Here is a 52661-nt window from a genome sequence, read left to right as displayed (position 1 = left end):
TTCCTGAGCTTGGGGATGCGCAGCTCGACGGTGCCGGCGCGCGTCTCCCAGTCGCGCTCGCGATAGCCGTTGCGCTGAGCGAGCCGCAGCGGATTCTTCTCGCCATAGGCGGCGCCGGTTGCCGCGCCCACTTCCATTTCCATCAGCCGCTCGGCGGCAAAGCCGATCATCTCGCGCAAGAGATCGGCATCCGGGGTCTTCTCCACGAGCGTGCGCAGGTTCATCATGTCGTCGGTCATCGGTGGCTCCTTCCGAAATGGGTTGGCGTCAACAACCAAACCCTACCGGAAAGCGCCGATGACCACCGCAAAGCCGCTCGCTCGCTACAGCGCTATCAAGGGCGCGCTCGCGAACGGCTTCGCTACCGCCGAGCTACACCACCTGTGGGGACACGACCGCCGTTCGCCAAGGATGCCCGCGACCGATGCGTGCTGTCGGGTTTGTCGGGTGCGCGACGCGGCGCTGTTCCGCCCCGCTGCCTGCTGAGAGCTCGTTTGTCATTGAAGAATATGCAGAAAATTCTTCTGAGCTTCTTTCTGAGCCTTTGGCACGGCTATTGCGGTTCTCTCCTCGCAAGGCAGCGCGTGCCCACGGCCGATATTCATCTCGCGGGTGACATCGCGATCGATGGAACGAAGGAAAGAAAGCAACATGTCAGGTCGAGATCAGCTACCCGCGTTGCGAGCGATGCTTTCGTCCTCACGCAGACTTTCCATTTCAGGTTTTTTGAGACCGAGCGTCCTGGCGCGCTCGTTCAAAGCCAGGCGTCGCTTCCGCATCGATCTGCGCGGCGCCGCCTTTCGCGACGTTTTCGCCTTCACCATACGCCACTGGAGCAGGCAGCCGGTCCGGCTCGCGATCATTATGATCGCGATGCTTGTCGCAACGCTCCTCGACGTCCTGACGCCGCTGTATTCCGGACGGCTCGTAGACGCGGTCGCCCAAGGAGCGGCAGCCGACACCGTCGTGTGGGATGCGGCTCTTGCGGCCTTGTCAATGTTGATTGCGCTCGCACTCGGCGCCGTCGTCATGCGCAACATCGCCTTCATTGCCATCAACGACTTCATTCTTAAGATGATGTCCGACATCGCCAGCGACGCGTTCCATCGCGTCCAGCGCTTTTCGACCGATTGGCATGCGAAAACCTTCGCCGGCTCGACAGTTCGCAAGATCACGCGCGGCATGTGGGCGCTCTGCCTCTTCAATGACACGATCGTTCTCGCGTTGTTCCCCTCGCTCATCATGCTCGTAGGCTCGAGCGTTCTGCTCGGCTGGTACTGGCCGATGATGGGGCTGATCATCGCCTGCGGCTCGGTTGGCTATGTGGCGCTGATCATTATCCTGTCGCTCGGTTATGTGGCGCCAGCGGCAAGCCTTGCCAACAACTGGGATACGAGGCTTGGCGGCTCGCTTGCGGACGCCATCAGTTGTAACGCGGTGGTCAAGGGTTTCGGCGCCGAAGCGCGGGAAGATTATCGCCTCGCGAAAGTCATCTCCAAGTGGCTGCACCGCACCCGTCGGACCTGGGTGCGCGGGACGATCAGTGCTGCATTCCAGGGGATCATGCTTCTTGCGATGAGAGCGGCTTTGATCGGCTATGCCTTATTTATGTGGTCGCGCGGCCAGGCTACCCCAGGTGACATCGCCTTGGTGCTCGCGTCTTTCACCGTCCTGTATGGCTACTTGCGTGATGTTTCCATGCACGTGCGCAACATCCAGCGCTCTGTAAATGAGATGGAGGAACTGGTCCAAACCTACAGCCAGCCGCCCGACGTAGCCGATGTTCCGGGCGCCGAGGCGATCCGGATCACCAAGGGTCACATCGATTTTGAGAGCGTCCATTTCCACTACGGCGATCATTGGTCGCCATTCTACAGCGACTTGTCGATTTCGATTGAGGCCGGCGCACGGGTCGGTCTGGTCGGCCCCTCTGGCTCCGGCAAGACCACCTTCGTCAAGCTCATCCAGCGGCTTTACAACCTGGATGCTGGACGAATCTTGGTCGATGGGCAGGACATCTCGCGGGTGACGCAGGCCTCGCTGCGCTCGCAGATCGCGATCGTACAGCAGGAGCCCCTCCTGTTCCACCGCTCGCTGGCCGAGAACATAGCCTATGGGCGGCCGGGTGCTTCTCGGTCCGACATTGAGCAGGCGGCGCGGCTCGCCAGCGCGCATGACTTCATTGCGCGCCTGCCGAACGGCTACGCCACACTGGTCGGCGAACGCGGCGTGAAGCTTTCAGGCGGCGAGCGCCAGCGTGTGGCTATAGCGCGCGCCTTCCTCGCCGATGCCCCGATCCTGATTCTGGACGAGGCGACATCGAGCCTCGACTCGGAATCGGAGGTGCTGATCCAGAAGGCGATGGAGCGGCTCATGGTCGGGCGCACCACGCTCGTCATTGCGCACCGGCTCTCGACAGTGCGCGAACTCGACCGGCTGCTTGTCTTCGACCGTGGTTGCATCACCGAGCAGGGCGACCATGCCACGCTGATCCGTCGCGACGGCATCTACCGCCGCCTGTTCGAACGGCAGGCCTTGGAGCTCACAAAGGGGTGGGATGAGACCAATGTGCAACGCGGTTGAAGGCGGGGTGAATTCAGGCTTGCCTCCCCAGCAATCCTGTCGGGCCGTTGCTGAAAAGGCGGCCGCAACCTTTCGTCGGATCTTTCGAATCCACGACGCGCGTGGTGCCGACCTGTCTTCCTGCCGCGCTCAGGCTAAACCGATGAACGGGATGCAGACAATTTTTCATGAGCTTCGTCCTGCGTTCCCGGCACGGCGCTTGAGGCTTCCTCCTGAGGCCACAGCCGCGCGATCATTTACATTCTGGTTGATGCGACCAATGGAGCGAAGGAAAGCAAGGCGCAGGGCCCGCGCCGGATACGCGTCCTCTGGCATAGAGGTGTCGCCAAAATCGACTCCCTCCCAGCATGCGCTAACCCCCCGGGTCGACGTCGGGCACAAGATCTTGATTGTCGCTGCGACCCACCGCTCTTATGCCGAACTCGAAGCTGCAACATACGGACCTGCGTTCCGCCGCGCGGGATTGCATAAGCTGGCTGTAGCGTCTCCCATGCACCATCGGCATCAACGTTCGGCTCGAGACGTTTCGAAAACTCGCCGAGGTCAGTACGAAACCGGCGATGCGGTCGCGGTCTTCGAAGTGCGTCCCGACATGGCGCGAGCGTAAGAAAACCGGTTTGCGAGGAAGGGATCATGTCAGACCTTGAGCTGTTGCAGAAGAAGGTCCGCAAGCTGCAGTCGCGCGCGGGAGCCGCCAAGATGGAATTGCACGGCCTTGCCGAGGACCTGCCGGTCAACTGGACCAAGATCAAGGCGGTCGCCGGGAAAGCCTTCGGGATCTTTGCCGAATTGAATGTGGCAAAGGAAGAGCTCGCGGCGTTGGAGAATTCACAATGACGGGCGCTTTTGTCACCCGCGACGGCTCTCCATGGACGCCGCACTATCTGACGGCGATCGATCGCGCGACCTGCATCGGCTGCGGCCGCTGCTTCAAGGTCTGCTCGCGCGAGGTCATGCACCTTCATGGCGTCGATGACGCAGGCGAAATCCTGGGCATCTGCGCGGGCGAGGACGACGACTTCGACGGCGAGCTCAACCGCATGGTCATGATCGTCGACCATGCCGGCCGCTGCATCGGCTGCGGTGCCTGCGGCCGCGTCTGCCCGAAGAACTGCCAGACCCACCTTGCGGCCGACACGCTAGCTGCATGAGCCGGGGACAAGACCAGGAGAACGGCGCCACGTTCGCACATCACTATGGCTGTTTAAGCACCAGCCAATGGCCGCCGACCGACCAGGCGACGGCGTTCGACCAGCATGTGCTTGCATGTGTTATCTACCTCGCGCTGGAGGAGGTTGAGGCCGGCAAGGCGACCGCGACCGAAGCAACCGGCCTTTCGCGCGCCGACCTGCGAGATCTCGTTACACGCTGTTTCCCCGCTATGCCCGTCAACGCCTTCGCGCTGGAAAAGCTCACTGATCCCGAGCCGGATATGGAGGAAGGGCTTCTGCGCTGCCTGCTCATTGGGCATGCCAGGCCAGGCGATCCGGCGAGCACCCTCTTCGCCAAGATCATCGCCAGGCGTAGTTTGCGCAATGACCATCTGTGGCAGGACCTTGGCCTTGTCAATCGCGCCGAGCTCAGCCGCTTGATCGCCAGGCATTTCCCGGCGCTGGCGGCCGGCAACACCAACAACATGAAATGGAAGAAGTACTTCTATCGTAAGCTCTGCGAGGCTGAAGGCTTTTCGCTATGCACCGCGCCCAGTTGTCAGGAGTGTCGAGATTTCGAAAGCTGTTTTGGCCCGGAGGAAGGCCAAAGCCACTTGGCACGGGTCAAGGACGGGTTCGCATTGGATTAAGAGCCACTTTCGTGGGCGCCGCCGCCCGGGCTTGATTGGCATCGAAGCCACACGCGCTTTTCCCGGCGACGTCGCGAGGAGGACGGGATGTTCAGCGCCTCACGATATTTCGCAACCGTACGGCGAGCAATGTCAATCCCCGTTTCCTTGAGCCGGGTGGCGATGTCGTCGTCGGAAAGCACTTCGTCGGGCGATTCCAAGGTAACCATCGCCTTGATACGATGGCGGACAGCTTCGGCGGAGTGCGCGTCGCCGCCTTCGAAGGAGGCGATCGCGACGGTGAAAAAATACTTCAGTTCGAACACGCCACGCGGGGTCAGCATGTATTTGTTCGACGTCACCCGGCTTACCGTCGACTGGTGTACGTTGACCGCATCCGCGACAGTCCTGAGACTGAGAGGCCGCAGGTGGTCGACGCCGTGTTCCAAAAAGGCGTCCTGCTGGCGGATGATTTCAGCCGCGACCTTGAGGATCGTCTTGGCGCGCTGATCAAGGCTGCGGATTAGCCAGTTCGCGTTTTGGAGGCATTCGTTGAGAAATGCCTGATCTTTCGAATTGTGCGTGCTTAGGCGCGAGACCTCGGCAAAATAGGTTTGGTTCATCAGCACTTTGGGCAGCGTGTCTGGATTGAGTTCGATTTGCCATCCGCCTGCGGGCGAGGGCAGGACCAAGACGTCGGGTATGATCGCTTCAGGCCCTCCGGATTGGAATCGGTTTCCAGGCTTGGGATCGAGCGCGCGGATTTCGTGCAACATATCGAGAAGGTCGTCTTCATCGACACCGCAGTGGCGCTTCAATGCCTGAAAATCGCGTCGCGCTAGCGCTTCAAGATTGGCGACCATCGCTGCCATCGCCGGGTCGAACCTGTCTAGCTGCCGCAATTGTATCTCAAGGCATTCGCTGAGAGTTCGCGCAAAAATCCCCGGTGGATCGAACTGCTGCAAGGTTCCGAGAACCCGTTCCACGTCAGCCTCCCGGACATTTAGGCTGCCGGCTAGTTCCGAAAGGTTCACCTGAATGTATCCGTTGTCTTCCAGATAACCGGCAAGCTCGCCAGCTATTCGCCGCTCCAGCGGCGCGAACGCGCTGAGAGCGATCTGACGAGCGACATGGTCGTGCAGTGTTTCGGTGGACGTGCAGGTATCTTCGAGAGCATTGTTTCCCCCCGTTGCGACATTGTTTTTGCCGCGGATTGATTTCCACTCCGAGGCCCGTTCCGATATTCCGCCCGTCGTCGGCCCGATGTGGGGGTTTTCGGCCGAAATGGACGGAGTATCCTTCGGCGCCCGGCCATCGTTTGATGCATGTTCCAGAAAGGGGTTCTTCTCGATTTCCTGCTCGACGAACTGATGCAGTTCGGGATGCGCCAGTTGCAGCAGCCGAATTGACTCCATCATTTGCGGCGTCAAAACGAACGATTGCTTCTGACGCTGAAGCAGGCTTGCTGAGGATTGCATGGTTAGCGTGAAACTCCTACCGAGCGACTCTTGGCCTTGTGCAGTGGGACCTTTCGAGACGTTGACTCTTCTGGATCATGCAGCCGTCACGGATTTGCCGGCCTTCAGCGTTTCAAGGACGTTCTGCGGCGACGAGACGCCATAGGGGTCGGTCTCGCAGTTGTCGGAAAAACCTTCCTCCTCGAACCACCGCTCCACCAAGCCATTGTTGATCAGAGCGGCGTAGCGCCAGGAGCGCATACCGAAGCCGAGATTATCCTTGGCGACCAGCATGCCCATCTTGCGCGTGAACTCGCCTGAGCCGTCCGGAAGGAGCTCGACCTTCTGCAGCCCCAAGGCCTTCCCCCACGCATTCATGACGAAGGCATCGTTGACGGAGACGCAGTAGATCGCTTCAATTCCCAGCTTCTCAAATTCGTCATAGAGCTCTTCGAAGTTGGGCAGTTGGTAGGTCGAGCAGGTCGGGGTGAAGGCGCCTGGCAGCGAGAACAGTATGACGCGCTTGCCGACAAAGTAGTCGTCGGATGTCTTTTCTTCCCAACGGTATGGATTTGGCCCTTGGACTGAATCATCGCGAACACGCGTTAGAAAGGTGACGAAAGGAACCTTTTTTTTGACGGTCATCGATGTTGCTCCTGGAGTAAAAAATGATGCGCTGCTTTTTCGGTTGAAACTGACACGGCATCGACCTCGGCCGGCAATTCGGCCGAGCGCCGCGCGTTTGCGTGTCGGCCTTGGATCAGCCATGGCAAAACCGCTCGCGACCACGGGCGTTTGAAGAAAACGAGGTCTCGATTTGCGGCGGCAACGAGAACGGTTTCACTACGCGCTTGTATGGGGCGTCGCGATGTCGGCAATGGTCTTGCTCCTGTCCACCTTGTGATGGGTTCTGCTGAGTACGACGCAAGCGCCATGCCATTCGATTCTAGGCAGGGGTTCACAGTGATTTTTGCAGCGACACTCTTTGCCTTGAGCGGCCAGAAACCATGCCTTCGCCGAGACCGAGCGCGCCCATAATCACCTGATCGTGAGCTCTGGGCAGAGGGGATCCCTTTATGCGTATCAAGCCGCGAGCCTCTTTTGTCCGAAGCTGGACAACAATGTTGGAAATCGGACCAGACGGTCGCCGGATCGCCGGCGCGGAGAATAGGTGGCGCGTATTCGGAGCGCGAATCTGTGGCCCATACTCGGAACGAGTGACAGGAGTCGGAGGGTTAACCTGACGAAGGTCCCTATTGGCCTCAGTTCTCAGGATTGAGACGGCTGACTACGCGCTTCGCCCTATCGACGTTCGCCACACAGCTTCGAAATCGGCAACGGGTACAAAAAGCCAGCACGTCCATTAGCAAGCTGGCCATGTGCATCTTCCTGAACTGCGCTTGCGTGAGGCGGTCACGGTCCCGAGGTGACGGGTAAACCGCCTTGCACTCGCGGAGCATTTTGAAGCTGCCGCGACTTTGCCGTCGGGTTTGTCAGGTCCGCGACACGGCTGTACTCCGCCAAGCTTGCGGCTGCGCATTCGTGCAAGCTCTTGAAGGGTATATATAAAATCTCCTGCAGGGCTTTTCCGCGCCGCTGGCACGACTTTTGAAGCTCTCTCGTGAGGCGGCAGCTACCGCCTGGCGTTCATGTGTGGGTGACATCGTGATCAATGCAATCAAGCAAGACAACATGTCGGGTCCGCGTCGAGCCGATCTGTCCAAAGGCATCGCCTGTGAAAGCCCGACCGGCGTGACTGGCGTGGACACCCGCAGTTCGCCTGGCACCGGCCAAAGGCCATCGATCGAGGAGCAGATGAGATTCGACCAGCATGTTTGCTCATGCCCTCATCGCCTGCGCTCGCGGAAATCGGCGAAGCGATGTCGACGGGTACCGCCTCTCGCGTGCCGCGCTACCGATGTCCTGGAAGAGACGACCGGCCTGAACCCGTTGTGGGGGAGAGCTTCATTTCCGGCTCGCCGTTCGAAGCTGGAAAACGCCGCTTATCCGACGATTTCGCTCGTCGGCTCTTTGGCGGGCAGGCAGCGGTCTGGCCAAGACGGCAACAAGCTTCCGGATGGCCAAGATGCCATGCCGCGCGGCCTGGTTAGTGGTTAGACGGCAGGAGAAATCCAATGGCGATCAACCCGGTTCCAGATCATGTCCCGCCCGAAATGGTGAGAGACTTCAGCCTGTTCACATCGCCAGGCATGCCACCAACGCCCAACGGGGATCCACACGCAGCCGTCGCTTGCGCCCATGACGGGCCTCCAATCTTCTATTCCCCCTACAACACGCAAGATGGCCGGGGCACCTGGGTGATCACCCGCGCTGCAGACCAGCGTAAGGTGTTGCAGGACGCTGAAACTTTTTCCAGCCATCGCAGCATCTTCTCCTCTATACTGGGCGAAACCTGGCCGACGATCCCGCTTGAGCTCGATCCACCGGCCCATGGCGTCTTTCGCTCGCTACTCAGTCCGCTGCTTTCGCCCAAGCGGGTGACGGCACTGGAACCGGCTGTCCGTGAGCGAGCGATAGCCCTGATCGACGGGATCACCGCATCGGGCACGAGCTGCGACGTCATGAAGGATTTTGCCTTTCCGTTCACTGTCAGCATCTTCCTTCGCTTTCTGGGGTTGCCGGATCAGGGACTCGATACATTTGTCGGCTGGGCGAAAGATCTGCTCCACGGCAACGATGTGGAACGACCTGTGGCTGCCCGCAAGATTGTGGCTTTCATCGACGAACTTGCAACCAATCGCCGCAAGGATCCGGTCGACGATCTCATGACCTTCATCGTGCAGGCACAGGTCGAGGGCCGCCGGCTAACCGACGAGGAGATCCGTGGCATCGGCGTGCTTGTCTTCGTCGCGGGACTTGACACCGTCGCAGCAGCTATAGGCTTTGACCTGGCTTATCTAGCGCGCAACCTCAAGGATCAGGAACTGCTGCGCAGCGAACCGGACCGCATCCTGCTCGCAACCGAAGAATTGCTGCGGGCCTATCCGCCCATTCAGTTGATCCGCGTGGCTACGAAAGATATCGACTTCGAAGGCGCGCCGATCCGAAAGGGGGACTATGTGTCCTGCGCCACGATGATTGCAAATCGCGACCCGGAGGAATTCGACTCCCCCAACACGGTCGATCTGGCGCGAGAGCACAACCGCCACGCCGCCTTTGGCTATGGTCCCCACCGTTGCCTTGGCTCACACCTTGCCCGGCGCGAGATTGTCATTGGCCTGGAGGAGTGGCTGGCGCGCATACCGACCTTCCGGATCAAGGAGGGTACTTTTCCCATCACCTGTGGCGGCCATGTGTTCGGGATCGAAAATCTGATCCTGGACTGGTCATGACCATTGCCGTCCCGAGCCATGCCAAGACAATGGAGGCAGCGCTATGCGCATTATCGTCCACAATGCCAAATGCCAGGGTCACGCGCGATGCTCGGCGCAAGCGCCGGACATATTCAAGCTTGATGACGAGGGCTACATCCTGCCGGGTGACATTGAGGTTGCGGAGGGGGAGCAACTGCGTGCGTCACAAGGCGCGCGATCCTGCCCCGAATGTGCGCTGGAAGTCGATCGCACATCGGCCGCGCGGTTCGAACCAGCCGCCATTCAACCAAGAGCTGGGGAAGATTAGGTGGAATCGACGAGACCTAGCCCCACACCGCAAAGCAAGGCGTCCGGCCCCTTCCCTGCCTACCTCCTCTCCCGCATCGAGACCTCCATGACACGCACGCGACACGTGAAGTTCGCCTCCGTTCTGGCTTCTTCAATTGCCGATGGGTTCGTCCTTGCACGCACCTAGAGGCGCGAAACGCCTTCCAATCTCAGAATTTGCGACAGAGCGATGGGCCAGGAAAAAATCACCGAATTACTCGACCGCGAGGCGATCCGCGACTGCCTTTATCGGTACTGCCGCGGCATAGACCGCGCGGATGAGGCTGCGCTGCGCAGTGCGTATTGGCCCGATGCGCATGACAATCACGGCGCCTATGGTGGCTCAGCCGAGGGCTTCATTGAGTTTGCGCTTGGTGTCTTCAAGACCGGACCGCGCTTAATCCACCAGATCACGAACGTATTGATTGAATTCATCGATCCGGCGGAGGCCGTGGTCGAGAGCTATTTCACCGCGCTGCAACGCGGACCAGACAACGACGGAGAAGCACGCCAGGTGCTCCTCTGCGGCCGTTACTGCGATCTGCTTCAGAAGAGGGAAGGGGCGTGGCGCATTGCCGAACGGACCGTGGTTTACGATTGGTTCGAAGAGCAGACCCCACCAGCGGTCCCCGAGGAAGAGCGGTTCGGCTTACGGCAACCTATCGGAGCAGCGCATCCCAATGACCCGGTTTACGCGCTCAGGAAGCGCCGCAGCTCGTCATCAAAATGAAAATGCGATGCTTGCCACCCCAATGCTTTCCAACGTCCCAACTGGAGAGCCGCATCGCGGGAGCGGTCCCGGAAAGCTACGCGATTATCGCGAGCACATCGATGTGCTGTGGCCCGGCGATGTCGTCTCCTACAAGGCGCATGTTCGCGGCAAAGGCTTGGGCAGCGCACGGATTGTCTATTTTCACGGCGTTCCGAAGCCGCCGGCAGTCGATGAATCTTGGGTGAGGGAGTATTGGAATTGACCTGCATTGTAGGCTTGGTTTCCGGCAAGGAAGTATTGATTGGCGGCGACAGTGCCGGAGTTTCGGGGCTTGACCTTATAGTAAGGTCTGACTCCAAGGTGTTCCGAAATGGCCCGTTTGTAATCGGCTTCACAACATCATTTCGGATGGGACAACTACTCGCCCACTCTTTCACTCCGCCAGTTCGCCGGACGGATCAGGATGTATATGCATTCATGGTAACTGACTTTGTAAATGAAGTCAGAGCCTGCCTAAAAAACGGCGGATATGCTGTGCGTGTAAACGAAGCAGAAAAGGGCGGGGATTTTCTGGTAGCTTACGAGGGACGTCTTTTTGAAATTAGTAGCGACTATCAGGTAGGAGAAAATATGGATGGAATCGCGGCTTGCGGTTGCGGCGCACGAATAGCCCTTGGCGCGATGTTCGCCACGCCGAAAGTAAACCCCAAAGAGAGAGTTATTTTGGCGCTTCAGGCGGCAGAAAACTTTAGCGGGGGCGTCAGGGGTCCATTTCTGATCGTCTCCAGCAAAGAATGATCGATCCGGGGAAGGTCTGCCTGTTCATTCCGGGCCACCTGAAAAAGTTCAAGCTCGATCTGTTTAATCGCATAGGCGACAGGATCAAAGCCGCCGGCGGGCAAATCGTCAGGGCGGAATTCGCGGCGCTCGATCGCTTGCCTGACGAGATCATTCCGATCGTCGGATGGACGCCCGAGCTCAAGCGGTTCATCGACAAATGGCGCAGGACGGGGCGCCGATGGATACTCGGATCGCGGCTATGCCCGACGCGTCTTCGCCACCGATCTGCCGACCGGCGACAATGGCGGCTACTATCGCTGGCATGTCGGCTCGTTCCAGATGCAGTCTATCCGGGATGTTCCCGGCGACCGCTGGAAGGCGCTGAAAACCGAAGTCTGGCCATGGGCAAGGACCGGCCGCCACATTGTCGTAGCCGAGCCGTCCGAGACCTATGAGCGCTTTCACGGCATCGAAGGCTGGACGCGGCAGACGGTGGCGAGGCTGAACAAGCTGACCGACCGGCCGCTGCTGATCCGCAACAAGGAAATGCAGCGCTTCGGCCGCAAACTGCATGAGGATCTGAAGGGCGCGCACTGCCTGGTCACGCACGGCTCGAACGCCGCGGTCGAGGCGGTCATCATGGGCTGCCCGGTGTTCGTGCACCAGGACAGCGCCGCTGCGCTGGTCGGCCGCTGCGGCCTCAGCCGGATCGAAGAACCTTACTATCCCGACCGCCAGCCCTGGCTCAATTCGCTGGCCTGCTGCCAGTTTTCGGAACGGGAACTGGTCGATGGAACCCTGTGGAAGATGATCGAATGAGCTATTTGACACAGTCCGAGGCTTCACTGCTGGCCGACATCATCGCCGGCCTTGAAGATCGTGGCTTCGACTACAATCCGCTGACGACATCGCTGCCTCAATATCTGGCGACGTGCCTGGGTGACGCAACCGCCTATAAGCGAAAATCCGTCGCGCAGATGCTGGCCGAGCTGAACAGCATTTCGGCGGCAGCGTCCTTTCGCACCTCACGTCTTCAGTGGCGCAGCTGCGGGAGGGCTTGACGCATTGGTGGGGAGCGAGGGAGGGGCGCGCAGTCCTCGTTCAGCGCCATCGCCAATCTCATTGCGGCCGACAACCGCGACGTCAATATTTTGGCTATTGGGGATAGCACCAGTAACGAAACGTCTGAGTGGGTTTATCTCTTCTTTTCCGGTGCGATCGCGCCGACACATTCGATTGTCTATCATCTGTGGGACGATGTTGCTGTAGCCTATGCCTCACCCGTCACACTGTCGACCGGATCCGGCGCTCATACGATCCATGTTTGGAATGCCTCCGTTTCTGGCGCGCGCGCCATGTTCCTTTTTTGGGGTAAATTTCAGCTTGCCATCGTAGATACCGACCCCGACCTGGTGATCTGGAACGTTGGGATCAACAATAGGACGGCCGGCAGCGATCCTTGTCCCTAGCGAAATCGTCTCGCCGCTCGAAGATGTTCGCCGCGCGTTTCCGACGATCCCCCACATTGCCATTTGCCAGCAGCCGAATCGCGACGACAACTCCATGAAGGTCGTTAACGACGCTTGGCACTGGATAAAAGACAGATGGGAACGGCCTCGAATTGATCGAGCTCTGCGCGGAGATGGTCGCGATAGGGAAGCCGGCAGATTACTACGCAGACGCCACGCACCTCAACAGCACTGGGCAAAACTTCGAAGTCGCGCTTATTCAGGCCGCTTGGAACGCCAGGCTTCCCACAACTGTAGCAGTCGATGCGCCATGGACTGCCACTGTCGCCGAAAGCATCGTGTCTAAACGCAGATTTTGCCGCATTTTCGGGCGCGCTCCCCGATAATAGGGCATCGGTGGGCACCATAACGGCAGCCAAGGAACTCACCATCGTCGACGCTGGTGACCCATACTCAGTCAGGATCACCGGCGTTGGCTCCCAGCCCCGTTTGCGGCAGGCTACGGCCGGCACAGAGCGAAACAAGGCGCGGGGCAACTCCGTCACCTTGTGGGTTCGGCAGTACCTGCCGGCCGCCCTCGCATCGACCGGGGGTCGCATTTCTTTTTCCTACAGCAGCGTGGGAGGTGACCTTACCGTGACCTCAAGAGCGGCTGTTGATGCGCGGGATGGTTGGCATTCCTTGATGCTGGTTGGGATACCGGTCCCGGCCGATGCTCTTAGCCCGACCATACAACTGTATCACGATAGCGCGGCTTCGCCCGACACTGACCCTGCATATTTCGCTCACGCGGGCATGGCGGTCAGCGAAGTACCGCGCGGCATCTAGGGCAAACACCTGATGAACATACTCGGCTTCAACATTTCGCGCACCAAGGCCGCGCCGCCCGTTCCGGTGTCTGAGAATCGCGGGGGTGGTACAGCATACTGGAAAGTTTCACGGGTGCTTGGCAGACCAACATCGTCGTGGAGTTCAACAGCGTGCTGGCCAATCACGTCGTCTTCGCCTGCATGACGCTGATCGCCTCGGATATTCCAAGCTCCGCGTCAAGCTGGTCGAGCAAGACGCCAACGGCATCTGGACGGAGACCAAGAGCCCGGCGTTTTCGCCTGTGCTGAAAAAGCCGAACGGCTTCCAGAACCGCATCCAGTACTGGGAGAATTACTTTCTCTCCAAGCTGATGCGCGGCAACGTCTACGTCCTGAAAATCCGCGACGGCAGCAGGGTGGTTCGCTCGCAGATCGTGCTGGCGCCGGATCGCGTGACGCCGCTGGTCGCCGATGACGGCTCAGTGTTCTACCAGCTGCGCACCGACAATGTCAGCGGGATCAAAGAGGACATCATGGTCCCCGCCAGCGAGATCATCCACGACCGCTTCAACTGCCTGTTTCATCCGCTGGTCGGGCTGTCGCCGATCTACGCCGCCGGCGTGGCGGCAACGCAAGGTTTGAACATCCTCGACAGCTCGACGCAGTTTTTTGGCAACAGGAGCCGGCCCGGCGGCGTTCTGACCGCACCCGGGTCGATCAGCCAGGAAACCGCCGATCGTCTCAAGGCCGCGTTCGATACCAACTACAGCGGCGAGAACGCCGGCAAAATTGCCGTGCTTGGCGACGATTTGAAATTCGAGCCGATCGCGATGAACGCCACCGATTCGCAGCTGATCGAGCAACTGAAATGGACGGCCGAAGTGGTCTGCTCGACCTTCCACGTTCCGCCAAGGAACCCTCTTTAGCCCCCATGAGACCCGACTTTATGTGGCGGATACCGGATGAATGCGTGGATCCGACCCAAAACATTCTTTGTGTCTTTGACGTCGGCAAATTGTCTGAAGGAGAGGTATTTCACGCCGTCAGCCGGTATGACAGATTAAGACATGCCGGCCTATTGGACAAAAATCTTACCAAAAGTTCGGTTGGGGCTTGGCCGACACAACAGCGCTGGACTTTACAACTGGTGCGTCGCCTAAGAAAAGGCCCGCCTGTCGCTTGGCAGATGGGGTGGTTGCCGTCCTCCCCTAACGTCAATAGCGGTCGCAAGTAACGCAATCCGACATCTCCTGTCGCGTATGTCGGGTTCGCCACACAAGTTTATTTAGCCAATTTAATGTTTTTGCCAAATGTTAAATAGCTGAAAAATAATCATAAAATTCCTTTTCGATCCAGCCGGCCAAATTGGCACGAGTTTTGAAACGATCGGTGCGAGGCGCCGGGATCTGCCGACCGGACTTCAAGTCGCGGGTAGCCGCTATGGATGGAAAGAAGGAAGGAAAGCAACATGTCAGGTCTGCGTCAGATCGCATTCTACGGAAAGGGAGGCATCGGCAAATCCACCACCTCTCAAAATACGCTCGCTGCCCTGGTCGACCTCGGACAGAGAATCCTCATCGTCGGCTGCGACCCGAAAGCCGATTCCACCCGCCTGATCCTGAACGCAAAGGCGCAGGATACGGTTCTGCATCTCGCCGCCCAGGAAGGTTCTGTGGAAGACCTTGAACTCCAGGACGTGCTCAAGATCGGCTACAAAGACATCAAGTGCGTGGAGTCCGGCGGCCCCGAGCCGGGTGTCGGCTGCGCCGGCCGCGGCGTCATCACCTCGATCAACTTCCTCGAGGAGAACGGCGCCTATGACAATGTCGACTACGTCTCCTACGACGTGCTGGGCGACGTGGTGTGCGGCGGCTTCGCGATGCCGATTCGCGAAAACAAGGCCCAGGAAATCTACATCGTCATGTCCGGCGAGATGATGGCGCTCTATGCCGCCAACAACATCGCCAAGGGTATCCTGAAATACGCGCATTCGGGCGGCGTGCGGCTTGGCGGGCTGATCTGCAACGAGCGCCAGACCGACCGCGAGCTCGACCTCTCCGAGGCGCTGGCCGCAAGGCTCAATTCCAAGCTCATCCACTTCGTGCCGCGCGACAACATCGTCCAGCACGCCGAACTGAGGAAGATGACGGTAATCCAGTATGCCCCGGACTCCAAACAGGCAGGGGAGTACCGCGCATTGGCCGAGAAGATCCATGTCAATTCGGGCCAGGGCACCATCCCGACCCCAATCACTATGGAGGAGCTCGAGGACATGCTGCTCGACTTCGGCATCATGAAGACAGACGAGCAAATGCTTGCCGAGCTTCAAGCCAAGGAAGCGAAATTGGCCGTCGCTCAGTAACCGCCGCTACCGACAGGGGGCGCCGACCGTGACCTGGCGCCCCTTTCTGCGAAACAAGGCCTCGTTGGCGAGGCGTTACCCGAACCTTGAAAGGGGCAGGTCCCATGGGCCTCGACTATGAGAATGACGGCGCTTTGCATGCGAAGCTTATCGAGGACGTGCTGTCCCAATATCCAGACAAGGCGGCGAAGCGCCGCAAGAAGCACCTCAGTGTCGCAACGAGCAAGGACGAGGCCGGAGGGGAGGACAAGGGCCCTTCCGAATGCGACGTCAAATCGAACATCAAATCCATTCCGGGCGTGATGACAATCCGCGGCTGCGCCTATGCCGGCTCCAAGGGCGTGGTGTGGGGTCCGGTCAAGGATATGGTCCACATCTCGCACGGGCCGGTCGGCTGTGGGCAATATTCCTGGTCGCAACGCCGCAACTATTACGTCGGCACGACGGGCATCGACACGTTCGTGACAATGCAGTTCACCTCCGACTTCCAGGAGAAGGACATCGTTTTCGGCGGCGACAAGAAGCTGGAAAAGATCATCGACGAGATCGAGGACCTGTTTCCGCTCAGTGGGGGCATCTCGGTGCAGTCCGAATGCCCGATCGGCCTGATCGGGGACGATATCGAGGCAGTGTCGCGCAAGAAAGCCAAGGAGCACGAAAAGACGATTGTACCGGTGCGCTGCGAAGGTTTCCGCGGCGTTTCACAATCGCTCGGCCACCACATTGCAAATGATGCGATCCGCGATTGGGTGTTCGACAAGGAGGATGTCGAGTTCGAGTCCGGCCCATACGACGTCAACGTCGTCGGCGACTACAACATTGGCGGCGATGCCTGGGCTTCGCGAATCCTGCTCGAGGAGATTGGGCTTCGTGTGGTCGGCAACTGGTCGGGCGACGCCACGCTCGCCGAGATAGAGCGCGCGCCCAAGGCCAAGCTCAACCTGATCCACTGCTACCGGTCGATGAACTACATTTGCCGGCACATGGAGGAAAAGTACGGCATCGCCTGGATGGAATACAATTTCTTCGGCCCCTCCCAGATCGAGGCCTCCCTGCGCAACATCGCCAAGCATTTCGGCCCGGAAATCGAGGAGAACACCGAAAAGGTCATCGCCAAGTACCGGCCCTTGGTCGATGCCGTCATCGCCAAGTACCGACCGCGCCTCGAAGGCTGCACGGTGATGCTCTATGTCGGCGGCCTGCGCCCCCGTCACGTCATCACTGCCTACGAGGACCTCGGTATGGTGATCGTTGGCACCGGCTACGAGTTCGCCCACAACGACGACTATCAGCGCACCGGCCATTACGTGAAGAATGGCACGCTCGTCTATGACGACGTCACGAGTTTTGAACTGGAGAAGTTCATCGAAGGCATCCGCCCGGATCTCGTTGGCTCCGGTATCAAGGAGAAGTACCCGGTGCAGAAGATGGGCATCCCGTTCCGCCAGATGCACTCCTGGGACTATTCCGGCCCGTATCACGGCTATGACGGCTTCGCCATTTTCGCCCGCGACATGGATCTGGCCATCAACAACCCTGTCTGGGGTCTCTACCGCGCGCCGTGGAAGAAGATGAAGGACGAGCCGCTGAGGGCAGTCGCCGCCGAATGAGGACTGGCCTCCCGCCAGGCAGGGAGGCCGATAAATGCTTGGGGCGCACTCGATCCGCGGGAGGCCCTTTAACGTCTTGATATCCCTGTGCTGCCGCTTGGCGCGGCCAGATGGAAAAGGTGACCACCATGCCGCAATCGGCCGAAAAAGTTCTCGACCATGCTCCCCTGTTCCGCGAGCCTGAATACAGACAAATGCTTGCCGAGAAGAAACTGAATTTCGAATGTCCGCACCCTGATCAGATCGTCACCGACCAACGCGAATTGACCAAGACTTGGGAATACCGCGAAAAGAACCTCGCTCGCGAGGCGCTTGTCATAAACCCCGCCAAGGCCTGCCAGCCGCTCGGCGCGGTGTTCGCGGCCGCGGGCTTTGAGCGGACCATGTCTTTCGTCCACGGTAGCCAGGGCTGCGTTGCCTACTACCGCTCGCATCTGTCGCGACATTTCAAGGAGCCTTCGTCAGCGGTTTCCTCCTCCATGACCGAGGACGCGGCAGTGTTTGGCGGCCTGAAGAACATGGTCGACGGGCTCGCCAATACCTACAAGCTCTACGACCCCAAGATGATCGCCGTCTCGACCACCTGCATGGCCGAAGTCATAGGCGACGACCTGCGGAGCTTCATAGAGAACGCCAAGAACGAAGGCTCGGTCCCCTGCGACTTCGACGTGCCTTTCGCTCATACGCCTGCCTTCGTCGGCAGCCATGTCGATGGCTATGACGGCATGGTGAAGGGCGTTCTGGAGCATTTCTGGAAGGGCAGCGAGCGCTCGCAAGCCGCTGGGGCCATCAACATCATTCCAGGCTTCGACGGATTCTGCGTCGGCAACAACCGGGAACTCAAGCGCCTCCTCGACCTGATGGCTGTCACCTATACCTTCATTCAGGACGCCTCAGACCAGTTCGACACGCCCTCGGACGGCGAATACCGCATGTATGACGGAGGCACAAAAATCGAAGACGTGAAAGGGGCACTCAACGCGGAGGCCACACTGTCGCTGCAGCACTACAACACCCGCAAGACGCTGGAATATTGCAATGAGGTCGGGCAAGCGACGGCATCCTTCCACTATCCGCTAGGTGTCCAGGCGACCGACGAGTTCCTGATGAAGGTCTCGGCCATTTCCGGCAAGGAGATCCCCGAGACAATCCGGATGGAGCGCGGCCGACTCGTTGACGCCATGGCGGACAGCCAGTCATGGCTGCACGGCAAGAAATACGCAATCTACGGCGATCCGGACTTCGTCTACGCCATGGCCCGCTTTGTCATGGAAACTGGTGGCGAGCCGACCCACTGCCTCGCCACTAACGGCACCAGTGCCTGGCAAGCCGAGATCAAGGAACTGCTCGCCTCCTCGTCCTTCGGCCAGGATGCCCAGGTCTGGGCGGGCAAGGATCTCTGGGCAATGCGCTCGCTGCTCTTTACAGAGCCGGTGGACCTGCTGATCGGCAATTCCTATGGCAAGTATCTGGAGCGCGACACGGGCACGCCGCTGATCCGGCTGATGTTTCCAATCTTCGACCGGCACCACCACCATCGCTTTGCGCTCATGGGCTACCAGGGCGGTTTACGCGTGCTGACGACCATCCTCGACAAGATATTCGACAAGCTCGATCGTGAGACGAGCGAGACGGGCGTGACGGATTATTCCTATGACCTCACCCGCTGAAAGCCGGTGCCGGCTTTTCACTGTGGCCGCCCATCGCCCAATGGACTTCGGAGACTGACGCCATGACCTCGCTCAGTGCCAAGATCCAGGACGTTTTCGACGAGCCCGCCTGCGATAACAACCGCGGCAAGGATGCCAAGGCGCGCAAGGAGGGCTGCTCGAAGCCGCTGGCCCCCGGGGCGGCAGCCGGCGGCTGCGCCTTTGACGGCGCCAAGATCGTCCTGCAGCCGATCACCGACGTTGCGCACCTGGTCCATGCGCCGCTCGCCTGCGAGGGCAATTCCTGGGACAACAGAGGCGCAGCTTCGTCCGGACCAACCCTGTGGCGGACAAGCTTCACAACCGACCTCACCGAACTCGACGTCGTAATGGGGCAGGGCGAGCGGAAGCTCTTCAAGGCGATCCGCGAAATCAAGGAAACATATGCGCCGCCGGCAGTCTTCGTCTATTCGACTTGCGTGACGGCGCTGATCGGCGACGACATCGAGGCCGTGTGCAAACGCGCGGCCGAAAAATTCGGCTTGGCCGTGGTGCCGATCAATGCGCCGGGCTTCGTCGGCTCCAAAAACCTCGGCAACAAACTCGCCGCCGAAGCGTTGCTCGATCATGTCATCGGCACGGTGGAACCCGACGACGCCGGGCCATGCGACATCAACATCCTTGGCGAATTCAACCTCTCTGGCGAATTCTGGCTGGTGAAGCCGCTGCTTGATCGGCTCGGCATCCGGGTGCGCGCCTGCATTCCGGGCGATGCTCGTTACATCGACGTTGCATCCGCGCACCGCGCCCGGGCGGCCATGATGGTGTGCTCGAGCGCACTCATCAATCTGGCCCGCAAGATGGAGGAGCGCTGGGACATCCCGTTCTTCGAGGGCTCCTTCTACGGCATAACCGATACCTCGGAAGCACTTCGCAACATTGCTGAGCTGCTGGTGAGGAAGGGCGCCGATGCGGAGATCCTCGATCGCACAGAGACGCTGATTGCTGAGCAGGAGGCGATTGCGTGGAAGAAGCTCGAGGCCTACCGCCGGCGGCTTCAAGGCAAGCGCGTGCTGCTCAATACAGGTGGTGTGAAGTCCTGGTCAGTGGTCCATGCGTTGATGGAGATCGGCATGGAGATCGTCGGCACCTCGGTCAAGAAATCCACAGTCGAAGACAAGGAACGCATCAAACAGATGGTCAAGGACGAGAACCACATGTTCGAGCAGATGGCAGCGCGCGACCTTTACGCCATGCTCTCAGAAGGCAACGCCGATATCATGCTGTCAGGCGGGCGCACGCAATTCGTCGCGCTCAAGGCCAAGACGCCCTGGCTCGACATCAACCAGGAGCGCCAACACCCATACGCCGGTTATGACGGTATGGTGGAACTCGTACGCCAGATCGACCTCGCCATCCATAACCCGATCTGGGGCCAGGTGCGGGAGCCGGCCCCGTGGGATTGCCAGCCTGCCGTGGAGGAGGATCTGGCGAGCACGAACAACGGGACCGCGAGTGTGAACGCTTTCAACGAATTCGCCGGCGCGACGGCTCACCGCTTCGGCCCCCGTTGAGGAAATCCGATGGTCCGCATCCTTCGCAATACCAAATCAGCGGCGGTCAACCCGCTGAAGTCGTCGCAGCCGCTGGGTGCCGCCTTCGCTTTTCTTGGAGTCGACGGTGCGATGCCCCTGTTCCACGGCAGCCAAGGCTGCACCAGCTTCGCGCTCGTGCTTTTCGTGCGGCATTTCAAGGAAGCGATCCCCTTGCAGACAACGGCGATGGACGAGGTGGCAACCATACTCGGCGGAGCGGACCATCTGGAAGAGGCGATCCTCAACCTCAAAACCCGCACAAACCCAAAGCTGATAGGGGTGTGCACGACCGCGCTCGTGGAGACCCGTGGCGAAGATTGCGCGAGTGATATCGCCAACCTCAAGCTGAAGCACATGGAAGAGCTCGCAGGTACAGAGGTCGTGCTGGCCAACACGCCTGATTTTGACGGCGCGATCGAACAAGGTTGGGCCAAGGCTGTCGCGGCGATGATCGAAGGGATTACACGGTCGGGCACACGGACGCGGCAGCCGAAGAAGATCGCGATCCTGCCCGGATGCAACCTCACTGTCGCTGACCTCGAGCATTTGCGTGATATGGTTGAAAGTTTTGGGCTCAAGCCGGTTATCCTGCCGGACGTCTCCGGCTCACTCGACGGTATGGTTCCTGGCCGCTGGGTAACGACTACCTATGGCGGCACCAGCGTCGAGGAAATCCGCGAGCTTGGCACCGCCGCGCAATGCATCGTTATCGGCGAGCACATGCGCCACCCGGCGAAAATGCTGCACGGTTTGACCGGCGTGCCGTTCGTGATGTTCCAGTCGCTGACCGGCTTGAAGGCTGTCGACCGGTTCGTCTCGCTGCTGTCGGCGGTTTCGGGCGCGGCGGTGCCGGCCCGAGTGCGGCGTCGCCGGGCGCAATTGCAGGATGCGTTGCTCGACGGACATTTTCATTTCGGAGGCAAGAAAATTGCTATCGCTGCTGAACCAGACCAACTCTATCAATTCGCAACCTTCTTCACGGGCATGGGGTCCGAAATCGCGGCGGCGGTCACGACGACCGATATGTCGAAAATTCTGGAAAGGGTACCGGCGGAGTCGATTCAGATCGGCGATCTCGGCGATTTGGAAGCGCTTGCGGGCGACGCTGATCTTCTGGTCACCCATTCACATGGACGCCAGGCGTCGCAACGTCTTGGCATTCCCCTTATGCGCGTCGGCTTCCCCGTCTTCGACCGGCTCGGCAGCCAGCACAAGCTCTCAATCCTCTATCAAGGGACCCGTGATCTGGTTTTCGAGGTCGCCAACATGTTCCAAGCCAACCGGCATGCGCCGACGTCTGAGGGACTTGATCCATTCCGCAACCGGGAAACGCAGGGTGGGCCCCGTTCGTCGCCTCTCACTAGTCACTGACGAGGTTCAAGCTCCAATGCGTGAACGACAAGCAGGCGCTTTGCGCGTGGCAATCGCAACCCAAGACATGAAGGAGCTCAATGCGCATTTCGGGTCGGCGAGGCGCTTTGCTGTCTACGACGTGACGCGCGAGGAGTGGCATCTCGTGGAAGCCGTTGCCTTCGATGAGGTTTCCGATGAGAGCGGGAAGCATCGGACCGAGGGCGATGACCGCATCACGCCGAAGGTGGAGGCGCTGAAGGGCTGCCAGCTGCTGTTTTGTCTGGCCATCGGCGGACCTTCGGCAGCGAAGGTTGTTGCGGCAAAAATCCATCCAATCAAGGTGCCGCAGCCACAAACCATCCAAGAGGTACTGTTGCGCACGCAGACGATGCTCAGGACATGTCCTCCGCCCTGGCTACGCAAGGTGCTGGCCGAAGCTGGTGTCGCCGAAAAGAAACCGTCCTTCGATGACGAGGACTGAAACGAGGAAAGAGCCAAATGTTTGAAGTCGCGAGCCCTGCTGCCAACGAGGACGAGACGGCCCTTGCCAGCCCGTTCGTCAAATGCCTCGTGCGGCTGATCCGTGCTCAGGATTCCCACGGGTCATGGAATGGCAAAGCGGACGCTGAGTTGCTGGCCGACTTCATAGTCAGCAAGGAACAGCGCCGTACGATTCCAATCATCGGCGATCCCGATCCGGACGTGCTGTGGAGGCTCGACAAGTTCTACACTGCCGTCGCCCTTGCGATCGAGGAGCGCTCCGGCCTGATGGCATCGCCGATGATCGAAATGAGCCATGAGGGCTTCGGGCGCGTGCTTTTCACCGCCGGGCGGCTGGTCGTTCTGTCCAAGACCCTGCGCGACGTCCATCGGTTCGGTTTCGAGACGTTCTGCAAACTCGCCGCGGCCGGTACGAAACTGGCCGACGATGCCATTGCAGCCATCGACGCCTATCCCGAGGTGGCACGCGCATGAAACCGATTTTCGAGCAAGAGGATCATGTCAGGCCTTGAGGAGCCGCGATGGCCAGCCCACGCGGCCGACGCGGTCGAGGCCGATTTGGTTCTCGGGGTAGCGCTAATGAAGCCACTCGTCCTGATCTGTTCGCAAGATGCGGAGTTCTATCTATTCCTCAGCCACATACTGGAGGTGGACGGCTTCGCCAGTGAGCCGGCAGGCGGCGCGAAGGAAGCACTTGCAATGGCCGACGAACGGGAATTCCAGGCCGTGGTGCTGGACTGCGGGCCAGCCAGCATAACCGGGTCTGCAATCTGCGCCCGGCTCAAGCGCGAGCCCCGGACCAGCGGGCTGCCGATTATTGCCCTGGTCGCGCCCGGCGCCGAGAACCAGCACCTCGATCTCCTGAAGGCTGGCATTGACGAGAGCTTTGTGCGGCCGATCGCCCCGGCCAAGCTGCTCGATTGTCTGCGGGAGAGGCTCGCGCTGACGAAGCGGGGCGCAAATGGTCTTGAAAACGGCGGCTGGCTCTCTTGTGGCGGCCTCGAGATGAAGCTCGACGCCCACCGGGTTCGCGGCAATGGCCACGACATCCACCTCGGACCCATCGAGTTCAACGTGCTGCGGCTTATGATTGAAGCTCCCGGGAAGGTCTTCAGCCGGGACGAGCTAATCGGCGCGGCCTGGCCGGCCAATATCCATGTTGGTGTACGCACCGTCGATGTCCATATCAGCCGGATCAGAAAAGCCCTGAAAACGGCATCGCCCGGCAGCGTCATTCGCACCGTCAGGTCGGCCGGCTACTCGCTCGAGAAGCCGGACGGCTGAATCACATGCCGGGTCTGGTGCCCCCCTTTCCCTCGCGCTGTGAGCCGGTCTTGCGGCCTAAACCCTAACGAATACTCAGGGAGAAGCAGGCAAATGGGTTTTAAAAGCGTACTCTGTTTGACCGGCGCTGACCATTCCGATCAGGACGTCAGAACGGCTGCCGGCTTGTGTGCCGAAGTCGGCGCGCACCTTTCCGTACTGATTATACCGCCTCCGGTGCTCCTTATGTCGCATCCGTCGATCGGAGATGGTGTTCCCGAGTGGCCGGTAGGACGTGGACAGGCAATTGCCAGATTGCACGATCGGTTTCGGCAAATCGATCGATTTACACAGGACGTGGCCAGACTGGAAAAACGCTCCAAAGACATCCAGAAACTGCTGGAATCTATGTCGCTCGCCTATGACGTTGACACCGACTGTTGCGATCCGGCCAGCCTCGGTGAATTGGCACGACAGCGGGCGCTCTGCGCCGACCTCACGATCATCGGACCGCGGCTCCTCAACGACGAGAATCTCGGACCTCCTGTTGTCAACGGCTGCTTGTTCGATACGGGAAGGCCGGTGCTCGTTGTGCCGAAGGGCTCTGAGGCGAGCCTATGGCCACGGCGCGTCTTGGTCGGTTGGGATTCGCGAGTCGAGGCGTCCCGTGCGGTTCGGGAAGCGCTGGGTCTCCTATGCGTTGCGGAGGAAGTTCGTGTCGCCCTGGTCGATCCGAAGGCGAACTACAATGGGAACGGTGCGGAGCCTGGAGCCGACATCGCTGCCTATCTCACTAGGCACGGTGCTCGGGTGTCGGTTGGCCTCCTGCCAAGTGCCGGCAAATCGGCGGCCACTGTGCTTGCGCAGCACGCAATCGACACGTCTGCCGATATGATAGTCATGGGCGCTTATGGCAGCCGTGGGCTGCGTGAGCGGCTCTTTGGCGGCGTGACGAGATGGATCTTTGAGAAGCCGACATTGCCGCTGTTTTTGGCGCGCTGACTCGTTCCGGAGTTTCACTCATGCTGTTCGAAGCTCTACTCCCTGGGTGGACCTATTCTGATGCCTTTGGGAGAAACATCGCGACGGCGCAAAGCTCCTCGGAGCCAATGTGCATGCGGCGCGGCCGGGAATATGCCTCCACTTCTTCTGTGCTGGGGTTCTGCTCGCGAGAGATGATTCGGCGCAGAGATCAAAGGCCCGCAGGGACGCTGCTCGACGCGATGAAAGCACGGCTTCGTAGGTTGGCGTAGGTCGAGAAAGAGAGGCGTGTCAGCTCGGCAGCCCGAGTTCGGAGCCGTTGCCGCCGGCCAGCACCCGCCGTGGCGGACCATGCCCTGCCACTGTTCCACGGCTGGCCCAGTTGCCAGGGGCAATACCGCCGCTGCGTGCTCCACATAGCTCAATGCGGGTGAGTTCGAGCAGCTGAAGGTGGACTCGACCCGTTTGGGGCGGCATTGTCGTCCGCGCCCACTTTCTGCGCGCGCACGGGAAGACCGAACCATACCCGCACTGCGACCACAGAATGCTGCTGGTAATTGGGCATGAATGGGTGCGGCGGTGACGGTGCTGTCGAGCCGCATAACTCTGCCAGGTGGACCCCAATCAGTCAGGCTCAAGGTCGTGGCTGCAGAATTGAGCACTGACGGGAGATACCAGTGACGAATACTTCGCTGCAGTCCTTGCTGAGGGTTAGCCCGCGCTGCAAAGCGGCCATGCGCGCGATCCTCTCCCCCCGGAGAAGCCTGCCTTAGTCCAGATCCATGGCTGGCGAAGAGATGACATTAGCGAAAATCGGGGCGAGGACATGCCGGCTCGCCCGCGAAAGGTGGATCGCGTCAAGATAGAAGACGTCTTCACCTGATTTCAGCGGGCACTTTTCCTGCCCACACAACGCTGGGACTATGGGGACGAATTGTACGGTTCGTGGCAGCAGATCCGCGAGGATTTGATTGTTCTGCCAAGATCTCTCGGCCGGCATGGTGGAGCACGGCGCATCGCCATTCATGAAGTCCGCACGGATAAGGCAAGTCAGCACATCGGTGGGCGGTTCTGGGGCTGGTCCAACCACGGCGGTCTTGATGCCACGGGTCGCCAGTGCGGCCGCGGTCTCTTTAATGGCGGACGTGAAGTTCGCTTTGGAAGCCTCCTGCGAAGGCCAGCTTCCATCCTTCGAAAGGAAGCCGCCTCCACGCCCCGAGTAGGTGTTCCAGCGGCCTGCCAGAATCACGAGTGTGACGTTGCGATCGGCAAGCACCGATTGGAGCGCGGAGGAATTGAAGGCCGGGCAATCCGCTGTCAATGGACTGGCGGGAAGCATCGTCATGTTGGGGAAAGGAGCGCACCCCGCTTTTGTAATCTGTCTGACGCGCACGCCTGTGGTCCGGGCGGCCTCGCTTAAAGAAGGGGCAAGATGGGCAGCCTGAGAATCGCCCCACAAAACGATCGTCGGAGCGATATTGCCGGAGCCGAGGAGGCATTCGCCCGTTTTGGGGATGAGCCCGCCACGCTCGAGGCAGGAAGATGCTTCGAACTTGGCCCTTTCCGCTCTAAGTGCTTGAACAGACGGGCCGCCATCAGGGCCCCGACTGGGGAAGCCGGAGCTGTTGATGATAGCCAGGGACAGACAGCACACCGCAGCCGTTGCGCCGGCGGTCGGTACCAGCCACGTCCAACCTGTAGCTCTCCGGCGGAACGGGCGCTCGACAAAGCGCCATGAGAGCGCTGACACGAGCAGCGCGGCCATTACGACAGCGACACGTTCAGAGACGAGCAATTCGCGATTTTGATAGATGCCAGCAAAGACCAGCAACGGCCAGTGCCAGAGGTAGAGCGAGTAGGAAGTCAGGCCGATGAAGCCGGCAGGGCCGATCGACAGCGCTTTTGAGGCCATTGTTTCGCGGTGGAAGCCGGCGGCGATGATGAGCGCCGCTCCAATGCAGGGAGCAAGCGCGTGGAGGCAAGGAAATGGCGTATCTTGATCGATCAGGAAAAGTGAAGCGGTGATGAGCGCCAGACCCGAGGCAGCGAGGAGTTCCGCAACCGTTTGGTTTGGCTTCATTGCCTTAGCCACAGGCAGCGCGATCAGCCCGCCCGCGAGCAGTTCCCAAGCGCGCGTCGGAAGCATGTAGAATACAAAGGGCGGGTCGCTCTGGAGCCAGTGCTGAGCGGCGTAGATGGACATGACGAATAGCGCTGCGACGATGATTGACGCCCACGGTCTCAGCCGTCGCATCATGAGTATGACTGCCAAAGGCCACAGCAAGTAAAACTGCTCCTCGACGGCTAGCGACCATGTGTGCAGGAGCGGGAGCGAGTTCGCGGCTTCAGTGAAATAGTTGGTGTTGCGGTAAAAAAAGAAGTTGCTGGAGGAAATCGCGGCGGCGATGGCGCTGTGGCCGAACCCAATGAACTCTCCCGGCGGCAACACAAACCACGCCATCGCAAAACAGGCGGCGAGCATCGCGAACAGGGCGGGGAAAATCCGTCGAACGCGGCGGTGATAGAAGTCCAGCAGCGAGAATTCGCCTCTCTCTGTCCGCTCGATGATGTCGGACGTTATCAGGAAGCCGGAGATCACAAAGAAGATGTCGACCCCAACGAACCCGCCGCTGACCGCTGAAAAGCCAGCATGGTACAGGACAACAGGAACAACGGCGATGGCCCGTAGACCTCTGATGTCCGCTCTGTACTTCATGCCGCTGATCGTCCTCAAAACGTCCTGAGCAACGCTTTTTCATGTTCGTTATTCTTGGTAAAATCGATCGTTTCGATGAGCGCATCTACGGTATGAATGCGGACCATCAAATGCGATTAAGAACCGAACCAGGCCCATGCAAAAAATCGCGCAACGCGGAATCACGCTCGATCAAACTGACAGATAGTGGTTTCGCTGGAGGGCAAACGCACCTTGTCACCGGCCACCGCTGCGTGGTTGGGTGCGCAGTGGTGCGGCGGATAGGCCGCGTTCAAGGGTTAGAGTGAGGTCAATCGCCGATTTCTGCTGGATCGACCTCAACAGGTTCCGTCGGCACCATCCACTCCACTTTTCGGTTGCTTGGCGGCGTCGTCAATGATCCCTCATATGTCCAGTAGCCATGTGAGGCCGGTAAAAGCCCGTTGGGGTCGACCTCGTCGACCACTATCTCCTCGCCTGAGGTTGCGGGAAATGCTGCGGCAAGCCTGGCAAAGCTGGCATTTGTCGCGCCTGGCGTCAGAAACACGCCCAGCACACCCAGAGTATCGCTGTCGGTGTCTTTATGGACGAAATGCGCTTCCATCGGAAACTTCTTGCCTGCGAGGTAGTGTTCGCTCGGCGCATGGAAATGGAACTGTACCAGTTCGTAGACACGACCCCGCGGGTGAGGGTGCTGCCTTGCGGCAGGTTGACTTGAATGGTGTGGCCGTTGTTCACCATCCTGCCGCCATCCTTGTGCCAACCTATGGCCATGTGCGGAATATCCGCTTTGACCGCGCCCTTGATATCGACCGGCATTGCTGCCCGTCCCCGAGCAGACGAACTCTACAAGCGCAGCTGGACCGCCAGATCAGAACGAGCACGCTGCCGAATAGACCACCTGGAGCAGCAGCCACCCAGGCCAGCAACCTTTCAAGCCCGACCTGATCTCTTCCGGACAATCGGCTCATCTCGCCCCTGCCTCGTCGGCCAATTCCGATGGGGCGATCGCATCGCCGGCCTTCCAGTTACTCTTAAGCAGGTTGAGGGTCGGGTGCAGGCGCGTTGCGCGATTTGTGTGGGGTCTGGGTTCGGTTCTTAAATCGGCTTCGACGGCCCGCATTCATACCGTAGATGCGCTCATCGAAACAATCGATTTTACGGAGAATAACGAACCTGAAAAAGCGTTGCTCGGGAGGCGACGCCCACCGGAAATCTCTCCAGTCATGCGTAAGGCGGAAGGGTGGAGCGGAGTCCTCCCAGTCCTGATGCCCACGGTACACAAATCTAATCGCTCGCTTTTGCTGGCCCATCCTGCACCATGACGAGCCTCACGACTTTGTGCTCGCGACCGGCAAGACGCATTCGGTCCGCAGCTTTGTCGAGGCTGCCTTCAGGCGTGTCGGGAACGAGAACGTCTGGAAAGGGGGAAGACATTGACGAGGTAGCCGCAAACGCGGGAGTAGCCAGGCGCTGATCCGGATAGAGATGCGCTATTGCGTCCGACCGAGGTGGATGCCGATTGGCGACATCTCTCAGGCGGCCATCAAGCTCGGTTGAAGCCAAACGCCACTTGGATGAGCTCGTCTAATGTCGAGGCCGATTCGCGCTTACGGAATCCCGCTCGATTAACGTGAACACAACAATTTCGCTATAGGGCAAACATGCGGTCTTCAGCCACGCCGGCTTGATTGGCGCGCGCAGTGGTGCGTCGGCTGTCGGGGCCGGAGGCGAAGGCCTTAACGGTGGACATTGGTGGTCGAAAACATTCCCGCCAGCCTTGAATCACCCAGCGCACTTCGCGAGTGCCGATGGGAATCAGACACGATTGCCCCGTAGCGCCGGATGACCAAGGAAGTAGGGGAATCGATGGTCTCGAAAAAGCTAATCGCCAATGCCCAATCAGCGGCCGCGTTTCTGACACTGATGGGCGAGGAGAAACGACTGTTGATCATGAACTATCTGGCCGACGGTGAAATATCGGTCGGCGCTCTCGCCGAGAAGAGTCTGCTCAGGCAATCCGCCCTGTCACACTATCTAGCCAAACTACGGGCGCTCGATCTCGTCCAGACCCGGCGCGACCGGCAGACGATCTACTATTCCTGCAAATCCGATGCCGTGCGCGAACTCCTCAACACTCTGGACGGGATTTTCGGCGAGGGTGAGCTATCGCAAATAGTATACCGCCCGCGTCGCTCCGGCACTTAAGGGGCCAATGCATGTCGCCCAAAAGCCTGCCCTTGGGCTGACCGAGGGTGTGCAGCGGTTTTGGGCGCAGGCTTGTCCGCCTGCTTGAAAGCGTCGGGTAGGTGGATGTCGACGCAGCACTGACGCAGCCATACGGCCGACAAGGGGACGAGCAGGTTCCGACGCTTACGTTCTCGGCAATTGCTGAGGCACTGACGTCATCGGGTATTGCCACCGGCGACGAGATCGACCGCGTCACAACCGAGCTCGACGCCTTTGCTGCGCGGGCTGATACTACAATCTCTTGCCCACGCATCTTCCACGCTTTGGGTCGAAAGCCCGTGGGCGCTCAGTTCCGACCGACCCAAGAGCGCGGCATAAGCTGAGGGATCATAGCTGACAGATTTTCCGCAACGAGCCCAGGCGGAGCGGCGAGCTGCCTCCGCATGGCGAGACGGCCACGCGGCCGCCTCAGAATGCTGGCACCCTCTGAGCCCGAGAGCCGGCTAAATGACTCGAACCAACTTGAGCATCGCCGGCACCGCAGTGGCGAAACTGTCGAGCGTCAGCCGTTGCGAAAGGTGTAGCCATAACCGTTGAGCGCCGGCGCGCCGCCGAGATGCGCGTAGAGGATCTTCGAGCCCTCTGGAAAGAAGCCTTTTTGGACGAGGTCTATCATCCCTTGCATTGATTTGCCCTCGTAGACGGGATCCGTAATCATGCCCTCGAGCCGCGCGCACAGACGGATCGCCTCCTTGGTTTCCTCGGATGGAATGCCATAGCGCGGGTACGCGTAGTCCTCGACCAACACCACGTCATCCTCGGCAAGTTCCGATCCGAGCTCGACGAGGGTCGCTGTACGTCGGGCAATGCTTAGCACCTGCGCCTTGGTCTTGGCCGGGGTAGCAGAGGCATCGATACCGATCACGTTGCGCTGTCGGCCGTCCTCGGCGAATCCGACGAGCATGCCGGCATGCGTTGAACCGGTCACAGTGCAAACGACAATGTAGTCGAAGGCAAACCCAAGCTGTTTCTCCTGGGCGCGCACCTCCTCGGCGAACCCCACATAGCCAAGGCCACCATATTTGTGGACAGAGGCCCCGGCAGGTATCGCATAGGGTCTGCCGCCCCTTGCCTTGACATCATAGAGCGCTTTTTCCCAACTGTGGCGGATGCCGATGTCAAAGCCATCGTCGACCAAACGCACCTCTGCGCCCAAGATGCGGCTCAAGAGAATGTTGCCGACCCGGTCGTAGACGACATCCTCATGTGAAACCCAGCTCTCCTGGACCAGGAGACATTTCATGCCGATCTTGGCGGCAACGGCGGCGACCATCCGCGTGTGGTTGGACTGCACGCCACCGACGGTGACGAGCGTATCGGCGCCCGACGCGATCGCGTCGGGGACGATGTATTCGAGCTTGCGCAGCTTGTTGCCGCCGAACGCCAGACCAGAGTTGCAGTCTTCGCGTTTGGCGAAGATTTCCACCTTGCCGCCCAGATGCTTGCCGAGGCGGTCGAGCTTTTCGATGGGCGTGGATCCAAAGGTGAGCGGGTGGCGTTCAAACTTTTTCAGCATGCTTTCTCCGGGAAAAGGTGATTCAGCCTGAACCAGCTCCGGCCTCGGTCGCCGGCGTCTTTCAATCCAAGCTGCGTTCGAAGACGTTGCAGAAGAGCTTCATCGTCGCTGCCAGAGTCTCATTCATCGACATGCAACCGGCGTGCCGGCCCACTGCGACGGCTCCTATGTACCTGCCCTCGGTTGCACCGCCCCGCCATTGGACCGTCCAGGGATGCGCCTGGGCTCACTTCAAGCGCATCTTGAACGGTCAGCTCGATGTCCCTGGTTGGTCAAAGCGGCGCGGCTGCGAGTTCTGATGAATCTGAGTTCTGATCCTGTCACTGTGCATCAACGGAGCAGCGATGTACCGCCCCACTTGAATACGCTGACCCACCATCTGAACATTCATTCCTGCCATCTTGCGATCTGCTAACTAGTTCAAAGAAGCCTTGCCGTTGTAAAACCAGCTCGCCGGGCAGCCGGACAATACGCTGACGTAGTCGACGGAGTTCGCGCCAAAACCGTCCTTATAGTCGCCGACCGTATGGAAGATGAAGATATCGCGTTCAATATCGACCAGAGTGATGATGTGAGGCTTCCACCCCGACCTTGGGTCGAAGCCGCACATCGGATCGGCTAATCGTGAGTCCACGCCCGCGGTCAGATAATCCTTGCTGTGCCCAGCGTAGAGGGCATCTTCGCCGGATCCGCAGAGCTTGTTATTCTCCTCCCGAAAAATACCCGGTATGTCGCGGCCATCATCAGCCGAGAGTTCGTCCCCTGCCTCGCCGCTGGATCGGTGATCGCCCTCACGGGCAAAAGACTGGTTGTCGCCTGGACAAGTGGCCATCCGATCGATGCCATTAGGACCCAAGCTCTCATCGTGGCGCTCGTTGTCAAGGATTTGGATATCTGCTTGACCTCTAAGAAACTGTTTTAGCAGCAGGATGAGCTCTTTCATCGCAATCTCTCCCCATCCCACCCCGCGACGAAGCGCCTCCTATATCGCCCGTCGAGTCATTGCGGTAATCGATTGCTGTTATGCAGGTATTTACAGGATGGATATTTTCACGTGCACTTCGCTTTTCTGCCTGGCGGTGGCGGACGGGACTACGGCGGCCCCCCACTGATAGCGAAATCATCTGAACATTAGACACGCAAAACCGCTGGACGAGAATATTGCCGATGACCGTTCTTGCGACCGAAGAACGATCAAGCAGCTGTGCTGCGGTGCGCGCAGGACTGCAGCTTGTGGGGAAGGGCGTTCCCTGTTTGCGAGAGATACACTCAGGCGGACAGCGAGAAGCGGCGACAAGTCGTTTTCCATCATGTGGTGTAACTCGGCGGTTACGAAGCTCGCGCGCCGTTAGCAGCGACTAATGCGAGCGTAATGCGCTGTAAGAATGCTGTGCAAATCAGACGATAGGGAGAGATCCGCGATCGCATGACCGACGGGCAACTATCGGATTTCCGGGCGAGCCCGCCTGAAAAGCCCCTGACCTGGTAGAGCTCGTGCCGTGCCGAAGGACGATGAATTGCAAATCCGCGAGTGCTGCAAGGTTTTCCTCCCATGTCGGACACCCGACAGGATCATAGGCCTGCCCCTTGTGTTGATCATAGTTTCCTTCTGGCCATGTTCGATGGAGAGGACCTTCCGAACACATCAGCTGATGTCTCCCATGATCAGGCTCAGCGAACAAGCCTTGCCCTACATAAGAGTATTTTCCGGGTGCGGAGCTACCTATCAGCCTACCGGCAAGAGGAGGGCGGCGTGCAAATCGGCCGCCCGTGCAAGGTTTCCCCCTCCAACGTCGGATACCCGACAGGATCATAAACCTGCTCCTAGTTGTTTTGATTATATTTCGTTCTGGCACGTTGGATGCAGGGGATCCTCCAAACGGATGTACTCCCATGGTCAGGCTCACCGAAAAATGCTGTCGCCGGCGTCGAGACCGCGCCCCCGCTGAACCCAAGCCGGTAAAAGGTCGGCGCATCGTGTTGGAGGCCGGCGGCTGCGCCCGATCAAAACACGGAACGAGGCTGGAGAGCATCTCGCTGACCGAGACGCGACCATCGAAGCGGGCGGAAATACGTCGATCCCGCCCAAGCGCCACAAGTCGCCGGTATGAGTGTCGATCTCATCACTATGCTGGGATCCATGGGTTTCACAGCCGACCACACGAAAGCGGACAAAATCTGGCAAATCCAGCGGCACCGAAGTCGAGAATGCCCTGGTGGAGCGTGAAGCCTATGGCCATAGCCGATATTGCCCGCGAACGTCGCCTGATTGGGAAGCACCTGTAGGAGCAAGACAAGTGGAGCTCTCTTGCATTGGAGTGGGTGCTGGGCCGTCTAATCTGAGCCTTGCGTGTCAGATACACGAGCAGATTGGGCAAGGCGCACTGTTCTTGGATCGGCAAGTCGACTTCCGCTGGCACCCAGGCATCGCATTCGATTCCTCGCAGCTCCAGGTCAGCCACTTCAAGGATCTGGTCACGCTGGTGAACCCGCGATCAGCCTACACTTTCGTAAACTACCTGCACGAAAACGGGCGTCTGTACCACTTCCTGAATGCACAGTTCGAGGCTGTGCTCAGAGCTGAGTTCGAGCAATACCTGAACTGGACCTTCCAAAGGAACCCGCTCGTCCGCGGCGGCGAGACGGTGCGCGAGATCCGCTTTGACGGCGAGTTTCGGGTGCGCACCGATGATGCAGTTCTCGGCGCCAGAAACGTCGTGGTCGGCATTGGCAAGCAGGCGCATATTCCACCTCAGTTTCAGGGCTGGACTGGACGCAACCTGTTCCACTCATCTGAATTCCTGCACATCCACCCTGAGGCGCACAAAAAGCATGTCTGCGTGGTCGGCGGAGGACAATCCGGAGCCGAGGTGCTGTTGCACCTTGTTGGCCGGACGAAAGAACGGCGGCCTGGATCGATCACTTGGGTTTCGCAACGCGAAAACTACCTGCCCATCGACAACAGCCCGTTCACAAACGAGTTGTTCATGCCCTGCTTTTCGGATCGTTTCGCGGCAATGAGCGAGTCGCAGCGCAAGCTGTTCCTGCGGCGCTTGGTGCTTGCTTCGGACGGCGTTTCGGAAAGCACGTTGCGTGCGATCTATCAGGCGCTATACCGCCACGCGTTTCTAGAGCCAAACCGATGCGAAATCACACTGCGGCCGGCCTGCACTGTCTCGCGCTGCATCAACGCCGGCGCGGGCCACAGACTCACCCTGCACCACGGCATGGAGGAGGTCGAAGAAATCACGGCCGACATCGTCATCCTGGCCACCGGTTACGAGAACGCGGTGCCAGGCTTCTTGGAATCGATCGCGGACCGGCTGGAAAAGATCGACAACGAATTGGCTATTCGCGAAGATTTCTCGGTGTGCTGGGACGGGCCGCGTGACCGACGCATCTTCGTACAGAACGCGAGCCTAGGACAGCGTGGGCTGGCTGATCCGAATCTAAGCCTGCTGGCCTGGCGAGCGCGTCGCATCCTCGACAGCCTTCTGGGGCGCGCGCCGCGCGCCAACCCCGAGCATCCGGGCTTCATCGGCCCTACCTCTGTCGAGAGGCGGTCCGACATCGTCGCAGAAGAAATGGGCAGCGGGATATGACCGGCCGACTACTGATCATTGGCGGTGGCATCCAAGGAATGATTCCGCCTTCACTGCGGCAGAGGCTGGAGAGCGAGACGCACTTAGCGTCGTCCCGTATGCCGTGGAGTACTCTTTCCGTCGACCCACAACTTGATCAGCGTCGACTGCCACCGGAATGTTCGACCAACCAGTCTTTCCAACAGGAGGCTTTCGCATGTTGACTGATGCACAAAGACACAAGTGGCAGAAAAACGGGTATGTCAGAGTCGAAAGATTCTTTGATCCCGCGGCTCTGGAACATATTTCCAGCTTTGTTGAAGACGTATCACACTGGGAAATCAGCGATGATAAATGGCTCATGTGGTTCGAGAAGACGACGGACAATCGCAAGATCACCTCCAGGTCGAGAATTTTCTCGATTTCCATTGTCGATTGCGTCGTTTGCTCCTAGAAGATCGGCGCATAGAGTCTGCGGTCGAGGACTTGCTTGGCGAAGATTCGCGCAGGCTCAAGGAGTTGCTGATTTTCCACTATCCCGACAGCGGCGGCTATCGCCCGCATCAGGACATTTATCACATTCCCCACAGACTCCCCGACCGGATGGTCCATGCGGTCGTTGCCATAGGCATCGACGACTCCGACCCGGGCAACGGCGGGCTTTTCTTCAGTCCCGGCAACCACAAGAAGGGCATATTTCCCATGGATGCCGGTGGGGTGATTGATCCTGAGGTCGCCGAGAAATTCTCCTGGGAACCCGTACTATGGAAGGCTGGCGACATCTTCATCTTCGACGATTACGCACCTCATTACTCGCAGCCGAATAAAAGCAATCGTTCGCGGCGGACGCTCTACTTGGTCTTCCAGCGTGCTTCAACCGGTGGACCGACCCGCGCTGAATATAATGTGCTTAAGCGCGTCCTCAATCCGCCAGAGGGCAAAGTGGCCGATTTAGACAAAGCCGCCAAACGGCATTTTCTATCGCGATTGAGCTCACGCCAGGCGAGGCATGCACACGAAACTGATCGACCGCTATAAAAATGCGGAAACCATGGCGTTCTGATTTGTGGGCTACTGGAGTTTCGCCGCAGCCCCGTTACGACGCTCCGGCACGTCGGATGGAGTAGTCGCCGGGCGGTGTTCTCTGACGCCTAAAGCCTAGTGGCCGCCCGTCTTCGCCCGCCTGTGGGCTAGAGCCGGATTATTCTCGCGGGCGCGCCAACGGGTCCGGGCTGCCCCCTCTCTTCGCAACTTGCAGCAGAGGCCGTTGCATTGGCAGCCGAAAATACCACTGCTTCAACGGCTGAGGTTCGTCATGCGCAAATCCACGTTTTCTCGAACGGAGCTGTCGCGGGCGTTCGGCATCGACATGGCCACGCTTGGAACGGGAAGCGCGGGCACTGGGTTTTCATTCGGAAAGGTGGCACCGGGCGTCACATCCGAGCCTCATCGGCACGACGAAATCGAGGCCTTCGTGGTCCTGTCTGGCGCGGGCAAGGTCAGGACCGACCTTGGGGAAATCTCGATCGCGGCCGGCGATGTCGTTCTGTTCCACCCTTTTGAAGCGCATGTGCTGCGCAACGACGGGGACCAAGACCTAAACTTTGTCGATGTCTACTGGCGCGACGGCAAGGCCGCCCTCGAAGCCGCTGCACGGGTCGCGACTCCCCGCCGGCCGACCTTCGTCTTCTCCACGCCGCCGACGCCCAATGGCGATCTGCATCTAGGGCATCTTTCTGGCCCTTATCTTGGAGCCGATGTCTACACGCGCTTCCTGCGCATGAAAGGGGCCGAAGCTTACCACCTGACTGGGAGCGACGATTACCAGAGCTACGTCGCCACGCGTGCCGATGCCGAGCAATCGACGCCCGCAAAGGTGGCGCGCCACTACGCGGACGAGATTAGAGCCACGCTTGCACTTCTCGACTGTGAGGTCCACAGCTTCCTGCCCACGTTGGTGGATGACGCTTATGCAGAGTTTCAAGCCACGTGTTTTCATAGTCTTCTGAGCAGCACGGCCGTAGATCTGCGCGAGAGCCCTGCGCTCTTCGATGCTTTGACAGGCGACTACCTTTACGAACCGGATGTAACCGGCCTCTGCCCCGATTGCGGCAGCTCGGCTGGCGGAAACATCTGCGAGGAATGCGGCGCGCCGAACCTATGCCACGACTTGGGTACGGCCCGGTCGCGGCACTCGGCCGAGGCGCCGATGGTCGGCTCCGTCCGTCGTGCCGAACTTGCGCTGGACCGGTGCTACGACAATATCGACCGGCATTTAAGGGCGTCGGGCGCCCCCGCTCGGATCATGGACCTCTTCGCGCGTCTGCGCGAACGCGGCGATTTTTCCGTGCCCATTACCCACCCCTCGGACTGGGGGCTACCGGCCGAAGGGTTCCCGGGGCAGGTGACCTGGGTCTGGCCAGAGATGGCGTTTGGTTTTCTTTACAACATCCAGGCGTTAGCTCGCTTGCTTGGGCGCGACTGGAATGCGGCGATGCCCAGCAATGATTGGCAGATTGTCCATTTCTTCGGTTTCGACAATTCCTTCTATCACGCGCTACTCTACCCCGCTGTTTATGCCGAGGTATTCTCCCGCTGGACGCCGCGCATCCGCTATCACGTGAACGAGTTCTACCTGCTCGACGGACAGAAGTTCTCGACCAGCCGCGGCCATGCGGTCTTGGGCAAAGAGGTTCTGGGCGCAAAGACAGTCGATGTCGTCCGCCTTCATTTGGGGCTTACACGCCCGGAAGGTGAGCGGACGAACTTCACTCTGGGCGCGCTACGCCGCACGGAGAACGAGGTGTTCCAAGGGATCTGGCTGAATTGGCTTGATGCGCTGCACCGGGAAATCAAGCAGGACTTTGGCGGCCGTGTGCCCGACGCAGGCGACTGGGCTGCCGCCGATCGGGCCTTCTTTGCTCGGATAGAGATCCATCGCGCGGCGATGGAACGCGCCTATTCAGACGATGGCTTCTCGGTCCGGCGCGCGGCCGCGCAGGCGTGCGATTTCGTGAGCGATTGTGTAGTTTACCGACAGGCGCAAGACTATGAAGCGGCGCGACGTCTCTATCCCGCCCGCACCCGCACTTCGCTCGCCCTTCAGACGACGGCCGCCGCGATACTGGCACAGACACTCGCGCCGCTGATGCCCCGATTTGCCAGCACGCTGGCGCGAGGCATCGATGGCGTCTCAACCGAAACATGGCCCACGTCCGTCCGGCGCCTTGCGCCAGGGACGATCTTTGATCTCGGACCCGTGCTAGCGTTCTATGCCAGAGCAGACATTCCTGTTCTCAATGAGGGGGAGGCATAAAAGCCTATCGTAATTTCGGCCAGATTTGGGCGGCAATCAAAGCCGATGATGCCGAAGCTTTACTCGCTACCACTGGCTGCCGAAGGCCACTACCAGACCACAGACACAAACACTGGCCGGCCTTAACCAATATATCGTCGAGACGCTGGCCCGCGCCTTGGAGGATCGCTTCGGTCGACAGCTTTCCAGCGCCTGCCCTTCGTGCGGCAAATGCCGAGCGGGCTCCACTGCGCTGACCAACTTTTTCGGAATCGCGGAATTTCCGACCTATTGCGGCAAAGCTGCGTCCGGCGTCTCGCGAAACAGCATACGCAGGATCTGGTGGAAGCGCTCGATGCGCTGCGCCTCGTCGGCCCGAGAAAAGATCAGGCATGAGCCAGGAGCCAAGCGCTGCATACGGGAGCCAGTTGTGGAGATCGCCCGCGCCCATCGCGGGCGCCGATTAGATGAGCCGAAGCCTACATTACCGCAGGGCGGACAGCCAAGCGGTTCTCGCCCTCAGGCGTCTGACGCATGATGCGTGTCCAAAAGCTGACGGCGGCACAAACATGTCGAGTTCAAAACAACCGGCCGTCTTGGGCTGGTGAGGTTTTCGAGGCACATCATGCATTTACTGCGGGCTAAGCGCGCTGGCACGACGTTTGCTTGTTGAGATCGGCAATACTGAGTGAGGGCGGATCGCATGAGAACCCGCAAGACATTGATGGTCTCCTAACCGGTGTGTTCCGTTTCTGAGAGAAGAACCAGCTCGCGCATAAACGTCAGGAAAGCTGTGGGAATGGAGAACAACATGTTGCGTAGTGAGTCCCTCGCTCCTCCGATCAAAGTGGACGACTGGCTGCGTGGCGAACCTCTTACGAACTTCAGGCCGGGGATGACAGGTGGAATGGAGCCCTGTTCAATTCGCCCATTTTCTGCGGCACGCCCGCAGGCCGGACATCGGCTGCGGAAGCGGGCCCGAAGTCGGCGTAACCGAAAGCAGAAATCCTCCGCTGAGCACGAGACCTGAAATGGAGGAAACGGAATTTCTCACGCAGCGCTTGGCGTTGCCGTCAACAAAGGACGGCGGCCCTTGCCCGCCCGTTCGTCAAATGCCTCCTGCGGCTGATCCGTGCCCAGGACTTCCACGGCTCATGCCAAGGCAAATCGGATCCCGAGCTGCTGGCCGACTTCATCGTCACGAAGGAACTGCGCCGGAAGATCTGATCGTTGGCGATCCGGATCCGGGCGCGCTGTGGAGGCTCGACAGGTTACACCGCAGTGGGGCTTGCGATTGAGGAGCGGTCCGGCGTGATGGCATCCCCAACAACAGGGATGAAACCGATCGGGGCTTTCAGGGCGCGTGCCTTTACGGTCGGCAGTTGGTCGTTCTGCGAAGACGTCCACCAGTTCGGCTCCGAGACTATCGGGAAACTCGCGGATGCCGGTACGAAACTGGTCGACGATGCGACTGCAGCTATAGCCGACGTGGCGTGAAGAAACCGATTTTGAGGGAGGATCATGTCAAACCTGGATGAGATGGTGAAGAAAGTCCGAAACCTTCAGCTGCGCGCGGCAATCGCTAAAACGAACTTGCGCGACCTTGCCGAGGGTCTCCCAGCCAAATGGACTGAGCTAGAGGAGGTCGCCGAGAAAACGCACGCCGTTTATGCCGAGTTGGATGGTGCCAGGAGAGAGCTCGCTACAATGAAGAAATTAGGATGAGGAGCACATTCATCAGCCGCGACGGCTCCACATGGGTGCCGGAATATCTGACCGCTATAGATGGCAAGATCTGTATCGGCTGCGGCCGCTGTTTCAAGGTCTGCTTGCGCGAGGTCATGCATCTTTACGGCGTCGATGACGCGGGTGAAATCCTCGGCGCCTGCGACGGCGGTGACGACGACTTCGATGGTGAGCTCAATCGCATGATCATGGTCGTCGACCATGCCGGCCGATGCATGGTTGCGGAGACTGCGGGCGCGTCTGCCCTAAGAACTGCCAGACCCATGTCGCGGCCGACCAGATCGGAGCATGAGCAGCATGATCTGACGAGACAAAACTAGGAGAACGGAGTTGCCCTTCATGATCTTTTGTCGGCTCTTAGGGCTGGTCCTTTGCGGCAACGCTATGACGGTTTACTTAGCTTCGCATTCGATCCCTCTAGCAGTCGCCGCGACGCTGGCCTGCTCGCTGCTGCTCCAGGTGGTTTATTTCGGCAGCGTGCTCTTTTTGACCTGGCGGTCCAGCTGTGCTTGTCAAGCAGGTGAGAGGGCGGAGCATGTCGGCAGGGCAGGGAAGTTGGATAGCATCATCAGGTGACCAATGGATGATGTGCCTCAGCTATTCGGAAGGGCGGTATTTATCGCCGCTCCGTTGTGGCGAATCGAGAGTTCGAACTTAGATTCACGCCACTTCGGATCAACCTGGACATCGAGCTGACCGTTCAAGTGCGCTTGAAGCGGGTAGAGGCGCATTCTTGATCGTCCAATGGCGGGAGGCAGCCGTACGAGTCGCCTAGGCATATAGGCAACGTCGCAGCACGCCGGCATGCGGGCGGCTTCGTCTCGATCGAACGAGACGCTGGCAGTGATGATGAGGCTCTTCTGCACCGCCTCAGAACGCAGCGGCTAGGCGGGCAGTCGGGCGAGGACGTCGGCGAGCCAGGTCTGCGGGTCGATATCGTTCATCTTGGCGCTGACGAACAAGGGCGGCTGTCGGGCGCCATAAGGGAACGCACCGCTCCTTGCGCCCCTTGCCATGCAGGTGCACGGCGGGCTGGCCTTCAAGAACAATATCGCGGCAGCGGATTCCGATGATCTCGGAGACGCGTGCGCCGGTGTTGTACATGAGACTGAACAGCACCCGATCCCGCCGCCCCGCCCATGTCGCATCGTCGGGAGCGTCGAGGATGGCCTGGATCTCCGATCGCGTCAGGAAGCCGATCAGCGGGCGATCGGCCCTCTTCATCGGAATGGCGAGCGCCTGCTCTATGATCCCGAGGGCGTCAAGATCATGATGTCCCGCGTATTTGAGGAATGTTCGCAGCGCGGCAAGCCGCGCGTTCCGGCTCCGTACGCTGTTGCCGCGAACCTTCTCCAGATGTTCGAGGAAATCGAGCAGCAGTCGCGCGTTCAGATCGGTGAGCGCGAGTTTGCTCGTAGGCTTGCCGATTGCGTCTCGGCAAACGCCAGAAGCAATCGGAACGTATCGCGGTAAGCCGCGATGGTCCGCGGGCTGACGGCGCGATGTTGGCCCAGATGCTCGACGAAGAAGCGCTGCACCAGCGCGGCGAACGACGGTGTCTGCTCACCCATGACAGCGCTCCTCCGCCGCAAATGCTTCGAAGCGATCGCCGGCCGCGACCATCAGGTCGGGAATGCCGGTCAGGTACCAATAGGTATCGGAGACCTTGGCATGGCCGACATAGGTGGCCAGCGCGGCAATGGCATTGTCGATATCCGCGCCTTCGTTCTGCCAGCGCTGCACTCGCCGGCAGATGAAGGTGTGGCGCAGATCGTGAATGCGAACCTCGTCATAGGCCCCACGAGCAACAATATTTGCATCCCGACGCAACTGCTGGAATGTCCAATGGACCTGCCGCTTGGACGGCACTTGCCCTGAGGCGCCGACGAAGAAAGATGCATCCGACTCAGCCGGAGCGTAGCGGGCGCGGATTGCCACGTAGCGCGAGAGCGCAGCGGCGACGCTGGCATCAAATGGTACGTGCCTTGACTTGGTGAACTTGGTCATGCGCACGGTCAGACATCGGCCGGCAATATCGACGTCGCCGCATCGGAGCTTGAGTGCCTCGGAAATCCGCAATCCCGTGGCTGCGATCAGCCCCAACATGGTCTCGTATGTTGCCGGTCGAATGGAGTGTTGCGGCTGCAGCCGCCGCGCCGCCTGCAGCAGCGCGACGATCTCCCGGTCGGTGTAGATATGTGGCGTCCGGCGCTGGTGCGCTTTGCCGAACATGCTGCTTGCGGGAAGCTCGTTGCGTGGGTCGAGACGTCTCTCATGCTCAGCAAAGGGCCGCAGCACTTCGAGGCGGCGCGCCCAGGAGGTTGGCGTCGCGTTCCGCGCCTCCCCCTGAACCCAAGCGACCACGAGCGTCGTCGTCAGCGGGCCGCGGTGGCCGGACAGATCGGCGAAGCGAGCGAACGACCGCAGCATTATGCCAGAGGTCTCGAGCGAGAATCCTAGGTGACGTCGCTCCACAAGATAGGCGTCGATCCGCGCCTGCATGGTCAGCGACCGGCTCATGCCACACTCCCCGGCCACGGCATTGCGACCGCCGCGAGCCGCTGAAGGTCGACCTTCGTGTAGATCATGGAGGTGTCGATGCTCCGATGGCGCAGGATATCGGCGATCTTCTTCATGGGCACACCAGCGTTCAGCATGCGGCTGGCGACACTGTGCCGGAGGATATGAACGCGTGTCTGAGACCAGCCGCAACGTTTGTAGGCGGCGAAAACGGCGCGCCTTACAACGTCTTTTTGGATCGGCAGGTCATAGGGCGCGACGTGGCGTACGAATATTGCGCGGTTCGTGCTCGGTGGACGTTCATGCCTCAGATACGCAGCGATCGCGTCACCCGTCTCGGGCGGTAAGGGAAGGACGTCGAAACGCCGGCCCTTTGACTGGGAAATGCGGATCGTACCCTGCCGCCAATCGATATCGCCGAGCTGCAGTTGCACAACCTCACTGGTTCGGAGCCCAAGATCGGTCAGGCACCGGACCATGGCGTAGGCCCTCCGGCGCGACGGGAAATCCTTGTCGAATGAAGCGAGCAGAATCTCAGTCTGCGTGTCGGAAGGCACATCCGGCAAGCTGCTCAGCCGCCAGCATGCAACGCGAGGGATTGCGCCGAGTAGATGCTGAACGTTGTCGCCCATCATCTGCCGAAACCGGAGATAGCAGCTGATCTCACCCCCAACAATGCGAATGGTCGCGGTCGTCCAGCCCTGCAGTTCGCCGAGGATGAAGCGTCTCACACGCGCCGGCTCAAGGCCGGCGATAGAGATCTCCCCTTCCGGAAACTGTTCCTCAAGAAAGCCTCGAAGAATCCGCTCGCGCCTCGCTCGTGTGCTGACGGCTAGCTCGCCGACATCGCGCATGTAGGCCCGGAATGCCGCCAATTCCCCGCTATGTGTGATGTGTGCGGTAGCTGCGGGAATGGCGCCTTCGGCACGCAGCACTGCAAGCAAATGCGTGATGGCCGCCCTGAGTTCGTGCGGCAAGCGACGGGCCGGATAAGGGCAGTCACAGACGGGAAGATGCTCGCTGATAAACCGAACTCGCGCGGCTTCGCCTATGGACTCTAACGCGAGCCGTTCGGCCGAGATCCATTGGGCGAAATGGGCAATGCAGCACAGATAAACACGTGCGGTGCTGGGCGCATAGCAGGCACGGCCCAGGTGCTCAAGATAGCGCTCCGAGAATGGCCCCAACGGGCTGTTCTCAAGCCACTGACGGGGCGCCGGCTGCAGTTTGATTTGGTTCATGACGATCTCCTCTACGGTTGGCGCGCAGAGGAGATCAGGATTATGTAAACCTACGGTCGCCCGGCCTGCTGCGGGATGCCCGGCATCCGCTCGCATCCCGAACGTCGCGCACACCAACTGCGCATGATCCGGGTCTGAGCATAATTTCTGCCGAGAGCGATGCCGCACAGGGCTCGCTCGGCTGCATTGTTCGATAGGCAAATCCGCCCATCGTCAAGGAACCGGGTGAAGGATGACCAGCGGCGCAGCATGTAGTTGAAGGCCTTGGTCAGATCGTGTCCGCGCGAGAGCTTGTCGCGTGTCTCGATCATCCAGCGCTCGAGCTCGGTGACCAGCGGCGCGCTCCGCTCCTGGCGCACGGCGTGGCGTTGGGCGGGCAACAGGCCGTTGATCGCGCGCTCGATATCGAACAGGGCATCGATGCGCTTCACGGCTTCGACCGCCAGCGGATAGACCAGGTTGGGCTTCTCGCCGCGCGTCTTCTTGCGCGCCGCCGCTTCGACATCGGCCAGCTCGAACACTTTGCGCCGGCTGTGGGCCCAGCAGCTGGCCTCCAGAACAGGCGCCGGCTGACGACCCGTCGCATAGAGATCGCCATAACCACCAAAGGCATCGGCCTGCAGAATGCCGCTCCAGCCGGCGAGATGCGCCGCGGGATGTTCGCCTCGACGATCGCGGGAATAGTAGAACACTGCCGCCGGCGGATCGGCGCCGAACGGTCGGTCATCGCGCACATAGGTCCATAATCGACCGGTATCGGTCTTGCCCTTGGCCAGGACCGGCATCGTCGTGTCGTCGCCGTGCAGACGTGAAGCGGCCAGCACATGGGCTTCGAGCCGCTTGAACAGCGGCATCAGCGCCGCGGCGCCGGCGCCGACCTGGTCGGCGAGCGTCGACAGGCTGAGCGGCACGCCTTCGCGGGCATAGCGTTCGGCCTGGCGGTTGAGCGGCTGATGCTGGCCGAACTTCTCGAACAGGATCATCGCCAGCAGGCCGGGACCGGCCCAGCCGCGTGGGGTGGCGTGGAACGGCGCCGGAGCCTGGCTGATCGCCTCGCAGTCGCGGCAGGTGAACTTCTCCCGCACGTGCTGAATCACCTTCCATTGCCGCGGCGCCACCTCCAGCGTCTCGGTGATATCCTCACCCAGCTTGCGCAGCCGATGACCGCCGCAGCAGTGGTAAGCGGCCGGCGCCGGCTCGATCACGCGTTCGCGCGGCAGGTGCTCGGGAAAGGGCTGGCGCGCCGGTCGTTTGCGCACATAAGGCGCCACTCGGTGGTCCGGCCGGCGGCCTGTTCGGCGGCGACTTCGTCCTCGGTCGCCGTGCTCTCGAGTTCCTCGAAGGTGAGTTCCATCTGGTCGTGCAGGCGGGCTGAGCATTCAGAACTCTGACCATGCAGCGCCCGCTGCAGCTTCCGGATCGTCAGATCCTGATGTGCGATCAGCGCCGCATCATCCGATGCCTTGGCCTTGGCGACCGCCAGTTCGGCCTCGACCAGCGCAACGCGCGCGGCCTCGTCTTCGGCTCTGGCCAGCGCCGCGGTCAGCGCTGCTCTCAGCGCGCCGATATCGTCCGGAACAGCATCCTGGGCGGTGGCAACCATGCCTTGGAGTGAAACATAAAACGCGCCCGCTGACTCGCTGAAAATGGCGCAAACTCAAAGAAAAACTCAGCCCGCGCGCTCAGGGCGGAACGTGTGAAGCGGGTTACGCCAATGGATCCCGTCGAGCATGTAGGCGAGCTGCGCCGGTGATATCGTGCCGTCCGCCTCCATAGAAACCGGCCCTTCTCGAGCCGTTTTGCATACAGCGACATGCCGAGCCCATCACGCCGGATAATCTTATCATTGCCGCTACGGACGCGGAAGACATAAAGATCGCCGGCATGCGGATCGCGGCCCAACGACTCCTGAACCTGCAGAGCGAGACCCTGCATTCCGCGCGCATATCGGTCCGGCCAACCGCCAACCAGATCCGCACCTGGCTCGGAACCGGAATCATGAAACGCCCAGCGCCTTCACCATCGCCGCCGCCAGTGTCGGTGGCGTGGTCAGCGGAATCCGCAGCCGCACCTTGCCGGCGATCTCCAGCTCGATCACCGCTGGTGGCGCCGCTGGCACCCAAGCGGCGACAGGCTTATCGGGAATCACGACAACTTCGGCAAAGCCCGTCTCGCGGGTTCTCACCGTGCGGCGCCACTTATAGATCAGGCTGGTCGCGACATCGTACTGACGCGCTACCGCCGCCACTGTGGATCCGGGCGCGAATGCCGCGGCGAGTATCCAGCACTGATCCTCTTTACTCCAATGACGACGACGCTCAGGCCCGGTCAATAACGTCACATGGCTCAAGCTGTGCTGCTAACTACGCTCGTAAGGACGACCTTACGAGCGCACCCTCGCTATCGTGCCATGCTCGCGCAAGGCGGCCCTCGCCGGAGGCGTGCAACAGCACCTGCAATAGCGTCTGCCGATAGCAATCCTGGTGGTGATCCCGGTCGCTCACATCAACCGCATTTTTCGGCTATCCAGCGAAGAAGGGCTGACTGTGCGCAAGCTATCGCTCGATAATCTGGGAGAGAGGTGCGCGACAATCTGGATGTGAATGAGTGGTATAGGCAGCGTCTTAAAGACAAGTGCGTGCTGCTCAACACATGCGCAAGAGTTGGCCCTGGGTGGGCATCTGTTAGCGCGCCGATGATTCGGCTCAAACTCATTACAAAAGCCGCGTGTCTCGACACGTGGTCCGATCAAACTAGATCCGACGACTGGGAGGAATTCCACGTCCTGCCTCGCCGAGCACACCATTGCCTGAATGACCCGCTGGCGAGGCCTCGTGCGCGATTATGAACAGCGCATCGACGTCTCTCACGCCACGCTCCTCGTCGCGATGGGGTGGAAACCTCATCCGACGAAACGCCCATCCCTGATACAAACGTCCCTGACGCTGGTCTGAGCTTCGACTTTCTGAGGCAGAGCGGTGGCGCGCCGTCTAATTGAGTCTAGAGAACGCGCGCAGATGTTGATGTGGTCGCGAAATTAACTTGGGAACATTGTAGAGATAAAAAAATTGTTGCACAATATTGAAGTGTACAAGAAACTAACACAATCTACACTTGACTAAAAATAACGTTTCCCCTCGTGGTGAAGTGATAGAGCTTTGGCGAAGTCGGCCTACCGATAACTGCCCGCAGCCGCACCATCATGGCCGACAGCTTTGTGCACCTGTGCACCAGTGGCAACATCACCTTAGTGAGATGGCTGCGGAGGAGAGACGATGCAGCGCCCGCCCATAAATGCGGTCCCTCAACTTCGAGGGCTAGCACCGAGAGTGCCCAACCAATCCTCTTTGATCTCGTCGATGCACCTCCCGAAGGCAGCCAAGGAAACGTTTGCGATAGAATTCGGCCGATTTCTCGACCATACTGATGGTGTTGCTCAATCCAATCAGTTGTTCGACCTGTTATCTGCATTTGCCCTGAATTTCGATTGCCCCTGGACCGCATATGACTCTCTTACACCCGACCAAAGCTCTCTAAAGTCGGTCCGACGCGATCCCGCCGTCCTGCTGAATTATCCGGATGAATGGCAGGAGCGCTATTTGAAAATGGGCTATGATAGGATAGATCCCATCATCAGGGCGAGTCGAAAGCGCGCAGGCGCCTTTCGATGGAGTGACGTATACTACGACGCAAGCACGACTGATGACGAACGGCGTGTTTTCGATGAGGCTGCGACGTTCGGGTTAAAATCAGGCATCAGCGTTCCATTGCACGGTCCCCATGGCAGCTTTGCGATCATGAGCTTTGCTCAACCCTGGTACCGCGAATTCCAAAATAGAACAGTCACCTACTTGCAACTTGCGGCCTTTCATTTCCAGATGAGGGTATCGAGTTTCGAGAATTCTAGGGGCGTCGAAGAAGTTCCTAAAATTACTCCAAAAGAGAGTCCTAAAATCTCTCCAAAAGAGAGAATGTGTATTTTGTGGGTAGCCAGAGGTAAATCGTCTTGGGAAATAGGGAAGATTTTAGGGATATCGGTGAATACCGTGAACTTCCATATAAAAAACGTCATGAAAAAAATGGACGTTCATAGCAGAACGGTTGCTGCCGTAAAAGCTATAGACGTCGGAATTATCGAATTGTAAAAAAGCGAAATCCAAGACGTCATGCCCGAGTCACGATCGGCCTGTCCGACGGCCAAGAAATCGCGTATTCTTGCAAAAATTCAGGCGTGTGATATGCGAGTTCCTCTCTCGCGAGCGTTCTTAACTACGGTCACAACGACCCCAATTGATAAACGATGCAATGCCATACATGAAGTCGATGGGATCATCCATGGGTTAGACATGCCAACATCAGTCAAAATAGGGTTTATGGAGTGCTTTGACCCGACAATATTACGAATGGCCGTCAAGATAGGACCGTCGAACAATTCTGGCTTATTGATGATGGATTTTCGGGCCTCAGCCTCCGCTAGTTCCTCGCCCCAAAGATGCGGCGCTACCGGGTACAGGATCTCCGCCGGAGAAATATTCAGCACCTCGCAAACGTGGAGCAGCCGGCCGACGGTCAGCCGAGAAACCGCGGTTTCGTAGCGATTATAAACCTGGTCGTTGAGCCCGAGCATGGGCGCCAGCTTCGATCGCGGGATTCTCCGTCGGTCGCGAGCGTTGCGAAGGCTGATGCTGATCTTTTTTTCGATTTCGGCGCTTAACTCCAGTTCGCCGAAGCGCGATCAAATCGGAACAAGAAGGCCACTTCGTCGGAATCGGCACACCGGTCCAAGCCCGGTCTCGCGGCGTGCGCGCCACCGCGCCTGTGAAAGTTGGTGGAAAACTCCACTCTGCCAGAGAGCAGATCGCTACCCACCCGCCCAGCGCGAATATCGGCGCTACGGCCGAGGTGCTGAGCCGCATTCCCCAGCAAAATCCCAACCTAAAGGGTGTCGATATTTTGATGCAGTACGAGCTGGCGAACACGGCCATCCGGCGACCGCGCACACTCGGATATCTCCAATTGGAGGAGTTGGTCACGCGTGCGTGGAGCGATATCCGCAATGGAAATGACGCCGCTCAGACGTTTCCGCAGCTTCAAAGTGAACTCGAGCGTAGTTTCAAGCGCATCGAGCGCTAAAATCGATGGCGATGGAAGCGGTTTCTGAGGGACGGATTGTGCAGGCCGATCCCATGATCGGTCGAGGTTCAAAATGGAGAGCGGCCATAGCGCCGCTCCTCTTCCTGACGCCGGCTCTGGTTGCCCTCGTCGGGTTTCGGTTGTTGCCAGCAGGTTGGCTCGTTCAGGACAGCCTGTCGGGGCCTGACGGCGAGTTCGCCGGGCTCGATAATTTCGAGTTTCTTTTCGCGTCGCCTACGTTTGCCAAGACCCTGCAGGTCACCCTAACCTTTGTCGCGGTGACCGTGCCGCTGCAGACGGCAATCGCTTTCGGCCTCGCTTTGCTGTTTGGCGAAAACTCGCGCACCGTCTCGCTGCTGCGTGTCTTGGTGTTCCTGCCAGTATTCATCCCATCGAGCGTCGCAGCCATCCTGTGGGGCGCTACATACCGCCCGCAGGGACTGGCAAATGCGCTGTTGACATCTCTGGGCGTGAGTGCTCAGCCGTTCCTCACGTCACCAGACCAGGCACTGATGTCGATCGTCATCATGAGCTCGTGGATCGGATGCGGCTTCTGGATGATTTTCCTCATCGGTGGCCTAAAGGACATTCCTCGCGATCTCTATGAGGCAGCATCGATCGATGGGGCTGGGAAGCTTTCGTCGCTGTGGCACATCACTATCCCGCTGATGCGTCGGCCGCTGGCCTTCGTAGTCGTCGCTGACACGGTGGCCGCATTTCTGCTGTTCGCTCCGATCGCGATACTTACCCGAGGCGGGCCCGGCGGCAGCACGCAGCTCATCATGTTCGACGTGTATCAGCAGGCTTACATTTTCAACGACGTGCCATTGGCTGCTGCGGAAGGGTTGACCGTGATGGTCATCATGATAGTCATCATCCTTATCCAGTTCCGGTTGCTATCGCGGGAGAGGCAGCTGTGAGCGCCGGAGAAAAGAGCTCGGCCGGGGCGGGGCGCATGCTTCAGCTCCTGTTCGGCGTCGTCTTCGCCATCATCGTCTTCAGCTTTTTGGTCCCCGAGGAGGTCGCGACAGCGAAGGGCCGGCCTACATCAGCATCGTCGGGCCGGCGTGCCGTTGGCCGTTGCCAGCATCGCAGAGCGGCCCAACAGATCTAGTCGGGACAGGAGGGACGGCGAGGGCTCATGATCGAATCCGATAGGCGGGGATCCATCATCCTGCTCCGCGCAGATAACGCCATTCGCGCCCACGGCGGCGCGCGCTTTGGCTACATCCGAGCGAAATCCGCCGACAAACACACGTTTGCTGCCAGCGTCGAAAAGTCCGACGAGAGCTGTCGTTGCGCGGATCACATCCACGATAATGCACACGTCTCCGGCAATAGCCAGTGGACGGGTGGGAAGGAAAGCAGCCTTAATCTTCATGGGCAAGCGGTTCGGTTTTTCATCAACTCTGCAATCTGTCTCTCATCGGGCAATGCCGGAACCACGAGCTTTTTCGTGACTGCGAGGGCGCCTGCGGCGGTGCCGCGGCGAACGGCGTTAGCGAGGGTCAATCCACTGGCCAGCCCTGCAGCGAGTGCCCCGTTGAATGCGTCTCCGGCCCCGGTAGTGTCGACGACGTCGACTGGGTAGGTCGCGATCTTGGTCAGTCCGTCGGGGCCGGCAATCAAGGCACCATCCGTTCCCAGCGTCATGACGACGTGCCCCACGCCGAGGCCGCGCAGTCTTGCCGCTAAATAGGCGTCGGCCTGCCGGTCGTCGGCGTCGAGCCCCAGCAGGATGCGCGCTTCCGACTGGTTCGGCGTGAGGATGTCAACGTCGGCAAGGATCTCCTTCGGGAGGGCGCAGCCAGGTGCGGGATTAAGGAGTCAAAAGTCCCCGCGCCTTGCCGATGGCAAGCGCACGGGCCGCCGTCTCGACTGGGATCTCGAGGTGCGTGAGTAGGATGCCCGGGCTCGTCCAGGAGGCGGCGAAGGTTTCGACATCGGTCGCAGTGAGCCGCGCGTTGGCGCCGGGATCGGTGATGATGCGGTTCTCGCCTGCGGCGTCGAGAATGATGATCCCGGCCATCGTGGGTGTTTCGGCCGTCTGCCTCACCGCCGAGCAGTCGACGCCTTCGGCGCGCCAGAGTTGCAGTGCCTCGTCACCGAATTTGTCGGCGCCAACGCCCGCCAGCAGTTTGCATCTGGCGCCGAGTCGCGCAGCTCCGATAGCCTGATTAGAGCCCTTGCCACCATTTCCGAAGGCAAACCCCGACCCCAGCAGGGTTTCGCCCGGCGCTGGCACGTCGCCCACAATCCAAAACGCAACTCCGTATGAGCCGACGACATAAACTTCGCAGGTGGACATCATCTGCTCCGGCCGATCAATTGGCGTGGTTGAGCGATCGAGGCGCTCTTGCGCTCGATCCAGCCGGTGTAAATGTAGCGATCCGCCCGATACGACGAGGACGAAAAGTAAATAGCGCGATCGGCCGTGTCGAAGGCGGTACGGTCGATTTGCAGCACCGCAGTGCCGCTCGACACGTCGAGTGCTTTTGCCAGTCTGGCACGCGCGGTGCCGGCCCTTATCTCCTGCCTGGCTCGCGCAAGAGTCACACCAAGCTGGCGCTCAAGAATCTCAGTGAGATAGGTGTCGGCAAGGTCGAGCCTTTCCATCTGGCGCCCGATTGCCGCGACGAACGAAACCGTCTCAAGCGCCACGACTTCGTCGTCGATCGTTCGCACGCGCTCGATGGTCAAGGCGCTCTCATCGGTCGGCACGTTAAGTGCGGCTGCAACCACGGCGTCAGCGGAACGCCACTCGACCGTCAGCACGAAAGTGCGGGCAGGCCGTCTTTAGACCGTGGGCTGAGCCAGGCGACTCGGCCGCGTTGACATGCGGCGAGATCTACTAGTGGATGGAATCTAACACTTGGTGCCCGCGTTTGACGGCAGCGATGATCTTGTCTGGATCGGCGGTCCAAGTGAAGGGTTTAGGTTGCTGGTTGTGCTCTGCAACGAAGCGGTTGATCGCCGCCTGGAGGTCGACGACGGAGTGGAAGACACCGCGCCTGAGACGACGTGTCGACAGACTTGCGAAGAAGCCCTCGACCGCGTTGAGCCACGAGCATGAGGTCGGTGTGAAGTGGAAGGTGAAGCGCTGATGGCGGCCGAGCCAGGCACGCACCTTGGGGTGCTTGTGAGCGGCGTAGTTATCGAGGACGACGTGGATGGCCTTGCTGGCCGGCACCTCGGCATCGATAGCGTTGAGGAAGCGGATGAATTCCTGGTGACGATGGCGCTGCATGTTCCTGCCGATGACGGTGCCGTCGAGCACGTTGAGGGCGGCAAACACGGTGGTCGTGCCGTTGCGCTTGTAGTCGTGGGTCATGGTGCCGAGCCTACCCTTCTTCATGGGCAGGCCGGGCTGGGTGCGGTCGAGCGCCTGGATCTGGCTCTTCTCGTCGACCGACAGCACGATGGCGTGAGCCGGCAGATCAACATAGAGGTCGACGACGTTGCGCAGTTTGTCGACGAACTGCGGATCGTTGGAGAGCTTGAACTGGCGCCAGCGGTTGGGCTGCAGCCCGTGCGCCCTCCAGATGCGGCGCACCGCGCTGGCGCTGATGCCGGCCGCGGCCGCCATAATGTCGGCGGTCCAGGGCGTCGTCTCGCCAGGCGGGTCCTGCAACGTCAGTGCCACCACGCGCTCGGCGACTTCAGGTCCGAGTGGGGCAATGCGCGAGGGGCGCGTCTTGTCGCGCAACAGTCCCTCGAAGCCTTCCGCGACGAAGCGCTCCTGCCAGCGCCACACGCAGGTCTTGGACTTACCAGTTTGCCGCATGATCTCGACGGTGCCCACGCCGTCGCTGCTCAACAGAATGATCTCGGCGCGCCAAACGTGCTTCTGCGGCGCATTGCGATCTCTGATCAGCGCGCCCAGACGCTGACGATCAATCGAAGAAACGGTGAGGAATATTCCTGTGCGCATGCGCCAGACTCGCATGCGCACTCACCAAAAGGGAATCCCAAGCCGGACTCTTATGTCAGGCGTAAACCACTAGCGGCCTTCGCCGCGAAGCTGTCGCCGGACGATGTCGGGGTGATCGAGGCCACCGGCAACGCGACGTCCGCTGCAGCTGTGGTTGCGCCGCATGTTAACAATGTGGTGATCGCCA

The 52661-nt window shown here is 59.8% G+C and carries 48 protein-coding genes and 9 pseudogenes; 37 read left to right on the top strand and 20 right to left on the bottom strand.

The features are described 5' to 3' along the window. Positions 1-239, bottom strand: a 239-nt coding sequence (locus tag AC0L2Y_RS30545; RefSeq protein WP_473561568.1) for a transposase, incomplete at its 3' end; no start/stop codon positions are given. A gap of 58 nt (positions 240-297) precedes the next feature. Between AC0L2Y_RS30545 and AC0L2Y_RS30540 the strand changes: the two genes are divergently transcribed. The 5 genes from AC0L2Y_RS30540 to AC0L2Y_RS30520 all read left to right on the top strand — a co-directional run bounded on the left by AC0L2Y_RS30540 (position 298) and on the right by AC0L2Y_RS30520 (position 4384). Continuing rightward, the gene (locus AC0L2Y_RS30540) at positions 298-486 is read left to right on the top strand and encodes a hypothetical protein (protein ID WP_473561566.1); all 189 of its coding nucleotides are present in this window, start codon (positions 298-300) and stop codon (positions 484-486) included. A 201-nt stretch (positions 487-687) separates the two neighbouring features. Then, positions 688-2583 carry an ABC transporter ATP-binding protein gene (locus AC0L2Y_RS30535; RefSeq protein ID WP_473561576.1) on the top strand — a complete coding sequence of 632 codons (1896 nt, stop codon included), beginning with the start codon at positions 688-690 and terminating at the stop codon, positions 2581-2583. Between the two features lie 633 nt (positions 2584-3216). After that, a complete protein-coding gene (locus AC0L2Y_RS30530; protein ID WP_473561564.1) occupies positions 3217-3420 on the top strand; it encodes a CCE_0567 family metalloprotein in 204 nt (67 codons plus the stop codon). After that, on the top strand, positions 3417-3734 hold the full coding sequence (gene fdxB / locus AC0L2Y_RS30525) for a ferredoxin III, nif-specific (protein WP_126079046.1): 318 nt from the start codon (positions 3417-3419) through the stop codon (positions 3732-3734). Before AC0L2Y_RS30530 ends, fdxB (AC0L2Y_RS30525) begins: the two co-directional genes overlap by 4 nt. Then, positions 3731-4384 carry a nitrogen fixation protein NifQ gene (locus tag AC0L2Y_RS30520; RefSeq protein WP_473561562.1) on the top strand — a complete coding sequence of 218 codons (654 nt, stop codon included), beginning with the start codon at positions 3731-3733 and terminating at the stop codon, positions 4382-4384. The genes fdxB (AC0L2Y_RS30525) and AC0L2Y_RS30520 overlap by 4 nt, the downstream gene beginning before the upstream one ends. Here AC0L2Y_RS30520 and rpoN read toward each other — a convergent pair. Beyond that, on the bottom strand, positions 4381-5841 hold the full coding sequence (gene rpoN / locus AC0L2Y_RS30515; protein WP_473503330.1) for an RNA polymerase factor sigma-54: 1461 nt from the start codon (positions 5839-5841) through the stop codon (positions 4381-4383). The two genes, AC0L2Y_RS30520 and rpoN, sit on opposite strands and share 4 nt — an antisense overlap. 75 nt (positions 5842-5916) lie before the next feature. Then, positions 5917-6465: a redoxin family protein gene (locus AC0L2Y_RS30510; protein WP_473503332.1), complete on the bottom strand. Its 549-nt coding sequence runs from the start codon at positions 6463-6465 to the stop codon at positions 5917-5919. Between the two features lie 1008 nt (positions 6466-7473). On the opposite strand from AC0L2Y_RS30510, the gene AC0L2Y_RS30505 reads away from it, so the two are divergent. The 19 genes from AC0L2Y_RS30505 (at position 7474) to AC0L2Y_RS30415 (ending at position 24587) form a co-directional block, all read left to right on the top strand. Continuing rightward, entirely contained in the window at positions 7474-7938 is a 465-nt protein-coding gene (locus tag AC0L2Y_RS30505; RefSeq protein ID WP_473561560.1) for a hypothetical protein, read from the top strand. A 17-nt stretch (positions 7939-7955) separates the two neighbouring features. Next, positions 7956-9173 carry a cytochrome P450 gene (locus AC0L2Y_RS30500; RefSeq protein ID WP_473561558.1) on the top strand — a complete coding sequence of 406 codons (1218 nt, stop codon included), beginning with the start codon at positions 7956-7958 and terminating at the stop codon, positions 9171-9173. Between the two features lie 43 nt (positions 9174-9216). Further along, positions 9217-9462: a ferredoxin gene (locus AC0L2Y_RS30495; RefSeq protein WP_473503335.1), complete on the top strand. Its 246-nt coding sequence runs from the start codon at positions 9217-9219 to the stop codon at positions 9460-9462. A gap of 210 nt (positions 9463-9672) precedes the next feature. Beyond that, entirely contained in the window at positions 9673-10212 is a 540-nt protein-coding gene (locus AC0L2Y_RS30490; protein ID WP_473561556.1) for a nuclear transport factor 2 family protein, read from the top strand. Then, entirely contained in the window at positions 10163-10456 is a 294-nt protein-coding gene (locus AC0L2Y_RS30485; protein ID WP_473561578.1) for a hypothetical protein, read from the top strand. The genes AC0L2Y_RS30490 and AC0L2Y_RS30485 overlap by 50 nt, the downstream gene beginning before the upstream one ends. After that, a complete protein-coding gene (locus tag AC0L2Y_RS30480; protein ID WP_473561554.1) occupies positions 10447-10992 on the top strand; it encodes a hypothetical protein in 546 nt (181 codons plus the stop codon). The genes AC0L2Y_RS30485 and AC0L2Y_RS30480 overlap by 10 nt, the downstream gene beginning before the upstream one ends. Positions 10993-11313: 321 nt before the next feature. After that, the gene (locus AC0L2Y_RS30475) at positions 11314-11793 is read left to right on the top strand and encodes a hypothetical protein (protein ID WP_473561552.1); all 480 of its coding nucleotides are present in this window, start codon (positions 11314-11316) and stop codon (positions 11791-11793) included. Next, positions 11790-12035 (top strand): hypothetical protein, encoded by a 246-nt coding sequence (locus AC0L2Y_RS30470; RefSeq protein ID WP_473561550.1) that lies wholly within the window; start codon positions 11790-11792, stop codon positions 12033-12035. Before AC0L2Y_RS30475 ends, AC0L2Y_RS30470 begins: the two co-directional genes overlap by 4 nt. A gap of 90 nt (positions 12036-12125) precedes the next feature. Beyond that, the gene (locus tag AC0L2Y_RS30465; RefSeq protein ID WP_473561548.1) at positions 12126-12443 is read left to right on the top strand and encodes a hypothetical protein; all 318 of its coding nucleotides are present in this window, start codon (positions 12126-12128) and stop codon (positions 12441-12443) included. Between the two features lie 946 nt (positions 12444-13389). Beyond that, positions 13390-14178, top strand: a complete 789-nt coding sequence (locus tag AC0L2Y_RS30460; RefSeq protein WP_473561546.1) for a phage portal protein — start codon at positions 13390-13392, stop codon at positions 14176-14178. A 542-nt stretch (positions 14179-14720) separates the two neighbouring features. Next, a complete protein-coding gene (gene nifH, locus AC0L2Y_RS30455) occupies positions 14721-15614 on the top strand; it encodes a nitrogenase iron protein (RefSeq protein ID WP_069091073.1) in 894 nt (297 codons plus the stop codon). Positions 15615-15718: 104 nt separating this feature from the next. Further along, positions 15719-17224 (top strand): nitrogenase molybdenum-iron protein alpha chain, encoded by a 1506-nt coding sequence (gene nifD / locus AC0L2Y_RS30450; protein ID WP_126079032.1) that lies wholly within the window; start codon positions 15719-15721, stop codon positions 17222-17224. A gap of 128 nt (positions 17225-17352) precedes the next feature. Next, positions 17353-18894 (top strand): nitrogenase molybdenum-iron protein subunit beta, encoded by a 1542-nt coding sequence (gene nifK / locus AC0L2Y_RS30445; RefSeq protein WP_473561574.1) that lies wholly within the window; start codon positions 17353-17355, stop codon positions 18892-18894. Between the two features lie 62 nt (positions 18895-18956). Then, positions 18957-20447, top strand: coding sequence for a nitrogenase iron-molybdenum cofactor biosynthesis protein NifE (gene nifE / locus AC0L2Y_RS30440; protein ID WP_473561544.1), 1491 nt, complete (start codon positions 18957-18959; stop codon positions 20445-20447). Between the two features lie 9 nt (positions 20448-20456). After that, a complete protein-coding gene (gene nifN, locus AC0L2Y_RS30435; RefSeq protein WP_473561542.1) occupies positions 20457-21839 on the top strand; it encodes a nitrogenase iron-molybdenum cofactor biosynthesis protein NifN in 1383 nt (460 codons plus the stop codon). After that, positions 21805-22302, top strand: a complete 498-nt coding sequence (nifX, locus tag AC0L2Y_RS30430) for a nitrogen fixation protein NifX (protein ID WP_473503420.1) — start codon at positions 21805-21807, stop codon at positions 22300-22302. Before nifN ends, nifX begins: the two co-directional genes overlap by 35 nt. 17 nt (positions 22303-22319) lie before the next feature. Further along, the gene (locus AC0L2Y_RS30425; protein ID WP_473561540.1) at positions 22320-22796 is read left to right on the top strand and encodes a NifX-associated nitrogen fixation protein; all 477 of its coding nucleotides are present in this window, start codon (positions 22320-22322) and stop codon (positions 22794-22796) included. Positions 22797-22820: 24 nt separating this feature from the next. Next, entirely contained in the window at positions 22821-23606 is a 786-nt protein-coding gene (locus tag AC0L2Y_RS30420; protein ID WP_473561538.1) for a response regulator transcription factor, read from the top strand. Positions 23607-23699: 93 nt separating this feature from the next. After that, positions 23700-24587 (top strand): universal stress protein, encoded by an 888-nt coding sequence (locus tag AC0L2Y_RS30415; RefSeq protein ID WP_473561536.1) that lies wholly within the window; start codon positions 23700-23702, stop codon positions 24585-24587. A gap of 748 nt (positions 24588-25335) precedes the next feature. Here AC0L2Y_RS30415 and AC0L2Y_RS30410 read toward each other — a convergent pair. Beyond that, a complete protein-coding gene (locus AC0L2Y_RS30410; protein WP_473561535.1) occupies positions 25336-27282 on the bottom strand; it encodes an acyltransferase family protein in 1947 nt (648 codons plus the stop codon). Between the two features lie 298 nt (positions 27283-27580). Next, positions 27581-28092, bottom strand: a pseudogene (locus tag AC0L2Y_RS30405) (carbonic anhydrase family protein); the annotation flags it as partial. A 510-nt stretch (positions 28093-28602) separates the two neighbouring features. Between AC0L2Y_RS30405 and AC0L2Y_RS30400 the strand changes: the two are divergent. Together AC0L2Y_RS30400 and AC0L2Y_RS30395 are read left to right on the top strand one after the other, a co-directional pair. Further along, positions 28603-28701: a hypothetical protein gene (locus tag AC0L2Y_RS30400; RefSeq protein WP_473561533.1), complete on the top strand. Its 99-nt coding sequence runs from the start codon at positions 28603-28605 to the stop codon at positions 28699-28701. A gap of 429 nt (positions 28702-29130) precedes the next feature. Continuing rightward, positions 29131-29469, top strand: coding sequence for an ArsR/SmtB family transcription factor (locus AC0L2Y_RS30395; RefSeq protein WP_473561532.1), 339 nt, complete (start codon positions 29131-29133; stop codon positions 29467-29469). A 544-nt stretch (positions 29470-30013) separates the two neighbouring features. Here AC0L2Y_RS30395 and AC0L2Y_RS30390 read toward each other — a convergent pair. Then, on the bottom strand, positions 30014-31027 hold the full coding sequence (locus AC0L2Y_RS30390; protein WP_473561530.1) for a 1-aminocyclopropane-1-carboxylate deaminase: 1014 nt from the start codon (positions 31025-31027) through the stop codon (positions 30014-30016). 415 nt (positions 31028-31442) lie between these two features. Then, a complete protein-coding gene (locus AC0L2Y_RS30385; RefSeq protein ID WP_473561528.1) occupies positions 31443-31970 on the bottom strand; it encodes a hypothetical protein in 528 nt (175 codons plus the stop codon). Positions 31971-33324: 1354 nt separating this feature from the next. Between AC0L2Y_RS30385 and AC0L2Y_RS30380 the strand changes: the two genes are divergently transcribed. The 7 genes and pseudogenes from AC0L2Y_RS30380 (at position 33325) to AC0L2Y_RS30350 (ending at position 40225) form a co-directional block, all read left to right on the top strand. Continuing rightward, positions 33325-34629 carry a lysine N(6)-hydroxylase/L-ornithine N(5)-oxygenase family protein gene (locus AC0L2Y_RS30380; protein WP_473561527.1) on the top strand — a complete coding sequence of 435 codons (1305 nt, stop codon included), beginning with the start codon at positions 33325-33327 and terminating at the stop codon, positions 34627-34629. A 196-nt stretch (positions 34630-34825) separates the two neighbouring features. After that, a pseudogene (locus AC0L2Y_RS30375) lies at positions 34826-35599 on the top strand (phytanoyl-CoA dioxygenase family protein). A 324-nt stretch (positions 35600-35923) separates the two neighbouring features. After that, positions 35924-37924, top strand: coding sequence for a class I tRNA ligase family protein (locus AC0L2Y_RS30370; RefSeq protein ID WP_473561525.1), 2001 nt, complete (start codon positions 35924-35926; stop codon positions 37922-37924). Between the two features lie 1005 nt (positions 37925-38929). After that, a pseudogene (locus tag AC0L2Y_RS30365) lies at positions 38930-39400 on the top strand (DUF269 domain-containing protein). Positions 39401-39424: 24 nt separating this feature from the next. Next, on the top strand, positions 39425-39628 hold the full coding sequence (locus AC0L2Y_RS30360; RefSeq protein WP_473561523.1) for a CCE_0567 family metalloprotein: 204 nt from the start codon (positions 39425-39427) through the stop codon (positions 39626-39628). Beyond that, a pseudogene (fdxB, locus tag AC0L2Y_RS30355) lies at positions 39625-39941 on the top strand (ferredoxin III, nif-specific). Before AC0L2Y_RS30360 ends, fdxB (AC0L2Y_RS30355) begins: the two are co-directional and overlap by 4 nt. A 47-nt stretch (positions 39942-39988) precedes the next feature. Continuing rightward, positions 39989-40225, top strand: coding sequence for an exopolysaccharide production repressor protein (locus AC0L2Y_RS30350; RefSeq protein ID WP_473561572.1), 237 nt, complete (start codon positions 39989-39991; stop codon positions 40223-40225). 317 nt (positions 40226-40542) lie between these two features. On the opposite strand, the pseudogene AC0L2Y_RS30345 reads toward AC0L2Y_RS30350, so the two are convergent. From AC0L2Y_RS30345 to tnpA, 7 genes and pseudogenes are all read right to left on the bottom strand, one after another. Beyond that, a pseudogene (locus AC0L2Y_RS30345) lies at positions 40543-40659 on the bottom strand (transposase domain-containing protein); the annotation flags it as partial. Further along, positions 40646-40873, bottom strand: a pseudogene (locus AC0L2Y_RS30340) (tyrosine-type recombinase/integrase); the annotation flags it as partial. The pseudogenes AC0L2Y_RS30340 and AC0L2Y_RS30345, both read right to left, overlap by 14 nt. A 339-nt stretch (positions 40874-41212) precedes the next feature. Further along, the gene (locus AC0L2Y_RS30335; protein WP_473561522.1) at positions 41213-42151 is read right to left on the bottom strand and encodes a tyrosine-type recombinase/integrase; all 939 of its coding nucleotides are present in this window, start codon (positions 42149-42151) and stop codon (positions 41213-41215) included. 14 nt (positions 42152-42165) lie between these two features. Further along, the gene (locus AC0L2Y_RS30330) at positions 42166-43410 is read right to left on the bottom strand and encodes a site-specific integrase (RefSeq protein WP_473561521.1); all 1245 of its coding nucleotides are present in this window, start codon (positions 43408-43410) and stop codon (positions 42166-42168) included. 146 nt (positions 43411-43556) lie between these two features. Continuing rightward, positions 43557-45013, bottom strand: a pseudogene (gene tnpC / locus AC0L2Y_RS30325) (IS66 family transposase); the annotation flags it as partial. Next, positions 44965-45345, bottom strand: coding sequence for an IS66 family insertion sequence element accessory protein TnpB (tnpB, locus tag AC0L2Y_RS30320; protein WP_473561518.1), 381 nt, complete (start codon positions 45343-45345; stop codon positions 44965-44967). The pseudogene tnpC and the gene tnpB, both read right to left, overlap by 49 nt. Positions 45346-45406: 61 nt before the next feature. Then, positions 45407-45751, bottom strand: coding sequence for an IS66-like element accessory protein TnpA (gene tnpA, locus AC0L2Y_RS30315; RefSeq protein ID WP_473561570.1), 345 nt, complete (start codon positions 45749-45751; stop codon positions 45407-45409). Between the two features lie 934 nt (positions 45752-46685). On the opposite strand from tnpA, the gene AC0L2Y_RS30310 reads away from it, so the two are divergent. Next, complete coding sequence (locus tag AC0L2Y_RS30310; protein ID WP_473561516.1) at positions 46686-47555, top strand: helix-turn-helix transcriptional regulator; 870 nt, start codon at positions 46686-46688, stop codon at positions 47553-47555. Positions 47556-47635: 80 nt separating this feature from the next. On the opposite strand, the gene AC0L2Y_RS30305 is transcribed toward AC0L2Y_RS30310, so the two are convergent. Next, positions 47636-48037 carry a hypothetical protein gene (locus tag AC0L2Y_RS30305; RefSeq protein WP_473561514.1) on the bottom strand — a complete coding sequence of 134 codons (402 nt, stop codon included), beginning with the start codon at positions 48035-48037 and terminating at the stop codon, positions 47636-47638. A gap of 173 nt (positions 48038-48210) precedes the next feature. Here AC0L2Y_RS30305 and AC0L2Y_RS30300 point away from each other — a divergent pair, with 173 nt between their 5' ends. Next, positions 48211-48543: a hypothetical protein gene (locus tag AC0L2Y_RS30300; RefSeq protein ID WP_473561512.1), complete on the top strand. Its 333-nt coding sequence runs from the start codon at positions 48211-48213 to the stop codon at positions 48541-48543. A gap of 5 nt (positions 48544-48548) precedes the next feature. Further along, a complete protein-coding gene (locus AC0L2Y_RS30295) occupies positions 48549-49463 on the top strand; it encodes a carbohydrate ABC transporter permease (protein WP_473561510.1) in 915 nt (304 codons plus the stop codon). Between the two features lie 128 nt (positions 49464-49591). On the opposite strand, the gene AC0L2Y_RS30290 is transcribed toward AC0L2Y_RS30295, so the two are convergent. The 5 genes and pseudogenes from AC0L2Y_RS30290 to AC0L2Y_RS30270 form a co-directional block, all read right to left on the bottom strand. Beyond that, entirely contained in the window at positions 49592-49924 is a 333-nt protein-coding gene (locus AC0L2Y_RS30290; protein ID WP_473561508.1) for a 2-phosphosulfolactate phosphatase, read from the bottom strand. Continuing rightward, a pseudogene (locus AC0L2Y_RS30285) lies at positions 49921-50337 on the bottom strand (PfkB family carbohydrate kinase); the annotation flags it as partial. The gene AC0L2Y_RS30290 and the pseudogene AC0L2Y_RS30285, both read right to left, overlap by 4 nt. Before the next feature lie 25 nt (positions 50338-50362). Continuing rightward, positions 50363-50851 carry a PfkB family carbohydrate kinase gene (locus tag AC0L2Y_RS30280; protein WP_473561506.1) on the bottom strand — a complete coding sequence of 163 codons (489 nt, stop codon included), beginning with the start codon at positions 50849-50851 and terminating at the stop codon, positions 50363-50365. Continuing rightward, a complete protein-coding gene (locus tag AC0L2Y_RS30275; protein WP_473561504.1) occupies positions 50851-51318 on the bottom strand; it encodes a GntR family transcriptional regulator in 468 nt (155 codons plus the stop codon). Before AC0L2Y_RS30275 ends, AC0L2Y_RS30280 begins: the two co-directional genes overlap by 1 nt. Before the next feature lie 76 nt (positions 51319-51394). Further along, positions 51395-52474, bottom strand: coding sequence for an IS630 family transposase (locus AC0L2Y_RS30270; protein ID WP_473561503.1), 1080 nt, complete (start codon positions 52472-52474; stop codon positions 51395-51397). Between AC0L2Y_RS30270 and AC0L2Y_RS30265 the strand changes: the two are divergent. Next, a pseudogene (locus tag AC0L2Y_RS30265) lies at positions 52385-52661 on the top strand (hypothetical protein); the annotation flags it as partial. The gene AC0L2Y_RS30270 and the pseudogene AC0L2Y_RS30265 sit on opposite strands and share 90 nt — an antisense overlap.

The sequence above is a fragment of the Mesorhizobium sp. WSM4830 genome, from assembly GCF_055811495.1.
Note: the sequence above shows the minus strand (reverse complement) of the source record. Positions and strands in the feature narration are given on the sequence as shown.

What these genes read in the sequence shown, in the direction of transcription:
- AC0L2Y_RS30485 (WP_473561578.1), top strand. Translation starts at nt 10,163, where the DNA reads ATGACCCGGTTTACGCGCTCAGGAAGCGCCGCAGCTCGTCATCAAAAT.
- AC0L2Y_RS30540 (WP_473561566.1), top strand. Translation starts at nt 298, where the DNA reads ATGACCACCGCAAAGCCGCTCGCTCGCTACAGCGCTATCAAGGGCGCG.
- nifE (WP_473561544.1), top strand. Translation starts at nt 18,957, where the DNA reads ATGACCTCGCTCAGTGCCAAGATCCAGGACGTTTTCGACGAGCCCGCC.
- nifN (WP_473561542.1), top strand. Translation starts at nt 20,457, where the DNA reads ATGGTCCGCATCCTTCGCAATACCAAATCAGCGGCGGTCAACCCGCTG.
- AC0L2Y_RS30535 (WP_473561576.1), top strand. Translation starts at nt 688, where the DNA reads ATGCTTTCGTCCTCACGCAGACTTTCCATTTCAGGTTTTTTGAGACCG.
- nifD (WP_126079032.1), top strand. Translation starts at nt 15,719, where the DNA reads ATGGGCCTCGACTATGAGAATGACGGCGCTTTGCATGCGAAGCTTATC.
- AC0L2Y_RS30395 (WP_473561532.1), top strand. Translation starts at nt 29,131, where the DNA reads ATGGTCTCGAAAAAGCTAATCGCCAATGCCCAATCAGCGGCCGCGTTT.
- fdxB (WP_126079046.1), top strand. Translation starts at nt 3,417, where the DNA reads ATGACGGGCGCTTTTGTCACCCGCGACGGCTCTCCATGGACGCCGCAC.
- AC0L2Y_RS30385 (WP_473561528.1), bottom strand. Translation starts at nt 31,970, where the DNA reads ATGAAAGAGCTCATCCTGCTGCTAAAACAGTTTCTTAGAGGTCAAGCA.
- AC0L2Y_RS30470 (WP_473561550.1), top strand. Translation starts at nt 11,790, where the DNA reads ATGAGCTATTTGACACAGTCCGAGGCTTCACTGCTGGCCGACATCATC.
- nifH (WP_069091073.1), top strand. Translation starts at nt 14,721, where the DNA reads ATGTCAGGTCTGCGTCAGATCGCATTCTACGGAAAGGGAGGCATCGGC.
- AC0L2Y_RS30490 (WP_473561556.1), top strand. Translation starts at nt 9,673, where the DNA reads ATGGGCCAGGAAAAAATCACCGAATTACTCGACCGCGAGGCGATCCGC.
- AC0L2Y_RS30530 (WP_473561564.1), top strand. Translation starts at nt 3,217, where the DNA reads ATGTCAGACCTTGAGCTGTTGCAGAAGAAGGTCCGCAAGCTGCAGTCG.
- AC0L2Y_RS30495 (WP_473503335.1), top strand. Translation starts at nt 9,217, where the DNA reads ATGCGCATTATCGTCCACAATGCCAAATGCCAGGGTCACGCGCGATGC.
- AC0L2Y_RS30475 (WP_473561552.1), top strand. Translation starts at nt 11,314, where the DNA reads ATGCAGTCTATCCGGGATGTTCCCGGCGACCGCTGGAAGGCGCTGAAA.
- AC0L2Y_RS30415 (WP_473561536.1), top strand. Translation starts at nt 23,700, where the DNA reads ATGGGTTTTAAAAGCGTACTCTGTTTGACCGGCGCTGACCATTCCGAT.
- AC0L2Y_RS30410 (WP_473561535.1), bottom strand. Translation starts at nt 27,282, where the DNA reads ATGAAGTACAGAGCGGACATCAGAGGTCTACGGGCCATCGCCGTTGTT.
- AC0L2Y_RS30500 (WP_473561558.1), top strand. Translation starts at nt 7,956, where the DNA reads ATGGCGATCAACCCGGTTCCAGATCATGTCCCGCCCGAAATGGTGAGA.
- AC0L2Y_RS30335 (WP_473561522.1), bottom strand. Translation starts at nt 42,151, where the DNA reads ATGCAGGCGCGGATCGACGCCTATCTTGTGGAGCGACGTCACCTAGGA.
- nifK (WP_473561574.1), top strand. Translation starts at nt 17,353, where the DNA reads ATGCCGCAATCGGCCGAAAAAGTTCTCGACCATGCTCCCCTGTTCCGC.
- AC0L2Y_RS30330 (WP_473561521.1), bottom strand. Translation starts at nt 43,410, where the DNA reads ATGAACCAAATCAAACTGCAGCCGGCGCCCCGTCAGTGGCTTGAGAAC.
- AC0L2Y_RS30420 (WP_473561538.1), top strand. Translation starts at nt 22,821, where the DNA reads ATGTCAGGCCTTGAGGAGCCGCGATGGCCAGCCCACGCGGCCGACGCG.
- AC0L2Y_RS30310 (WP_473561516.1), top strand. Translation starts at nt 46,686, where the DNA reads ATGCAGCGCCCGCCCATAAATGCGGTCCCTCAACTTCGAGGGCTAGCA.
- AC0L2Y_RS30295 (WP_473561510.1), top strand. Translation starts at nt 48,549, where the DNA reads ATGGCGATGGAAGCGGTTTCTGAGGGACGGATTGTGCAGGCCGATCCC.
- AC0L2Y_RS30510 (WP_473503332.1), bottom strand. Translation starts at nt 6,465, where the DNA reads ATGACCGTCAAAAAAAAGGTTCCTTTCGTCACCTTTCTAACGCGTGTT.
- rpoN (WP_473503330.1), bottom strand. Translation starts at nt 5,841, where the DNA reads ATGCAATCCTCAGCAAGCCTGCTTCAGCGTCAGAAGCAATCGTTCGTT.
- AC0L2Y_RS30390 (WP_473561530.1), bottom strand. Translation starts at nt 31,027, where the DNA reads ATGCTGAAAAAGTTTGAACGCCACCCGCTCACCTTTGGATCCACGCCC.
- AC0L2Y_RS30305 (WP_473561514.1), bottom strand. Translation starts at nt 48,037, where the DNA reads ATGCTCGGGCTCAACGACCAGGTTTATAATCGCTACGAAACCGCGGTT.
- AC0L2Y_RS30370 (WP_473561525.1), top strand. Translation starts at nt 35,924, where the DNA reads ATGCGCAAATCCACGTTTTCTCGAACGGAGCTGTCGCGGGCGTTCGGC.
- AC0L2Y_RS30520 (WP_473561562.1), top strand. Translation starts at nt 3,731, where the DNA reads ATGAGCCGGGGACAAGACCAGGAGAACGGCGCCACGTTCGCACATCAC.
- AC0L2Y_RS30290 (WP_473561508.1), bottom strand. Translation starts at nt 49,924, where the DNA reads ATGAAGATTAAGGCTGCTTTCCTTCCCACCCGTCCACTGGCTATTGCC.
- AC0L2Y_RS30350 (WP_473561572.1), top strand. Translation starts at nt 39,989, where the DNA reads ATGATCTTTTGTCGGCTCTTAGGGCTGGTCCTTTGCGGCAACGCTATG.
- AC0L2Y_RS30425 (WP_473561540.1), top strand. Translation starts at nt 22,320, where the DNA reads ATGTTTGAAGTCGCGAGCCCTGCTGCCAACGAGGACGAGACGGCCCTT.
- tnpB (WP_473561518.1), bottom strand. Translation starts at nt 45,345, where the DNA reads ATGCAGGGTCTCGCTCTGCAGGTTCAGGAGTCGTTGGGCCGCGATCCG.
- AC0L2Y_RS30280 (WP_473561506.1), bottom strand. Translation starts at nt 50,851, where the DNA reads ATGTCCACCTGCGAAGTTTATGTCGTCGGCTCATACGGAGTTGCGTTT.
- AC0L2Y_RS30360 (WP_473561523.1), top strand. Translation starts at nt 39,425, where the DNA reads ATGTCAAACCTGGATGAGATGGTGAAGAAAGTCCGAAACCTTCAGCTG.
- AC0L2Y_RS30270 (WP_473561503.1), bottom strand. Translation starts at nt 52,474, where the DNA reads ATGCGCACAGGAATATTCCTCACCGTTTCTTCGATTGATCGTCAGCGT.